This is a genomic window from Methyloversatilis universalis FAM5, assembly GCF_000214035.2.
Classification (GTDB): Bacteria; Pseudomonadota; Gammaproteobacteria; order Burkholderiales; family Rhodocyclaceae; genus Methyloversatilis; species Methyloversatilis universalis.
This window is the reverse complement of record NZ_AFHG01000052.1, coordinates 110,593-167,469: the sequence shown is the minus strand read 5'-3', so window position 1 is coordinate 167,469 and position 56,877 is coordinate 110,593. Positions and strand designations below refer to the sequence as shown.

Genomic DNA, 56,877 nt, shown 5'->3' with positions numbered 1-56,877 from the left:
ACAGCACGCCCTCGGCGTGCAGACGGGCCAGACAGGCGGCGACCTCGTCCGCGCTGTCCACGGTGAGCGCGATGCGACCATCCGGCGTGGCCCGCGCGCGGGCGCGCAGTTCGGGCGGCAGCGCAGCGCCCTGACCCAGCCGCAGCCGCAGCGTCTGCTGCATGCGCCGGGCGAGCAGATCGGCGGTGCGTTCGAGCGCGATCACCCGGCCCTGCTTGAGCATGGCGATGCGGCCGCACAGGCTTTCCGCCTCTTCAAGATAGTGGGTGGTGAGCACGATGGTGTGGCCCTGGCGGTTCAGGTCACGCACGAAAGCCCACAGCCCCTGGCGCAGTTCCACATCCACGCCGGCGGTCGGTTCGTCCAGCACGATGACCGGCGGGCGGTGCACCAGCGCCTGCGCCACCAGCACCCGTCGCTTCATGCCGCCGGACAGCGCGCGCATATTGCTGTCGGCCTTGGCGGTCAGATCCAGACGGGCGAGGATTTCGTCTATCCAGTCGTCGTTACCGCGCAGGCCGTAGTAGCCGGACTGGATGCGCAGGGTTTCCCGCACCGTAAAGAAGGGGTCGAACACCAGTTCCTGCGGCACCACGCCCAGATTGCGGCGCGCGGCGCGGTAATCGGCCACCGTGTCGTGGCCCATCACGCGGATGCTGCCGGCGTCCGGCCGGCTCAGGCCGGCCATGGCCGAGATCAGCGTGGTCTTGCCGGCACCGTTCGGGCCCAGCAGGCCGAAGAATTCGCCAGGCGCCACCTGCAGCGACACGTGGTCCAGCGCCTGCAGCGAACCGAACCGCTTGCAGACGCCTTCGATCAGCAAGGCAGGGGAAGAATCAGCCATCGGAAAACTTCGGCGGCGGTCCGGCAGGCCGGACCGCCGCGGTCATGCATCAGGATGCGACGGACGCCTCGGCGTCCAGACCGCAGAAGGAGGACACCTCGTACAGACGGGCCAGACTGGTCAGCCCCGCCGGAGCGCCGGTAACCGGCAGCGGGCCGCCCGGCCCGACACTGGCACGTTCCCAGGCCAGCAGTACCGCGATGGCCGACGAATCGACGTCATTCACGCCGGACAGGTCGATCGAGCGTGCGGACTTCAGCAGCGCCAGCCCCTTGTCCCGCAGCGCACCGGCTTCGGGCAGGCGCATGGCGCCGCTCACCCGCAGGACGTCACCCTCCAGCGCAATCATTTGGCAGCGGCGGCAGACGGTGCCGGCGTCGGGGCGGTCGAACTGTTCTTGGCGCGCAGCGCCTTGACCAGGCCATCCACACCGCCCGCGCGGATTTCAGCGGCGAAGGTTTCGCGGTAGTTGGTCACCAGGCTCACGCCGGCCACCATCACGTCATACACCTTCCAGCCGTTGTCCTGCTTCTCGAGCGCGTAATCGAGCGGAATCGGGCGACCGTTGGGCTGATTGATCTGGGTGCGCACGGTCACGTCGGTGTCGGCAGCGCCCATCTTGAACGGCTTGTAGTCGATGGTCTGGCTCTTGTAGCTGGTCAGCGCGTTCGAATAGGTGCGCACCAGCAGGGTACGGAACTCGTCGGTCAGCTGCTTCTTCTGTTCCGGCGTAGTGGCGCGCCATTCCTTGCCCAGCGCCAGCGCGGTCATGCGGGTGAAGTTGAAATGCGGCAGCACGCGGGTTTCCACCAGTTCGGCGGTCTTGTTCGCGTCGCCTGCCTTGATGGCAGGATCGGTACGCAGCGTGGTGAGCACCTCTTCGGTCACGTCCTTCACCAGCACGTCAGGCGCCTTGACCGCCGTCGCCTGCGCGAAGGCGCTCGCCGTGAAGGCGATCAACAGAAACTGGACACAGCGCTTGAACATATGAACTCCCAGAAAAGAAAGAGGCCTGTCGGAACGCGACAGGCCGTGGCGACCGCTGCGCCCGGACACGTCCGGGCGGGAATCGATCACTCTGCAGCGGGGGCTGCAGCTTCAGCCGGCTCCGGCGTTTCCAGAGCCTTAACGTCCAGCATGTCCGACTGGCCGACAAGCAGCAGGTTCCAGGTCGATTCGACCGGTTCGTTGCTGGTCAGGCTGTCGGCCGGCAGCGACGGCAGCGCGGCATCGTCTGCCTGACGCGGCGGATTGCCGTCGTAGATGGCGCTGCGACGGTGCTGCAGATAGGCGTCGCGCACATAGGCGTACTTGTCGAGCGCGGCCGCTTCCAGCGCGTCTTCTGCCTTCAGCAGGTCGGCGCGGGTATCGATGGCACGCAGCGCGATGGCGGTGTTGCGGTAGCCGCGATGCGCGTCGGCGTCACGAACCGGGTCGGTGTAGATGTCGGCCGCCAGACCCACGGTATCGCGCACCGTGCGCGGACCGAGGATGGGCAGCACCACGTAGGCGCCGTCGCCCACGCCCCAGCGGCCCAGGGTCTGGCCGAAATCTTCTTCGTGCTTTTCCAGGCCCATCGGCGTCGCCACATCGAACAGGCCGAGAATACCGACCGTGGAGTTGATCAGCACACGACCGGCATCGGACAGCGCGTCACCCGGCTTGCCCTGCAGCAGATTGTTCACGCTGGTCCAGATGTCGGCCAGGTTGCCGAAGAAGTTCGACACGCCGGTCTGCACCGGCTGCGGGGTCACGTAGTTGTAGCCCTGAGCCACCGGCTTGATGACCGCCTTGTCCACCGTCTCGTTGAACGAGAACATGGCACGGTTGTAGCCCTCGATCGGATCCTTCGGGTTGCCCGAGGTCGCACAGCCGGCCAGCACGGTGGCGGCGGCGGTCGCGGCGAGCACCGCGCGGAGGTTCATGTTCGACTGCTTGTTGGTCTTGGTCATCTGTCGGGCTTTCCGGCTACGCACGCTATTCATCACTGCTCGGGGGCTTTCGGGCTCTCGGCAGCCTTGTTGAACATGAACTGGCTGATCAGCTTTTCCAGCACCACCGCAGACTGGGTCTTGGTGATGGTGGCATCCGGCTTCAGCATTTCGGTGTCACCACCGACCTCGAAACCGATGTACTGCTCACCCAGCAGGCCCGAGGTCAGAATGGTTGCGAAGGTGTCGCGCGGGAAACTGTAGCGCTTGTCCACGTCCATTTTGACCACGGCGACATACAGATTCGGGTCAAAGGTGATTTCCGTCACCCGTCCGACGACTACGCCCGAACTTTTGACGGGCGCACGCGGTTTCAAGCCACCGATGTTATCAAAGTTGGCCTGGAGCCTGTATGTCTCCCCGATGTTAGCGGACGCAAGGTTGCCCACCTTTAGTGCCAGAAACAACACTGCCGCGACGCCGACTGCGACGAAAACACCGACCCAAAGGTCGAGAACGGTACGGTTCATCCATTGCCCCTGAACATGAAGGAGGTGAGCACGAAGTCCAGCGCCAGAATGGCCAGCGCGGAATTGACGACGGTGCGGGTGATCGCCCGCGACACGCCCTCGGCGGTGGGCGCCGAGTCATAGCCTTCGAATACCGCGATCAGCGCGACGGCAAAGCCGAACACCACGCTCTTGATCACGCCATTCACGATGTCGTAGCGGAAATCGACCGATGCCTGCATCTGAGACCAGAAGGCACCGTCATCCACGCCGATGAACACGACACCGATGAACCAGGCGCCGAATACGCCCATGGTCGAGAACAGCGCGGCCAGCAGCGGCATCGAGATCACGCCGCCCCAGAAGCGCGGCGCCACCACGCGGGCGATCGGGTCGACCGCCATCATGTCCATGGCCTTGAGCTGTTCGGTGGTCTTCATCAGGCCGATCTCGGCGGTCAGTGCGGAGCCGGCCCGGCTCGCGAACAGCAGGCCGGCCACCACCGGGCCCAGTTCACGCACCAGCGACAGCGCCACCAGAATGCCCAGCGCTTCGCTCGAGCCGTAGCGCTGCAGCGTTTCGTAGCCCTGCAGGCCCAGCACAAGACCGACGAAGAAGCCGGACACCAGAATGATGATGAGCGACAGCACCCCGGTCGAGAAAACCTCCCGGATGGTCAGCTGGAAACGTGCGAACGAGGTGCCGGAGCGGGCCAGGATGGCCAGGAAGAAGCGGGTCGCGAAGCCGAGGCGCCAGATGCCATCGACCGTGCGAGCCCCCATGGCGCGCAGCAGACGGGTCACGGACGGACCTCCATCAGGGTTTTCCGGTAGTCGTCGGACGGGAAGTGGAAGGGCAGCGGGCCATCGGTTTCTGCATTGACGAACTGCTTCACGAAGGGGTCGGTCGAGGCGCGGATTTCGTCCGGCGTACCCTGAGCCACCACCTTGCCGCCGGACAGGAAGTAGATGTAATCGACGATTTCCAGCGACTCGTGCACGTCGTGGGTCACCATGATGGAACTGGCGCCGAGCGCGTCGTTGAGCTTGCGGATGAGCTGACCGACCACCGCCAGCGAAATCGGGTCCAGACCGGCGAAAGGCTCGTCGTACATGATGAGCATCGGATCCAGCGCCACTGCGCGGGCCAGCGCCACACGGCGGGCCATGCCGCCGGACAGCTCGTTCGGCATCAGCTTGTGCGCGCCGCGCAGACCGACCGCGTGCAGCTTCATCAGCACCAGATCGCGGATCATGTCTTCCGGCAGATCGGTGTGTTCGCGCAGCGGGAAAGCCACGTTTTCGAACACGCTGAGGTCGGTAAACAGCGCGCCGAACTGGAACAGCATGCCGACACGGCGGCGCAGCCGGTACATGTCCCGCCGCGACAGCGAGGCCAGATCGTGTTCGGCCACGCGGATCTGGCCGCCGGTGGGTCGCAGCTGACCGCCGATCAGCCGCAGCAGCGTGGTTTTGCCACAGCCGCTGCCACCCATGATGGCCACGAGCTTGCCGCGCGGAATGCGCAGATTGATGCCGGACAGGATGGGCCGCTTGTCGTACGCGAAGTCGACGTTCGACACGTCAACCAGGATGTCTTCGGCCGGAAGGGGTGCGGACACGAGCGCGGAACGGTCTTGTGATAAAGGCGGCGGATTGTAGCAGATGCACTTCCGTCGTCCGGCGGGCGGAATCCACGGCTTCGCGCTGAGCTATGATGCCCGTGCCCATGCCGAATACCGCCCGAACCCCCGCTGCGCGCGCCCATGGCCGCCCTGGACTGCTCATCGTCGACGACGATCCGCTGATCGCCGACTCGCTGTCCTTCCTGCTCGAAGCGGATTTCGACGTGGTGAGCCACGCCTCCAGGCCGGCCGCGGTCGCCTGGCTGCGTGAACAGGCCACGGCGCCAGCGCTGGCGCTGATCGATCTCGGCCTGCCGCCCTGTCCGCATCGCCCGGATGAAGGCTACGCGCTGATCGCCGACCTGCTCGCCCATTCGCCGGACACCCGCATCGTCGTGCTGTCCGGCCAGGGCGAGGACACGGTCGCCCGTCATGCCCGCGCGCTGGGCGCCACCGAATTCGTCGCCAAGCCGGCCCAGCCGCAGGCGCTGAACGGCCTGCTGCGCCAGCTGGCGCAGACCCGCGCCGACGCCGCGCCCGCGCTGCCGGCACTGATCGGCGACAGCGAACAGATGGTGCGGCTGCGCGCCCAGATCGAACAGTACGCCGGCCTGCCCTACCCGGTGCTGATCGAGGGCGAGTCCGGCACCGGCAAGGACATCGTGGCCAACCGGCTGCATGCGGTGGTGGGCCGCACTCATCCTTTCCTCGCACTGAACTGCGCAGCGATCTCGCCCAGTCTGGTCGAGCCCACGCTGTTCGGCCACGCGCGCGGCGCCTTCACCGGCGCGCAGACCGCACGCGCCGGCTATTTCGAGGACGCGGCGCAGGGCACGCTGTTTCTGGACGAGATCGGCGAACTGCCGCTGGACCTGCAGGCCAAGCTGCTGCGGGTGCTGGAAAACGGCGAGTTCCAGCGGGTGGGCGAAACCCAGCTGCGGCGCTCGAGCGCCCGCATCATCGCCGCGACCAACCGCGACCTCGGCGCGGAAGTACGTGCCGGGCGCTTCCGCTCCGACCTGTATCACCGGCTCAGCGTATTCACCATCACCCTGCCGCCGCTGCGCGACATGGGCGACGACAGGCTGCGCCTGCTCGAACATTTCCGCGCGCAGTTCTGTGCCCAGCTGGGCCGTCCGCCCTTCGGGCTGGATGCGGCGGCGCGCGAGGCCTGGCTGGGCTACGACTTCCCGGGCAATGTGCGGGAACTGCGCAACATCGTGATCCGGCTGGCCACCAAGCATCCGGGCCGCGAAGTCGGCCGCGCCGATCTGCTGTCCGAATTCGATCCCACCGCCAGCAGCCAGGACGGCGGCAGCGCCGAAGCCGGCGAAGGCGATCTGGTAACGGTCGCCACCGGTCATCTGCGTGCCGGCGGTTTCCGGCTGGACGCCCGGCTGCACGAATGGGAATCCGCCTACATAGAAGCGGCCATGCGCATGGCGCGCGGCAACGTGAGCGCGGCCGCCCGCCTGCTCGGCATCGCGCGCACCACGCTGTATCACCGCATGGACGCGCAGGGTCGCGACGACGGCGCCGGCGACTGACATGTATCTCGACCACTTCGGCCTGCGCGAGCCGCCCTTCCTGATCACGCCGCACGCGGACTTCTTCTTCGGCGGCGCCAACCGCAGCGCGCTGCTCGACGCACTCGTGTACGCGCTGGGCCGGGAGGAAGGTCTGGTCAAGGTGAGTGGCGAGGTCGGCACCGGCAAGACCATGCTGGCGCGAGTACTGATGAACCGGCTGCCGGACAGCCTGCGCCCCATCTACCTGGCCGATCCGCTGATGGACCGCGCCGAACTGCTGGCGGTACTGGCGGACGAACTGGGCTGCACCGACCTCGCCGATGGCAGCCCGCACCGGCTGCTGCGCGCGGTGCAGGCCACGCTGGTGGCCGAATTCAGCGTCGGCCGCCAGATCGTGCTGCTGATCGACGAAGCGCACGCGATGCCGGCCGATACGCTGGAACAGATACGGCTGCTGTCCAATCTTGAATCCGAGCGGCACAAGCTGGTCAAGATCGCGCTGTTCGGCCAGCCCGAACTGGACGACCTGCTCGACCGCGCCGACATGCGGCAGCTGAAAGACCGCATCACCCAGCACTTCAGGCTGGATCCGCTGTCGCCGGCCGACGTCGCCACCTATATCGATTTCCGCATGCGCGCGGCCGGCTACCGCGGCCCGGCGGTGTTCGACGACGCCGCCACCGCCCGCATCGCCCGCGAATCCGGCGGGCTCACCCGCCGCATCAACGTGCTGGCGGACAAGGCCCTGCTGGCCGCTTTCGCCCGCGGCGCCCACGGCGTAAGCATCGCCGATGCCGAACGCGCGGTCGCCGACACCCGCACCCGGGCCGAGCCGGTACGCACCGCCGGCAGGCCGGCCTTCGTGCGTCCGGCGCTGTTCGTGCTGGCGGCCGCCGTCCTGCTGGGCCTGGGCATCGCGATCGGGCGGCTGCTGCCGGAAACCGCCTCGATGTCCGCCGCAGCCGGCAGCGCCAGCGCCGCCCCGGCGATGCCCGCACCGGCTTCACCGCAGGCGGCGCCCGCGGCAGCGGCACCCGCCGCCCCGGCTGCGGCCGCTCAGCCGGCAGACATGCCAACGGACGCGCAGTCGTCCGAACCCGCTCGCGACGGCGGCGCGCAGCAGGTTGCCGCCGGCGATCCGCTGGAAGCGCTGCTTGCGGGTAGCCGCGGCTGGACCACTTCGGCGCCGGCCGAGCGCTGGTTCATACAGCTCATGTCGGTACCGTCCGGCAAAGGGCCTTACGTGCTCGACTATGTGCGGCGGGCCAGCCGCGCGGTCGATCCGGCCCTGCTGCGCGCCTACCGCACCGAAACCCCTGCGGGCAGCCAGATCGCGGTGATCTACGGCGACTTTCCGGATCAGCGCAGCGCGCAGCAGGCGATCGGCGCGCTGCCGGAGTGGATTGCCGCGAGCCGGCCCATGGCCCGCTCGGTACGCAGCCTGCGCGGCGAGTCCAGCTGACCGGCGCCCGCTCATGCCAAAGTCATCATTAATGGAGCGTCATCTTGATCCGTGGCGGATTGCGCGTACCATCCGTCACCGAATACCGAACGCGCCCGCGCCCATGACCGCACCGATGCGTCCCGCCCAAGAAGAACGCCGCCTCGCCGGACACGCACTGCGTCCGCTGTTGCTCGCCAGCCTGCTGACAGCGGCCGGCGGCTGCGCGATGCACGCACCGCAACAGATGTCCGAAGGCCACGTGCTGGCCGACCGGATCCCCGCCAGACCGGCCGGTGACATTCCGCCGCCGGTCGCCCGACCGGTCGCACCGCCGCAGCCCCAGCCGCGGCACAAGACCGAAACCTACAGTGTGGTGGTGAATCAGGTGCCGGTGCGCGAACTGCTGTTCGCGCTGGCGCGCGACGCGCGGGTGAACGTGGACATCCATCCGGGCATCGAGGGCGCGGTTACGCTGAACGCCATCGACCAGACCCTGCCCCAGCTGCTCACCCGCATCGCCAATCAGGTGGACATGCGCTTCGAGCTGGATGGCCCCAATCTGGTGGTGATGCCGGACACGCCCTTCCTGCGCAGCTACCGGGTGGACTACGTGAACATGTCGCGCGACGTGAGCGGCGCGGTGTCGATCAACACCCAGATCGCCTCGACCACCTCGGCCGCGGTCACCAGTGCCGCCGGCGGGGCGACCGTAAGCACCACCAGCGGCGGCGCCGGCAACAGTTCCAGCACGCGCATCGACAACGTGGCGAAGAACCGCTTCTGGGAATCGCTGGAGCGCAACCTGCGCGACCTGCTGCGCGAAACCGACAAACTGCTGCCGGCCGACGGTGAAAGCGCCCCGGCAGCCGCGCCCGCCGCGACCCCGGTCGCCGGCGGCAGCGCGCAGCCGGCGCCGGTCGCCGAGCGCCGCACCACCTTTCGCGAAGCCGCTTCGGTCATCCTGAATCCGGAAACCGGCGTGATCAATGTGCGCGCCACCTCGCGCCAGCACGAGAAGGTGCAGGAATTCATCACCCAGGTCACCCGCATCGCGCGCCGCCAGGTCATGATCGAGGCGACCATCGCCGAAGTGCAGCTGACCGACAACTACCAGCAGGGCATAGACTGGCGCGCGCTGTCCATGGGTGGCCGGCGCGGCGGCGTCGACATGCAGCTGCTCACGTCGTCGACCGACTTCACCAGCAACAATCCGGTCGCCATCGGCCTCGGCCGCAACGGCACGCTGACCGACAGCATCAAGCTGCTGGAAACCTATGGCGACGTGAAAGTGCTGTCCAGCCCCAAGCTGTCGGTGCTGAACAACCAGACCGCGCTGCTCAAGGTGGTCAACAACATCGTCTACTTCGAAATCAAGTCGGACGTGGTCGCCAACACCAACCAGCAGGCGGTGCGCAGCTTCACCGCGACGCCGCGTTCGGTGTCGGTCGGCCTGGTGATGGCGGTGACGCCGCAGATCAGCGGAGACGGCTTCGTGCTGCTCAACGTGCGGCCGACCATTTCGCGCAAGGTCGGTGACGCGCAGGACCCGACGCCCGACCTCAGCGCCCCCAATCTGGTGCCGGTCATACAGACCCGCGAACTGGAATCGGTCATGCGCGTCGCCAGCGGCGAAACCGCGGTGCTGGGCGGCCTGATGCAGGACGAGATCAACTACCGCCGCGACAGCATTCCGGGCGTGTCGGCCCTGCCCATCCTCGGCCCGCTGCTGTCGGCCCGCAACGAAACATCGCGCAAGACCGAACTGGTGGTGCTCATCCGCCCGGTGGTGATCAACGACGCCAGTCTGGACGGCGACTACGCCCCGATCACCGGTGCGCTGCCCGGCCGCGACTTCCTCGCCCCGGCCTTCCCGCCCAACACCCTGCCGCCGCCCCGCCCCGCTCAGGAGCCAGCGCGGTGAGCCTGCTGCTGGAAGCGCTGAAGAAGGCCGAAGCGGCCAAGCGCCGCGAAGAAGAGGGCACGACCGAAGTCCGCGCGCCGGACGCACCGGCGCCGGCGCCGCGCATCACGCCGGCGCACGAACTCGAACTGATCGACGACGAGATCGCCCAGGCCGCCCGCTTTGCCGGACTGGACGTGCCGGAACCGGCCCCTGCGCCGGCGCCCGCCGCCGCGCCGGGTGCGGAAGCGGCCCGTCTGCTGTTCGAAGCCAAGCAGCCGCAGCCCTCGCGTTCGTCCTCTCTGGTCTGGCTGCTGGGTGGCGGCGCCGTGCTGCTGCTCGCGGTCGGTGCCTGGGTGGCGTGGCAGGTCAGGACGCTGGAAGGATCGGGCCAGACGGTGCAGCCCGCCCGCCAGCCGCCGCTCGCGCAGAACACGCCCGCCACGCCGGTCGGGACCGGCAGCGAAAACGCGGCGACGGTTGCCCCGCAACCCGCGGCCTCCGCGTCACCGGCCGCAGCACCGATCATCACAGCACCGGTCACCGCGGCGCCGGCACCCGTGCCGGGCACACAGGCGCCCTTAGCGCCGGCGGCGCTTCCGGCGACGCCTACCCTGGCCGCGGCCCCGGCCGAATCCTCGCGCTTCCTGTCCGGGCAGCTCAGTGCGCCCGCCGCTGCGCCGGCTCCCGCCCCGAGCGCACCGGCGGCGGCACCGATACGCATCACCCGCAACGCCCCTGTGGTGCCGCAGGACGTGGCCGACGGCTATGCCGCCTTCCAGGCCGGCGAATTCGACCGCGCCCGGCTGGCGTACGAGCGCGCACTGCGGGCCGATCCGCGCAACCCGGACGCGCTGCACGGTCTGGCCGCGCTGGCCCAGCGCAACAACGACGAAGCGCGCGCGCGGCAGCTGATGCGCCGCATCGCCGAAGTCGATCCGTCGGACACCGCGGCCCGTGTCGCGCTGAGCGATCACAGCGATCCGGCCACGCAGGAAGCACGGCTGCTGGACATCGCAGCGGCCCAGCCGAAATCGTCCGCGGCGGCACTGGCGCTGGGTTCGCTGTACGCCTCGCAAGGCCGCTGGCGCGAAGCGCAGCAGGCCTGGTTCAACGCCTACACGCTGGCGCCGGAACAGCCGGACAACGCCTACAACCTCGCGGTCAGCCTCGATCAGCTGCGCCAGCCGCGACTGGCCCTGCAGTACTACCGCGAAGCGCTGACGCTGCGCGACCGGCACGCGGCCAGTTTCGACGCCGAGGCGGTGGCCGTCCGGATCCAGGCGCTGCAGGCGCAGGATGGCCGGTGAAACCATGAACGCCCCGGGCACGCGGCCGCACAAGCCGCTGGGTCAGCTGCTGCTGTCGCAGGGCCTGATATCGGAAGACCAGCTGCGCATCGCGCTGCAGGAGCAGCAGCGGCAGAACCTGCCCATGGGCCGGCTGCTGGTGCAGCTCGGCTTCGTCAGCGAAGCCACGCTGCGCGACGCGCTCGGCGTCACGCTGGGCAAGCGCACGGTGGATCTCGCCCACGCGCTGATCGACCCGGACGCACTGCGCCTGGTGCCGCAGGCACTGGCCAAGCGCCACCGCCTGCTGCCGCTGAACTACGCGGCCAACGCCCGCCGCCTCACGGTGGCGGTGTCGGACGTGAACGACATCGTCGCGCTCGACCAGCTGCGTGCGCTGCTGCCGGAAGGCATCGAGCTGGATACGGTGCTGGCCGGCGAAACCGAACTGGCGCACGCGATCGACCAGGCCTACGGGCACGAACTGTCGATCGAGGGCATTCTCACCGAGCTGGAGACCGGCGAGGTCGACTACCGTGCGCTGGCCGCCTCGGCCGACGAATACAGCCAGCCGGTGGTGCGGCTGATCGACGCGCTGCTGACTGACGCGGTCAAGCGCGAAGCGTCCGACATCCACTTCGAGCCGGAAGCCGGCTTCCTGCGGGTGCGCTACCGCATCGACGGCCTGCTGAGGCAGATCCGCTCGCTGCACCGCTCCTACTGGCCGGCGATGGCGGTGCGCATCAAGGTGATGGCCGGCATGAACATCGCCGAAATGCGTGCGCCGCAGGACGGTCGCATTTCGCTCACCATCAGCGGCCGGCCGGTCGACTTCCGGGTGTCGTCGCAGCCCACGCTGCACGGCGAAAACATCGTGCTGCGCATTCTCGACCGCGCACGCGGCATCGTGCCGCTCGACGGTCTCGGGCTGGCCGACGCGCAGCTCGACCAGCTGAAACTGATGATCGCGCGGCCGGAAGGCATCATCCTCGCCACCGGTCCGACCGGCAGCGGCAAGACCACCACGCTGTATTCGGTGCTGAACCACATCAACACCGAAGGCGTGAACATCATGACGCTGGAGGACCCGGTCGAATACCCGATGGCGCTGATCCGCCAGACCTCGGTCGCCGAGTCGGTCAAGCTCGATTTCGCCAACGGCGTGCGCTCGATGATGCGGCAGGATCCGGACATCATCCTGGTCGGTGAAATCCGCGACGCCGACACCGCCGAAATGGCCTTCCGCGCGGCGATGACCGGCCACCAGGTGTATTCGACGCTGCACACCAATTCCGCGCTGGGCGCGATTCCGCGCCTGCTGGACATCGGCATCCTGCCGGACATCATGGCCGGCAACATCATCGGCGTGATCGCGCAGCGCCTGCTGCGCCGGCTGTGCGTGTACTGCCGCCGCGCCCGGCCGGCCGAGCCGCACGAAGTGCATCTGCTGGGCGTGCGGGAAGGCACGCCGCCGGACATCCACGACGCGGTCGGCTGCCCGGCCTGCGAATTCACCGGCTACCGTGGCCGGCTGGCGGTGATGGAACTGCTGCGCATGGATTCCGACCTCGACGAGCTGGTGGCCCGCCGCGCCACCGCGCGCGAACTGCGCAACGCCGCCCGCGCCAAGGGCTTCCGCACGCTGGCCGAGGACGGCCTGCGGCGCGTGCTCGAGGGCGCGACCTCGCTGGAAGAACTGGCGCGCGTGGTCGACCTGACCGAGCGCATGAGCCAGGGCGGACCCGACTGGTACGCGAGATAGCGGTGGCCATCTTTTCGTACAAGGCGATGAACGCGCAGGGCCGCATGGTGTTCGGCCGCATGGACGCGGCCAATCTGGTCGACCTCGAAATGCGCCTCAAGCGCATGCAGCTGGACTTCATCAACGGCCAGCCGATGAAGCACGCGCAGCCGCTGTTCGGCCACAGCCTGCCGCGCATCGAACTGATCAATTTCAGCTTCCATCTGGAACAGCTGGTGCGGTCCGGCGTGCCGCTGATCGAGGCGCTGACCGACCTGCGCGATTCGACCGACCACCCGCGCATGCGGGAAATCGTCGCCTCGCTGGTCGAAAGCATCGAGGGCGGCCGATCGCTGTCGCAGGCCATGGCGGAACACCCGGCGGCCTTCAGCAAGGTGTTCTGCGCGCTGGTGCGCGCCGGCGAACTGACCGGCAACCTGCCGGAAGTGCTGCGCGAACAGGTCGAGGCCTTCAAGTGGGAGGACGAACTGGTGTCGCAGACGCGCCGCCTGCTCACCTATCCGGCCATCGTCGGCAGCTTCCTGCTGTTCGTGATCGCGGTGCTCATGCTGGTGGTGGTGCCCGACCTCGCCCGCTTCTTCCGCAACACCGGGCTGGAACTGCCGCTGCAGACCCGCATCCTGATGGGTACCTCCGAATTCCTTCAGGCCTGGTGGCCGGCACTCATCGTGCTCGTCGTGGCCGCAGGCATCGGCGCGGCCACCGCCCTGCGCGTCAACCCGGCGCTGCGCCAGCGCCTGGACTGGATCAAGCTCAACCTGCCGGTGATCGGGCCCATCCTGCACAAGGTGGTGCTGTCGCGCTTCGCCAGCATGTTCGCGATGATGTATGGCGCCGGCATTCCCATCATCGACGCGGTGCGCACCTCGGAAGACGTGGTCGGCAACGCGGCGGTACGCGACGCGCTGATGCGCGCCGGCCTGCTGATCGGTCAGGGTCAGAACGTGACCGCCGCCTTCCAGAGCGTGGGCCTGTTTCCGCCGCTGGTGGTGCGCATGCTGCGGGTCGGCGAAAGCACCGGCGCACTCGACCGCGCACTGCGCGAGGTGTCCTACTTCTACACCCGCGACGTGCGCGAATCGATCGCCCGCGCGCAGGCGGCGATGGAGCCGGCGCTCACGCTGGTGCTGGGCCTGCTGCTGATGAGCGTGGCCTTCGCGGTGCTCGGCCCGGTGTACGACATGCTGACCAAACTGAGGATCTGATGCCGCGCCGCCACGTCCTCTATGTCGATGCCACCCACCTGGCCGCCTACGGATGGCGCGCCGGCGAGGTGACGCTGCGCGCGCGCTTCGCCAACGACGCCGACGGCCATGCGCAGTTCGCCGAATTCCTGCGCCAGCGTCGCGACAGCCTCTACCTGATGCTGTGCGACCTGGTGGACGAGGCCTTCGTCGCCGAGAACGTGCCCTACGTGACCGGTGCCGACCGGGCCGCGCTGATCCGCCGCAAGCTCGCGCAGCACTTCTTCGGCACGCCCTACACCTGCGCCCGCTCGCTGGGCCGCCAGCGCACCGGCCGGCGCGACGAACAGATGCTGTTCTGCGCACTGACCCGGCCGGCGGTGCTGGAGCCCTGGCTGAACGCGCTGCGTACCGCCGAAGTCGCGCTGAGCGGCATCCACAGCCTGCCGCTGGCGGGCGAAACGATACTCGAGCGCCTGCGCCTGACCGAAGGGCAGACCCTGCTGCTGGGCATCAGCCCGGCCGGCGTGCGGCAGAGCTTCTTCGAAGGCGGCCGGCTGCGCTTCTCCCGTCTGACGCCGCTGACCGCGCTGTCCAGCAACGACCTGCCGCGCGCCTGCGCCGAAGAGGCACGCCGGCTGCATCCCTATCTGCTCGGCCAGCGTCTGATTTCGCGCAGCGAGCCGCTCACGGTACGGGTGCTGGTACCGCCGGCACGGGTGGATGATTTCGCACTGGCCTGCCGTTCGAACGACGCGCTGCGTTTCGAACTGATAGACAGCAGCCAGACCGCCGCCCGTCTTGGCCTGCGTCCCGCTCCGCCGGATGCCGACAGCGAAACGCTGTTCGTGCAGGCACTGATGCGGCGCACGCCGGCCGAACAGTTCGCGCCCGCCGCCGAACGGCGCTTCCACCGCATCTGGCTCACCCGTTTCGCACTGCGCGCCGCAGGCTCGGTGGCCCTCGCCGCCTGTCTGCTGTACGCCACCCACAGCGCGCTCGACAGCCTGGAACTGCGGCAGGACACGCAGCGCCTCGCCGACGACACGCTGCGCGCCCAGCGTCAGCGACATGACATCATCCAGCGGCTGCCCCCGACCCCGGTGCCGCTGGACACGCTGCGCGCGGTGCACGAGCGCAGCCTGCAGATCGAACAGCGCAGCGCGCAGCCCGTTACGCTGCTGGCCGATCTCGGCCAGGTGCTGGACCAGGTACCGCAGGTGGCGCTGGACCGCCTCGAGTGGCGCATGGTGAGCGAGGCCGGCGGCAACGGTGCGTCCGCGGTCGGCGGGGTGACCGCCGGGGCCGGCAACGGTGGCGGCATGCGGGCAGACCTGGTGATGCAGGCGCATCTGCCGCAGGAATTCGGCAGCCAGCAGCGACGCGCGCTGGAGGTGGTGGATACCCTGGGCGCCCTGCTGCGCGCCCGCCCGGGGGTGCAGGTGCAGGTGCTGCGGCAGCCCTTCGATCTGGAATCCGGTCAGGTGCTGCGCGGCGGCACCCGCGCAGAACAGCTCGACGCCGGCAGCCCGCCGCCGTTCTCGCTGCGCATCAGCCGGACGGTGAACCCGTCATGAAGCGCGAAGACCTGCGCAAGGCCGGCGGCAGCGCACTGCTCGCGCTCGCGATGGCGCTGGCCGGTGGCGCGGCCATCTGGGCCAGCAACGAACTGGCGACCGAAGTGCGCCAGTCGCACGCCCAGGCCCAGTCGGGCCGCGATGCGGCGCAGCGCGCGCTGTCGGCGGCGCGGGCGGAAGAAGCCGAAATCGCCGCCAAGATCGACCGCTTCCGCCATCTGGTCGAGCGCGGTGCGGTCGGACCGGAACAGCGTCTGGCCTGGGTCGAGCTGATCCGCGACGCGCGCGCCCGCCACGGGCTCGGTGCGGTCGATTACGAATTCTCGCCGCAGCGCCCGCTGGACCCGGCGCTGGCACCGGCGGACACCGGCCAGCTCGAGGCAACCAGCAGCGCGCTGCGCATCCGCATGCCGCTGCTGCACGAAGGTCAGCTGGTGGCTCTGCTGGACGATCTGGTGCGGCACGCTTCGGCCCTGGTGCGGGTACGCGAATGCACCCTCAGCCGCGCCGCCACCGCAGCGCCGGGCGGTGAACAGCTGAATGCGGACTGCCTGCTGGACTGGATCACCTTCAGGCCCCGCAGCGGAGGTCCGGCATGAAGCGCCTCTCGATCGCGTGCGCACTCGGGCTGTTCTGCGCAGGTGCCGGCGCAGAGATGCCGGCGGCCGCGGGCACGACCGTCACTGCGCCCGCTCAGCCGGCACGACTGGGCCGCCTGTTCTACAGCGAGGAGGAACGCAGCCGGCTGGAAGACCGACGCAATGCCACGGTCGCCGCTCAGGATATTCCCCGCACCGTGGGCGACCTGAAACTGGATGGCGTGGTCACCCGCTCGTCCGGCCGCAGCACCTGGTTCATCAATGGCACGGCGGCGGATGCCGACGCGCTGTCCCGTCTGCCGGGCCGGGCGGAACACGGCGGACTTCAGCTGCAGGGCGCGGACGGACGGACGCTGCGTCTGAAGCCGGGCGAACGCGCCGCCATTTCGGAAGGCGGCCACGCCAGCGCCGAAGGCCCGGTCATCGACATCCGTCCGGGGCGGTCGCGGTGAAACGCATGCCGCAGCGCCAGCGGGGCGCCGCCCTCATCCTGGCCGTGGTGCTGCTCGGCCTGCTCGCGCTCACCACGCTGAGCCGCGCGCTGTCGGCCCCCCGGGGGTCGCCGAAACGCTGGCCACCGAACGGGCACTGGCGCGCGCCCGCGACGCGCTGGTCGGCTATGCCGCGCTCGGCAACAGCGAAGGCAGTCAGGCCAATTCGCCTGGCGCCCTGCCCTGCCCGGACCTCGACAACGACGGCGCGGCCGATTTCAGCTGTGCCGGCCACATCGGCCGCCTGCCCTGGCGCACGCTGGGCCTCGGACGAACGACGGACGGCAGCGGCGAATGTCTGTGGTACGCGCGCAGCCCGACCTACAGCAACAACATCCCAACCAGCACCCGCGGCACGTCGCCGGACCGGCCGGCGCTGAATCCGGCCACACCTGGCGAAATCGTCGAGGTCGGCAGCACCGGACCGAGCGGGCGTCTGCTGGCGGCCGCGGTATTCGCGCCAGGCCATGCGCAGGGGGGCCAACTGCGCGGGGCGGCCGACGCGGTGTCCGGCTGCCGCGGTGGCAGCATCGGCCAGTTCCTCGAAGACGTCGCGGTCGCCGGCACCGACCGACCGCACACCGGCGGCCTGAACGCCGTCAGCCTGCCGCCGGATGCCGGTTTCAACGACCGGGTGATCGCGCTCGATACGCCCCGCCTGTTCGTCACCGCCAGCACCCGCGTGCTGGCCGAGCTGCGACCGCAGACGGTGCCCGACGACGGCACCCGCAACGCCGACGGCACGCCGGTGGCCGAATGGTGGACACGCAACCAGTGGTGCAGCCGTCTTTGCATGCAGGGCAGTGACGCGCGCATCACGCTGAGCGACGGTCGCCTCATCGCGCGCACACTGGCCGTGCTGCCGGACTGCGCCCTGCCCTGTTCCTGAACATGAAAAAGCATCGAGGATTCACGCTGATCGAAATCGCGGTGGCACTCACCATCATCGCGCTGCTCAGCATCGGCGCCATCAGCGCGCTGCAGATGGCCATGCTGCGCACCCGCATCGCCGAAACCCGCGAAGCGCTGCAGGCCGCACGCGAAGCCGTCACTGCCTATGCGGTGGCCAACCGCTCGCTGCCCTGCCCGGCGGCTTCGAGCGCAGACGGGCTGGAACAGAGCCGCAGCGGCGGCAGCTGCACCACCAGCCGTGGCCTGCTGCCCTGGACCACGCTGGGCGTACGCGGACTCGACGGCTGGGGCAATCGCATCGGCTACATGGTGTCGCCGGCGCTGGTGAAGGCGCCCGCCGACCGCATCCGGCTGGACAGCGCAGGCGACATCCAGATCTGGCTGCGCGACGCCGCGGGCAACGAGGTCAGCGCCGCCACCACGTCGGCGGTGGCTTTCGCGCTGTGGTCACATGGCGAGAACGGCCGGGGTGCAACCACGTCGGCCGGCACCGTGGTGGCCGACGACTCGGCCACCAACAGTGACGAGGACGCCAACAGCTCGCAGCCGGACGGCACCGCACCGCGCCGCCTCTACGCCCGCGAAGGCAGCACCAGCAGCGCCACGGCAGGCGGCGAGTTCGACGACATGGTGGAATGGGAGTCGCGCTTCGTGCTGTTCGGACGCATGATCACCGCAGGACAGCTGCCATGACCCCTTCCACCGCCCCCGTCTCGTTGCTCGCCCGCCTGCGCAGCGGCGGCATCCGGCCCGAAGACAGCGCGGACGAGCGGCTGAACAAGTCACTGCTGGTGCTGGCGACTGGCCTGGTGTGCGTCGCGTCGACGCTCTGGCTGGCGGTCTACTGGAGCCTCGGTCCGCGGCTGTCGGCCACACTGCCCTTCGTCTACCAGCTGCTGCTGGCCGGCAATCTGGCCTTCTTTCTTTACCGCGGCAATTTCAGAAGCTTCCGCGTCACCCAGCTCGGGCTGTTCCTGTTCGCACCGTTTGCCGCGCAATGGGCCATCGGCAATTTCATTACCGCCAGCGGCATCCTGCTGTGGGGGCTGCTGGCTCCGATCGGCGCCATCCTGTGCATCGGTGCGCGCGAATCGCTGGCCTGGTTCTTCGCCTACGCCTTCCTGGTGACCCTGACCGGTTTCTTCGATTACTACCTGGCGGACGCCGCAACCTACCGCAACGCGCTGGTACCGGTCGAAACCAGCGTCGTGTTCTTCGCGCTCAACTTCCTGGCGGTGTCCAGCATCGTGTTCATGCTGCTGCGCTTCGCGATCGAGCAGAAGCAGATCATCGCCCGCCGGCTGGCGGAAGCTCACGCGCTGCTGGAGCAGGAACAGGCGCGATCGGAACGGCTGCTGCTGAACATCCTGCCCGGCCCGGTCGCACGCCGGCTCAAGGAAAACGAGAAGAACATCGCCGACGGCTTCGCCGACGTCAGCGTCATGTTCGCCGACATCGTCAATTTCACCCAGGTCGCGGCCGGCATGACGCCAGCCCAGGTGTTCTCGATGCTGAACCGCGTGTTCTCACGCTTCGACGAGCAGGCGGAAGCGCGCGGACTCGAGAAGATCAAGACCATCGGCGACGCCTACATGGTGGCCGGCGGACTGAATTCGGACAACGCCGACTACACCGCCGCCATCGCGGACCTGGCCCTGGAAATGCGCGACTGGCTGCGCAACCAGACCACCGGCACCGGCGTTCTGCTGGATCTGCGCATCGGCATCGGCACCGGTCCGGTCGTGGCCGGCGTGGTCGGCAAGAAAAAGTTCATCTACGACCTGTGGGGCGACACCGTCAATCTGGCCAGCCGCATCACCACCGAAGGCGTGCCCGGCATGGTGCAGGTCGACACCGCCACCTATCTGCGCCTGCGCAGCCGCTACGACTTCCACCCGCCGCAGACGCTCTATCTGAAGGGCAAGGGCGATACCGTGGTGTACCGCCTCATCGGTCGCCGCGCGGACGAGGACGTCATCAGCACCACGGAACTGGACATCGTGCTCGACTGAGCGCCCGGTCCTTCGTCAGAGCTGCCGCGCAGCGCAGCGCTGCGCTCCGTCCTGCGCTGAGCCCGCCTTGCACCCTGCGACCATTCGCCATCCCGTCCGGCGGGCGGCCGCATCGCGCCCCTTCCCCATTCGGCTATCCCCGCTCATCGGCATGGGGACTGCGCAGGCCACTCGGGCGGATCCGCCCCTATTGCCCTCGCGCATCGACGACCGTCTGGAAAGATGTCCTGCCTTCAGCAACCTTCGGCGCCATGGCGCAACGAGGCAGAAGCACTCGGTCGAATCCGGCGCCGGAAATGAAAAACGGGCGCCCGAAGGCGCCCGTTTGAGCACGACTTTCTGATCGGAAACCGATTAGAAGGTGTGGGCCAGACCGATGTTGAAACCGGAATCGCCGTACGCTTGGTTCGGGGTGTTGCCCGGGTTACCAGCGTTACCCGTTGCAGCCGGATAGGTCGCGCCAGCAGCGTTCTTCGAGATACCGCAAGCCAGACCGGCGACGTTGCTGTCGCTGCTAATCTTTGCGTAGGTGGCGTAAGCAGTGGTGCGCTTCGAGAAAGCGTACTCGCCGCCGAAGCCCCACTTGCTGCAATCCGCGTCCGCAACGCGATCATTGTTCGCCTTGACGTACGAAGCCTTCAGCGTGATGTTCGACGTGACCGGAGCCGAAACACCGATCAGCCAGCCGTCGCCGTCCGAAACAGCCTTGGACGCATTGTCATCACCTTGGGTCTTTTCGTAGTAAGCCGACAGCTTGGCCACACCGAAATCGTAGCTGGCGCCAGCTACGTACAGATCGAATTCGAGATCGCGACCACCAGCACCTGCGCGCTTGATCTGCAGATTTTCGTAGTCGAGAGTGAAGCTCAGCGGACCATTGTTGTACAGAGCAGCAATCGCGTACAGGGGGGTATCGCCCGTATCAACGCGGCCATTCGCCGGAGCCAGCGCGCCGGCTTCCGACAGCAGCGAGGTGGTGTAGGCGCCCAGGAACTTCAGGCCGGGGGCCAGTTCCGGGGTGATGTACACGATGGCGTTGTCTGCACGGTCGGCCTGGCCGAGACCCGAGGTCACGCCGAACAGCGAACCGGCGTTGGCAACGGTCTGGTTCTTGAACGGGTCGTACTGACCGACGAAGGAGTAGCGGGCGCCATCAACACGGCCGCCGATCACGGTACCGAAAGCACCTTCCAGACCGACCCAGCTGTGACGGTTGGTGGTGGTGCCGAACGAGGTGCCGCTGTCGCCGGAGAAGCCGAATTCAAATTCGTAGATGGCCTTCAGACCGTTGCCCAGGTCTTCGTTGCCACGGAAACCGAAGCGGTTGGTGCCGCCGATACCGTCTTCGAAGTCGTTGAGGCGATCACGACGACCATTTTGGGTCGGGCCACCATTATCACCACCACGCGACATGAAGCCGTAGTCGATACGACCGTAGATGGTCACGTTGGAAGCTTCGGCCATGACGGCGGCCGGGGCGAGCGCTGCGGCGATGGCAGCGGCAAGCAGTTTCTTGGACATTACGCAAATCTCCTCTTGCGATGATAGTGGGTGCCCGGATCGTATTCAACCGCGAGGCTGTTGCACTGCCGGGCTACACACCTTCGAGCTTCAGAAGGTGTGCCGGACTGTACCGAAGCAGCAAAGTCCGCCGCAAGCCATGCGTCAAATTACGTAGCCGGCCCGTCGTGGCCTTGTGGTTTTTGCGCAACAGCCTGCCGTGAGGACGCCGCGCAAGGATGAATCGTGAAGGCCTCCGTTGTCCGAGAAGGCGCGGAGCCGAGCGCCGGCCCGGTTCGGGCCCAAAAGGCGCAGGACACCCATCCGCCGACGTACTTGTAGCCCGGCAGTACAACAGCCTCGCGCCGTCACGCCCCCCCGGGCATCAAGCGCATCGCAGGTCCTTTAAGGCTTCCGGGGCGTACTCAGCGCCCACCCGTTTCCCGGTGGGCGAAGCCCATACTCAAGGCATCGTGAAAACGGGTGGCAAGAGGTCCCCGCGATCATTCGAAACCAGCCGCTTCCATGCTGACCTATCGAGACGGCACACCTCGCGCGGCTATCGCTTCAGGGAGCGCGGTCGGCCAGACCGGCATGATCGACCGAGCGGGCACAAAAAAGCCCGGAACATGTCCGGGCTTTCTGGTTGCAGGCGGACTGCAGCGGCGCTCAGACGCCGCAGCTGCCGCTGCCCCCGGAACGACCGATCAGGTCGAAGAACTCGCGGCGGGTACGAGCGTCCTCGCGGAAGGCGCCCAGCATGCGGCTGGTCACCATGGCCACGCCCGGCTTGTGCACACCGCGCGTGGTCATGCACTCATGGGCGGCTTCGATCACCACCGCCACACCGCGCGGCTGCAGCACCTCGTACAGCGCATCGGCCACCTGCACCGTCATCTTTTCCTGGATCTGCAGGCGCTTGGCGAACACTTCGACCAGCCGCGCCAGCTTGGAGATGCCGACCACGCGGCGGTCCGGCAGGTAGGCGACGTGGGCGGTGCCGATGATGGGCACCATGTGGTGCTCGCAGTGGCTTTCGAAGCGGATGCCGGTCAGCGCGATCACTTCGTCGTAGCCCTCGACTTCCTCGAAGGTGCGCGACAGCACATCGCGCGGATCTTCGGCATAGCCGGCGAAGAATTCCTCATACGCCTTCACGACGCGTTTGGGCGTATCGATCAGGCCTTCACGGGTCGGGTCGTCCCCGGTCCAGCGGATCAGGGTGCGGACGGCCGCCTCGGCTTCTTCACGGGTCGGACGCGCGGTGTCAGTGCTCTTCATGTTCTTCCTGTACTTATATATATGAGGTCGGCGGACAGGGCGTCTGTCCACCCGGCATGCGCGGGGATCGGACCGGACCGTTCATGGTGGCGGCGGGTCGCGCGCTTTTCAAGGGGCTTGAGCAGACTGTGACCCTTGATTCGGCGTTTTTGCTCCCCAGATTGAGCACAGTTGTCGAGTACCCCTGCCCGCAGCAGGGATTGTTTCCGGATGCAAGAGGCCGGAACGGCCTTCAGGCGGGCCGGCTCCATTGTTCGCCCACAAGTTGCGCCGACTGTTCCGCACTGTTGTCAGGCGCGCAAACACACGTCAGGAGAGGACATTCGATGAAGATCAAGCTGTCTCGTACCGCTCTCGCAGCGCTGACCGCCACCGCGTTCGGCCTCGGCGCCACCGCGACGACAGTGGACTGGCTGCGCTCGGCCGAAGCGGCGCCCCAGTCCAAGCCGGCGACCCAGGTCGCCCAGGCGGCGCCGGCGCCCACGGCGCTCACCAGCGCGCCGCTGGTCACCGGTCTGCCCGATTTCAGCACCCTGGTCGAACAGACCTCGCCTTCGGTGGTGAATATCAGCGTGGTCGGCAAGGTGCCGCAGCGCGCAGCGATGAATCCGAATGATCCGATGTTCGAATTCTTCCGCCGCTTCGGCATCCCGGTACCGCAGAACCCGCAACGCGGCGGCGGCGGTGATGCACCGGCCCCGCGCGGCATCGGCTCCGGCTTCGTCATCAGCCCGGATGGCTACATCCTGACCAATGCCCACGTGGTCGCCGAGGCGGCTGAAGTGACGGTGAAATTCACCGACAAGCGCGAGTACAAGGCCAAGGTGATCGGCAGCGACAAGCGCACCGACGTGGCGCTGATCAAGATCGAAGCAAAGAACCTCCCGGCGGTGAAGCTGGGCAATGCCGAAAACACCCGGGTCGGCGAATGGGTGGCGGCCATTGGCGCCCCCTTCGGTTTCGAGAACACGGTGACCGCCGGCATCGTCAGCGCCAAGTCGCGCGCGCTGCCGGACGAATCGCTGGTGCCTTTCATCCAGACAGACGTGGCGATCAACCCGGGCAATTCCGGTGGCCCTCTGTTCAACCTCAATGGCGAGGTGATCGGCATCAATTCCCAGATCTATTCGCGCACCGGCGGCTTCATGGGCCTGTCGTTCGCGATCCCGATCGATGTCGCGATGCGGGTGGCGGACCAGATCAAGCTTTACGGCCGCGCCAAGCATGCGCGCCTCGGTGTGAGCATCCAGCCGATCAACCGCGAACTGGCGGACAGCTTCGGGCTGGACCGCGCGCGCGGCGCACTGGTGGCCAATGTCGACCAGGGCGGGCCGGCGGACAAGGCCGGTCTGCAGGCCGGCGACGTCATCCTGTCGGTCGACGGGCGCGAGGTGTCCGACTCCTTCGATCTGCCCAAGGTGATCGGCAATCTGGCGCCGGGCAAGACGGTGAAGATGAAGGTGTGGCGCCAGGGCGCGGAACGCGAACTGAGCGCGACGCTGGGCGAGCAGTCGGACAGCGAACTGGTGGCGCAGGGCGACGGCAGCCGCGACAGCAGCCCGCTGCGTGACCGCCTCGGTCTCGCGGTGCGACCGCTGACCGGCGCCGAAGCGCAGCAGCTGGGCGTGAATCGCGGCGTACTGGTGGCGGACGCCGGCGGTGCGGCGGCACAGGCCGGCATCCAGCCGGGTGACGCGATTCTTGCGGTCAACGGTCAGCCGGTGGGCAGCGCGGAAGAACTGGCGCGCCTGGTCGAGAAGGCCAAGGGCCGGGTGGCGCTGCTGATACAGCGCGGCGACAACCGGCTGTTCGTGCCGATCCGGATAGGCTGACCGCCTGACCTGGCGCATGCAGGTGAGCGATGTCCGCTGGACGGCGGATGTCGTTCACCGCGCCTTCCGCAGCGCACGGTCTTCGCAGCACGCGACGCAGACCGTAAAGACGGCCGCGAACCGGCCGCCCTCCCCCCCCCATTCTCGCTGAGCTCGCTGAGCTCGCTGAGGCAGCCGCCCAATCAGGCGCGCGGCCGGGCCAGTACCCGCCAGTCCCTGCCCACGGCCCGCATGTCACGGATGTCGAGATCGATGCGCTGGGCCAGCGTGTCGAAGGGGCCGAGATTGAACAGCCCCATGCCGCGCCCGAGCAGCGTGGGCGCCAGATACATCAGCAGTTCGTCCACACAGCCTTCGCGCATCAGCGAGCCGTTCAGCTTGTGCCCGGATTCGGCATGCACCTCGTTCAGCCCGCGCGCGCCCAGCGCCTGGAACATGGCCGGCAGATCCACCTTGCCGCCCTCGTTCGGCAGCACCAGCAGTTCGGCGCCGGCGTCGCGCAGCGCCCGGGCCTTCGGCGTGTCGTCCGACGCGCACACCACCAGCAGCGGCGAGCGTTCGATGTCGGCGAACAGCCGCGCCTGCGGCGTGAGCTGAAGCCGCGCGTCGACGATGATGCGCAGCGGCTGCCGCGGCGTGTCGACCTCGCGTACGGTCAGGCTGGGGTCGTCCTCCATCACCGTACCGATGCCTGACAGCACCGCACAGGCGCGTGCCCGCCAGCGGTGACCGTCGCGCCGCGCCGCCGGACCGGTGATCCACTGGCTCACCCCGTTTTCCAGCGCGGTCACGCCGTCCAGCGTGGACGCGGTCTTCAGCCGCACCCAGGGTTTGCCCCGGGTCATGCGCGACACGAAACCGATGTTCAGTTCGCGCGCCTCGTTCTCCAGTACGCCACAGTCAGTGGCGATGCCGGCGGCGCGCAGCCGCGCCAGACCGTTGCCGGCGACCAGCGGATTCGGGTCCTGCATGGCCGCGACCACACGGGCGACGCCCGCGGCCACCAGCGCGTCTGCGCAGGGCGGCGTGCGGCCATGGTGGCTGCACGGCTCCAGCGTCACGTAGGCGGTGGCGCCGCGGGCTGCCTCGCCGGCCGCGCGCAGCGCATGCACCTCGGCATGCGGCTCGCCGGCCCGCTCATGCCAGCCTTCGCCGACGATGCGGCCCTCCTTCACCAGCACGCAGCCGACACGCGGATTCGGCGACGTGGTCCACAGCCCCCGTGCGGCCAGCTTCAGCGCACGCGCCATGAAGCGCGCGTCGAGCGCGACGTCGAGCGCCATTCAGCCTCCGGTCTTGCGGGTTGCGCGCGGCGGCTTGGTCACTTCGCGCACCACTTCGGAAAATTCATCGACATCCTCGAAATTGCGATAGACGCTGGCGAAGCGGATGTAGCCGATCTTGTCCAGCTTCTTCAGTTCGCGCATGACGAGCTCGCCAAGACGGTCGGTCGCCAGTTCGCGCACGCCCATGGTGAGCAGGCGTTCCTCGATGCGATCCATCGCCAGATCCACCGATTCGGTGGTGACCGGGCGCTTGCGCAGCGCCAGCATCATGCTGGCCCTCAGCTTTTCGCGATCGTAATCGGCCCGCCGACCGTCCTTCTTGACGATCTGCGGCATCTTCAGCTCGACCCGCTCGTAGGTGGTGAAGCGCTTGTCGCAGTGCGCGCAGCGACGCCGGCGACGGATGATGTCGCCGTCCTCGCTTTCGCGCGTTTCGACGACCTGGGTATCGGGGGAGCTGCAGAACGGGCATTTCATGGCGTCGCTCCGGGCATGGACGGCGCGAATGTTACGCCGGGATGCGAGCTCGCGCCGCACCCTGCCCGAAATACGACGGCGCGCGTACGCCGGGTCAGGCCGCTTCGCTGGCCTCGATCAGCTTCTGGTAGGTGAAGGCGGCCAGCGCCAGACGGTCCGATTCCTGCACCTCGACGAATTCCAGCCCGTGATTGAAGGTCAGCGCCTCGCTTTCGGCGTCCGGATTGCGCTGCACCGAACGGATGGCGGCCTTCACGTGCACGAACTGATCGATGTCGTCGAACTGCAAACGGAATTTGAGCTGGATTTCGTCGCCCGCGCCGCCAATGGCGGTTTTCGCCGCCATCAGCGATCCGCCCTTGCTGATGTCCAGCATGGTGCCGGCGTACAGGGCGCCGTACATGTCGGTCACCGCGGTGATGAGCTTCACGCTGGCGCGCTGGGCACGTCGCACGCGCATGCCGCGCACCTTCTTCGGGTAGCTCAGATGCAGGTAGGGGAAGGGCGTGTTGGCCATTTTCAGCACGTGAGAGGGGAAGGCGTACACGCTCTTGCCGGAAAAGAAGCGTACGACGAAGGCCGCGTCCTGCTTCACGATGGCGTAGGCACCGTCGATCATCGGCGGCGTCACCATGACGCTGCGCCCCTTCGCGTAACCTAGCAGCTTCACCGTGTGGCGCTGGCCGTCCTCGCCGGCGGCCTGCAGCTGCAGCGTGTCGCCGATCTGCATCCGGATGTCTTCCAGCTCAAGCAGGATGCCGTCCTTGTCGGACGCGGCCTTGGGTTCGGTGTCCTGACCGGCGCGCGCGGTCACCTGCGGCATGTTGGCGGCCACGCGATCACGGTAGAGCCCGCGCTCGCTCAGCACATCGAGCTGATTCTGCGTCTGCACGATGACCCCGGCCTTGAGCAGAAGCTTGTTGTTCTGGTCATACAGCGAATAGGGCAAGGGTTTGCCCAGCACCACATCGGTCTTGCGGACGGGAATCATCTAAAGCCTCGCGAGGAGCGTGTTATCCGTCCGGATATCGACCGGCCGCGGCTGAACTTGATGTCACCCGCAGCGCCCGTGGTTATTTTTCACATCTTTTTTACATCGCGATCGGAAACGGCCATCCGGCGCGCCTTCATTAGATCGTGCAGGCTGCGCGCCGCAGGCACCAAAGGGGTGCGGTGCTGGGTCCAGCCCATCTGCCGGCGGGGTGCCCAACGACGCAGGCGCGTGGCAGCCCAGCGCAGCAGCCGGTAAGGGCCGGTGCGGGCGTAGATGCCGCTCCAGAAGCGCCACACCAGCTTCTGGCCGAGGCTGAACGACGCGCCCTGCCCGGCCAGCGGCTGCGCGGTGCGGGCTCCGGGCGCCCGGTTGGCTTCGGTGCGCAGCCGCATCAGCAGGGACGGAATCGGGATGCGTACCGGACACACCTCGGCACAGGCGCCACAGAGGCTGGAGGCGGTCGGCAGGTCGCGGCTGGCCTCCAGCCCGAGCAGATGCGGTGACAGGATCTGGCCGATCGGACCGGGATAGGTCGTGCCGTAGGCATGGCCGCCGACCCGCGCATACACCGGACAGTGGTTCATGCAGGCGCCGCAGCGTATGCATTGCAGCGTCGCGCGCAGCTGGGCGTCGGCATAGGCCTGGCTGCGACCGTTGTCGAGCAGCACCAGATGCATGCGGCGCGGGCCGTCCTGGTCGCCCGGCCGGCGCGGACCGGTAATCAGGTTGAAATAGGTGGTGGCAGCCTGACCGGTGGCCGAACGCGGCAGCAGGCTGGCCAGCGGCAACGCGTGTTCCAGCGTATCGACCACCTTCTCGATGCCCATCATCGCGATGTGGATGTCCGGCACCGTGGTCGATAGCCGCCCGTTGCCTTCATTCTCGACCAGCCACAGCGTGCCGGTCTCTGCGATCGCGAAATTGACGCCGGAAATGCCGATGTCGGCCTGCATGAAACGTTCGCGCAGCACCTGGCGGCCGGTGTGGATGAGCGCATCGACGTCTTCGGTATAGCCGGCGCCCGGAATCTTCTGCTCGAACAGCCGGGCGATGTCCTGCTTCGTCTTGTGGATGGCCGGCATGACGATGTGCGACGGCCGTTCGCCGGCCAGCTGTACGATGTATTCGCCCATGTCGGATTCCAGGCAGTCGATGCCGCGCGCCTCGAGGTAGTGGTTCAGCTCCACCTCCTCGCTCACCATGGACTTGCCCTTGATCACCCGCTGCGCACCGGCTTCGGTGGCAATGCGGTGGATGAGGGCGCAGGCCTCGTCCGGCGTGTCTGCCCAGTGCACCTCGACGCCGCGCGCCTGAAGATTCGCTTCCAGCTTTTCCAGCAGCGCCGGCAGGTGGGCCAGCGCGTGCTTGCGCACCGCCTCGCCCAGATCGCGCAGCGCTTCGGTTTCGACCGGGTCCGGAAACTGGCTGGCGCGCTTGTCGCGCAGGAAGTTCATCGCGCTGCGGAAGTTGTCGCGCAGGCCGTCGTCGGCCAGCGCCTCGCTGACCCGGCCGCGGAACTGCGCCGGCGATACGAAATGCAGCGGCTGCGCACTCATGCGGTCTCTCCGTCCGCGATCACCACCACGATCAGTTCGCGCGGACCGTGCGCACCATAGGCCAGGGTCTGCTGGATGTCGGCGGTGCGCGACGGGCTGGACACCAGCACCCGGTTGGTCGGCATGTCGTCGGCCCAGCGCTGCACGCTGGCGGCGTGGTGCAGGTCGTCGTACAGGTCGTGCACATCGACGCAGACCAGGCTGACCGGGGGCACCAGCGACAGCGTGCGCGGCAGCGCACCGCCATGGTTCAGCAGCAGTGCGCCGGTGGCAGCGATGCCGGCAGACGCCGGCGTGAAACCGGCATCGACCGTTTCGAACAGTGCGCGCTTCCAGCCCTCGATCGCGCCGTCGAAGCGCACGGTTTCGATGGTGTCCGGCAGCGCGGCGGCCAGCGTCACCGCGCGTGCGCAGGACCCCAGCGCCAGCCGGCGCACGCCGCGCTGCTGCAGCGCCTCGGCCGCCACCGACGCCCACGCGTCCGGCGCGGCCACCTTCACGTCGGCACGCGAAGCACGCAGGCGCGCGCACAGCTGGCTCAGGAGCTCGGTCGCGGTCAGCCGCGAACGCCTTGCGTAGTAGCCGGCCACGTCCGGCACCGCCACCGGCGCGCCCGGCTCGGCGGCGCGCAGCCGCGCCAGGATGCGGTCACGGGCGCTCATGCTTCGCCCTCCAGCCGGCGGCGCAGGAAGGTGGCGATGTGCTCGCCCCGCAAGGGCCGGCCCTGGTGTTCGGCGGCGTGCGTGATGTTCAGCATGCAGCCGCAGTCCGCGGTCACGAAGCGCTCGCACACCGCCGACAGGCTGGCCACCTTGTCGCGCACGATGGCGCCGGAAATGTCCGCGTGCTTGAGCGAGAACACGCCACCGAAACCGCAGCATTCAGATTCGCTGGCGTGGGTGTCGAGCGTGACGCCGGGCAGCGCGGACAGCAGCTGCACGCCGTGCACCCGCGTACCCATTTCGCGGCGGGCGCTGCACGAGGTGTGCAGGCCCACGGTCACCGGCTCGCCGCCGGCGCCGGAATAGTCGACCGCCAGCACCTCGACCAGAAAGCCGGCCAGTTCATGCACCCGGCCAGCCACGTCGCGTGCCCGCGCCTGCAGCGCCGGCTCGTCGTCGAACAGCGCGGGCCAGTGGTGCCGCATCATCCCGGCACAGGAGCCGGACGGCACCACGATGGGCCAGGGCTGATCGAACAGCGCGATCTGCGCCGCGGCGACCCGGCGCGCCTCGTCCGGATTGCCGCTGGTCCAGGCCGGCTGACCGCAGCAGCTCTGCGCCTGCGGGTAATGCACGGTGAGCCCCTCGCGTTCGAGCAGCCGCACCGCGTCCAGCCCGGCTTCGGGCACGAACAGGTCGATCAGGCAGGTACCGAACAGGTAGACCTGGTCGGGGCGCGGTGGGCGGGCAGCGTGCATCGAAAACTCCGGTGGTCGCGCCCCGAGGCGGGCGGCTTGATGGGAGCGCATGATCGCGAGCGCCCGCATTCGGGCAAAATTGGTCGGACCAATTCAGCAGAGATCCCGCCATGCCCGTCTCCGCCGCCGACCGCGCCACCCGCGCACTGGAAGCCCGCCTGCTCGACGGCCACTACCCGGCCGGTGCCCGCCTGCCGGCCGAACGCGCGCTGGCCGACGAACTGGGCGTGTCGCGCGGCACGCTGCGTGAGGCGATACAGCGTCTGGCTGCCCGCGGTCTGCTGGCCAGTCGGGTCGGCAGTGGCGTGTACGTCACCGAAAGGCTGCACGGCGGGCTGGCGTCGCCCTGGCGACAGCTGCTGGCCGAACACCCGCATCTGGGCGGCGACATGCTGGAATTCCGGCGCGTGCTGGAAGGCGCCGCCGCGCAGTTCGCCGCCGAACGCGCCAGCCGCGCCGATCTCGCCACGCTGCGCGGGGTGGTGGACCGGCTGCGCCGCGCGCGCCGCGACGACGACGAGGCGCAGGAGGTACTGCTCGATTCGGTGTGGCATGGCGCCATCGCCGCAGCCGCCCACAACAGCATGTTCGGCTATCTGCAGGCCAATCTGCTGGCCATGCACCGCGAGCACATCGCGCACAACCAGGCCGGCCTGCGTTACGGCGACCGGGCGGTGGCCGAGGCGCTGTGGCAGCAGCACTTCGCGCTGTGGGAAGCAATCCGCGCACGCGAACCCTATCGCGCGCGCGACGCCATGTACGCGCACATCGACTTCGTACGCGCGCGGCTCACGCCGCCGGCACAGCGCTGATCCGCGGCGGACACAGGGCTGATTTGCCGGCGGTGGTCGCCTCGCTGGCCGCCAGCACGGCGATTCGCCGCGACGATCTTCCGATCAGTCCGTCAGGATGCCGGGAACGCTAGCGGCTCGGAAAGCGTCCGCGGCCCAGACCGTAGCGGCTGAGTCGCCGGTAGAAGGTGGCGCGCGGCATACCGATCAGCGCGGCCGCTTCGGTCGCGCGCCAGCCGCTGGCTTCCATCGCCTCGATGATGCGGCGGCGTTCGTCCGCCTCGGCTTCGCTGCGCGGCCCGGGCGTCTCAGGGGCCGGTTCGTCCAGCGCCCGCAGCAGGTTGTCCGGCAGATTCAGGCGTGACAGCGCATTGGATTCGCACACCGCGACCGCATAGCGCAGCGTGTTGCGCAGCTGGCGGATGTTGCCCGGCCATCCATAGCCCATCAGCTCGTCGGCCAGCTCATCCGGAAGCTCGATGTCTCGCCCTGCCGCCGCACATTCCTCGTCGAACACCTGCTGCAGCACCTGGCGCCGGTCACTGCGCGCGCGCAGCGGCGGCAGCGTGAAGGTGGCGGCATTGAGCCGGTAGTACAGATCCTCGCGGAAGCGGCCGGCCGCCACGAGCGACTCCAGGTCGCGGTGGGTGGCGCACACGACGTTCAGATCCACCTTTTCCGGCTCGGTGCCGCCCAGGCGCAGCACCTCGCCCTCGGCCAGCACCCGCAGCAGCCGGGTCTGCAGCGGCAACGGCATGTCGCCGATCTCGTCCAGGAACAGCGTGCCGCCGCTGGACATCTGGATCTTGCCCGCCTCGCCCTTCGCCTTGGCGCCGGTGAACGCGCCTTCGCGGTAGCCGAACAGTTCGCTCTCGATCAGGTTTTCCGGAATGGCTGCGCAGTTCAGCGCGACGAAGGGCTGATCGTGCCGCTCGCTCTGCGCATGAATGGCGTGCGCGAACGCCTCCTTGCCGACGCCGGTCTCGCCCAGCAGCAGGATGGGCAGACGGCTGTTCACGATGCGCTTGATGCGCTGGATGTCGCCGGCAACGCGGGTATCCCCCACCGCCAGCGTCGAGAAATCGTGCCGGCCCTGCACCGCCCGGCGGGGCTGGCGCCGCTGTTCGGGCACCCGCACCACCGCCGACAGCACCTGGCCGCTGCTCAGCCGACGCAGGCCCACCGGCATGCCCGGCCGGTCGTGCGCGGCCCGCAGCAGTTCGTCGGCGCTCAGATCGAACACCTCGTGGAAGGCGCGCGGCAACGGCCCGGCGTACTCCAGCAGTTCGACATGGGCGAGGAAGTTGGCCTGCACGATGCGGCCGCGCTCGTCCAGCGCCAGCAGGTAGCTGCGCTCCGGGTCCAGCCCGCGGCCGACGCCGGCGATCTGCACCGTCCAGCGGTGGCGGTTGGCTTCGATGAACCAGGCGTTCTCGATGAAACGGGCGTTCTGCGCCACCAGCTGGAACACCACCGACTGGCTGCGGCGGTCGTCCGGCGCCGCCAGCGCCGACGCGTTGAGCACCGCCACCACATCGTTGTCCGGGCCGAACACCGGTGCGGCGCTGCAGGTAATGCCGACGTTGTAGGCGCGGAAGTGTTCGCCCTTGTGCACCAGGATGGGTGCCCGGTCGATCAGCGTGGTCCCGACGCCACAGGTGCCTTCATCACGCTCAGACCAGCAGGCGCCGACACGGAAGCCACGCGAACGGAATTCGAGATCGGTGGACGGGTGTCCGCGAAAGTCCACGGTACTGCCCTCGGCGTCGGTCATCAGCACGCAGTAGCCGGCGTCCTTGATCTGGCTGTGCAGCTTGCCCACGCCGAGCCGCGCCAGCTGCAGGAAGGGCTCGATGCGACCACAGCGCTCGCGCACCTCGGCCGCGCTCAGGATGCGCGGCGAAGCCGGCATTTCCGGATCGACCCGGTGCTGTTCCAGCGAACGTCGCCAGGACTCGGCGATGCGGTCCTGTCCCGGCACTCGCAGTTCGCCGCCGCTTGCCGACGACAGCGCACCAACCTGCCTCATGTGCTGCGAGAACGCATCCCTGAAACGCATGGCCTTTCCTCCTCCTCATGTCCTGGCGTCATCGCCGGGTGCAGTGCACCGGCTGTTTTCGCGACAGTGTAGGAGAGCGTTTCGGCACGCTTCAAGCATTACCGCTGCTGCGACGCACAACGAAAGCCACCCCGCAAGCCACTGAAATACAAGGATTTGTCTCACTTCGAGTGAGACAGCATCTCACCGTCTCGGGATGGCGAACCGATTTCGCTGCAGCGCAACATCCGGGAAGACAGCCCGCCATTCTCCGCCGCATTCCGCACTGCAGGACGCTTTGCGCCCTGCCGGCCCCGCACGCCGATGTCATCCGGTCACGCGCTGTCGACGCTGGCACGACGCTCGCTGACGGGCTCTCCGCATCAGCCCAACAGCGAGGACAGCATGGCGCAGAACGACCCGAAAAAGAGTGTCACCCCCGAGCACGGAAGCGGCTGCTGTCAGTCGCGGCGAGACGCAATGAAGGCGGCCCTGGCGGTGACCGCGCTGTTCGGTGGCGCGGTGCGCGGCGCGCACGCCAGCGAAGCGGCCGACCTGCCGCCGCAGCCGGGCGACCGCCTGGTGCGCATGGACGACGAGGGCGCGCCGCAGCCGCTGAAGGTCGCCGACATTCCGCTCGCCAGCAAGCCGGTACGCGCGCTGCCCTTCGCCGCGACCGATGCGCTGGTGCGCGACGGAAGCCGGCTGGGCCGGGTCATCCTGATGCGCTTCGACCCGGCGTCGCTCGACGCCGAAACCCGCGCCCGCAGCGCCGACGGCGTGCTCGCCTACTCCGCCGTCTGCACCCACCAGGGCTGCGAAGTGAGCGAGTGGGATGCGGCCGGCGGCGCCATGTTCTGTTTCTGCCACTTCTCCAAATTCGACCCGCTGAAGGCCGGCACGGTCACCGCCGGCCCCGCCGGCCGCGCCCTGCCCTGGCTGCCGCTGAAGAGCGAGCACGGCGAACTGGTGGTGGCCGGCAGCTTCAGTTCGGCCCCCGGCGTGCGCAAGGGCTGACCCGGATACGCGTTTCACACCGCCCGGGCGTCACAAGGCGAAGCGTCCGGGCTGCAGCACCGGTCGCGCCCACGAAGCGCGACCACATCTTCGCCCTACAACACAGGAGGAAGCATGAGAAACACGATGAAGCGGACCGTCCTCGCGGCGGCACTGCTCGCGCCGCTGGCGGCCACGGCGGCCCTGCCCGCCTACGCGCCGGTCACCGACGCACGGCTGAACAAGCCGGAAGCGCAGAACTGGCTGATGTACCGCGCCAACTACGCCGGCTGGGGCTACAGCCCGCTCAAGCAAGTGAGCGACAAGAACGTCGACAAGCTGCAGCTGGCCTGGGCCTTCTCGACCGGCATGACCGAAGGGCACCAGGCACCGCCCATCGTGAACAACGGCTACATGTTCGTCGCCACGCCGAACAACCAGGTCATCTGTCTGGAAGCCAAGAGCGGCCGCGAAATCTGGCGCTACAAGAAAACCATTCCGGACGAGCTGCAGCAACTGCACCCGACCAACCGCGGCGTCGCGCTGTACGGTGACCGCGTGTACATCGCCACCACCGACGCCTTCCTGGTCGCGCTCGACGCCAAAACCGGCAAAGAGGTGTGGAAGACCGCGGTGGCCGACTGGAAGTCCGGCTACTACATGACGCTGGCGCCGCTGGCCGCCAAGGGCAAGATCATGATCGGCAGTTCGGGGGGCGAATACGGCATCCGCGGCTTCGTCGCTGCCTTCGACGCCGACAGCGGCAAGGAAGCCTGGCGCACCTACACCATCGCCGGCCCGGGCGAACCCGGCGGCGACAGCTGGCCGGGCGACACCTACAAGCGTGGCGGCGGCTCGGTGTGGATCACCGGCACCTACGACCCGGACACCAACCTCGCCTTCTGGGGCGTCGGCAACGCCGGCCCGTGGATGGCCGACACCCGCAGCGGCGACAACCTGTACGCCAATTCGGTGCTGGCGCTGGACGTCGACACTGGCAAGCTCAAGGGTTACCACCAATATCACCACAATGATTCGTGGGACTGGGACGAGGTATCCGCCCCGCTGCTGATCGACCTCGAGCACAAGGGCAGGAAGGTGAAGTCGCTGGTGCACGCCGGCCGCAACGGCTATCTGTGGATGCTGGAGCGCACCGACAGCAAGGTGAATTACGTCGATGCCTGGCCCTACGTCACGCAGAACGTATTCACGAAGCTCGACCCGAAGACCGGTCGCCCGACCTATGACCCGGCACGCATACCGGCCACCGGCAAGACGGTGAACTTCTGCCCCTCGCTGTGGGGTGGCAAGGACTGGCCGCCCGAGGCCTACAACCCGCACACCGGCCTGCTCTACATCCCGGCGCAGAACAATCTGTGCTCGGAACTGACCGGCGAGCCGGTCAAGTACAACAAGGGCGAGCTCTACCTCGGCGTTTCGATCGAGAACGTGCTCACCAATGTGCGCATGACGCCGGAGTCGAAGGTGCACATCGGCGAAGTGCAGGCCTGGGACCTGAAGACCGGCAAGAAGGTGTGGACCCACACCTATCCGGAAATGAACTGGGGCCCGCTGATGACCACCGCCGGAAATCTGGTGTTCGGCGGCGGCACCAACGACCGCAAGTTCCGCGCCTTCAATGCCAGCACCGGCAAGCTGCTGTGGGAATTCCCGACCAATTCGGGCGTGACCGGCGTGCCCTCGAGCTTCGAGGTCGACGGCGAACAGTACATCGCTGTGCAGTCCGGCTGGGGTGTGGATGCCGAACGCATGCAGGGCGCGTTCAACGCGGTGCTCGACAAGAAGACCACCGTGCCACAGGGCGGCGTGATCTGGGTATTCAAGCTGCCCAGGAAATGATCCACCCGGGCGCCCGGTCCGCCGCGCGCCTGCCAGAAAGAACATAACAAGGACATGAACTCATGAACACTTTTGCCATCACTCCCACCCGTGCCGCGAAGACTGTCGTCTCCGCATCCGGTTTCGCCCTGGCGCTGCTGTCCGGCAGCGCTGCGGCACAGACCACCTTCGATGTGATCGGTCCGCACGAATACGACCTGCCGGTCAATTTCGACCAGCCGTTCAACGTGTTCGTGCAGTACGCCACCGTGCAGCGCGACAGCCGGCTGTTCGACAGCGACGGCGATCGTCAACGTGGCAGCAGCGCGCAGAAGATCATCGGCCTGTCGAAATACGTGCGCTTCTGGACACCGGATTCCAACCGGAACATCGGTCTGGCGTTCGAGGTGATCCAGCCCACGGTGGGCATCCGGGACCGCAATTCTCCCGACCCGGATACCCGCCACATCAGCGGCTTCGGCGACACCATCACCGGTGCCGCCATCTGGTACAAGCCGACGCCCGGTTCCACGCTCGGCTTCCAGACCTTCCTGCAGGTGCCGATTGGCGACAAGGACGTCAGCGACACCAACTGGAAGAACCTGTCCAGTCTGCTGTGGTACGCGCCGCTGACCGATCGCATCGCATGGACCGGCGACCTCGGCTTCGTCGCACAGAGCCGCAAGGACGACGGCACCCGCCCGGGCATGTTGTGGCACACCAACAACCGCTTCGGCTACCGCGTGAACGACTGGCTGGAACCGTTCGCCGGTGTCGACTACGAGCGCATCAGCGGCCGCAATGGCGCCGGTGACTCGTGGGGGCTCGATGGTTCGCTCGGCGTGATGTTCCATTACTACGGCAACCAGTCGATCGCGCTGCGTTACTCGCACGGCATCGAAGGCGAGAACCGGCCGGTCAACAACAGCATCAACGTGAAGTACGCCTACGTCTGGTAACCCCGGCCGGCGGCGTGCTGTGGCACGTCGCCGGCCTCCTTCAAGGAGGCTTCAAATGAAACTGCTGCACGCACTCGCACTGAGCATCGCCCTGCTGGTCGCACTGTGGGTCTGCCTGAGCATCGGCATGCCGAACCTGCAGCTCAATCCGTGGATAGGCTTCGTCGCCTGGGCCACCTTCTTCGCCGCCGGCGGCGGCAGTCAGGCGCTCGGCAAATCGGCCTTCGCCGCACTGGCCGGTGTCGTGCTGACCGCCGGCACGATGTGGCTGGTCGCGCTGGCCGGCGGCAGCCTGCCGGCGCTGGCGCTGCTGGTCGCGGTGCTGGCCTTCGTGCTGGTGGCGATGGCCGACGTGGCCGCGCTGTCCTACACGCCCGCCGCCTTTCTCGGCGCCGCCACCTACTTCGGCGCCACTGGCGACACCTTCGAGAAGGCGCTGTTCGTCGGCCTGACCTGGATCGCCGGACTCACCTTCGGCTACCTGTCCGAATCCTTCGGCAAGCGCATGACGCGCGCCGCCTGAACCCGCGCACCGCACTCGATCACCGCTTCCGATCACACACACCAAGGAGACTCTGGAATGACCACCCATCACAACTACATCGACGGACGCTTCGACGAGAGCGACGTCGCCAGCCGCATCGAAGTGTTCAACCCGGCCACTCACGCGCTGCTCGACACGGTGCCCGAAGCCGGTGTCGCCGCGGTCGAGCGCGCGATCGCCGCCGCCCGCACGGCACAGCCGCAGTGGGCGAAGCTGCCGGCCATCCAGCGCGCCGGCTGGCTGCGCAAGGTGGCCGAAGGCCTGCGCGGCGTGCGCGAAGAGATGGCGCGCCTGCTGACGCTGGAACAGGGCAAGACGCTGGGTCTGGCGCGGGTCGAGGTCGACTTCACCGCCGACTACCTGGACTACATGGCCGAATGGGCGCGCCGCATCGAGGGCGAGGTGCTCACCAGCGACCGCCCGGGCGAAAGCATCTTCCTGCTGCGCAAGCCGGTGGGCGTGGTCGCCGGCATCCTGCCGTGGAACTTCCCGCTCTTCCTGATCGCCCGCAAGATGGCGCCGGCGCTGGTGACCGGCAACACCATCGTGATCAAGCCGAGCGAGGAAACGCCGCTCAACGCCTTCCTGTTCGCGAAGCTGGTGCATGCGGCCGAACTGCCGCGCGGCGTGTTCAACCTGATCGGCGGCCGCGGTGAAACCACCGGCGCCGCGCTGACCGGCAGTTCGTCGATCGACATGGTGAGCTTCACCGGCAGCGTGGCCACAGGCAGCCGCATCATGCAGGCGGCCGGCCGCAACCTGACCCGGGTCAATCTGGAACTGGGCGGCAAGGCGCCCGCCATCGTGCTGGCCGACGCCGACCTCGACCTCGCCTCGACCGCGATCACCGCGTCACGCGTGATCAACACCGGGCAGGTGTGCAACTGCGCAGAGCGCGTCTACGTGCAGCGCAGCGTGGCCGACGAATTCATCACCAAGCTCACCGCGAAGATGGCCGCCACCCGCTATGGCGACCCGATCGCCGATCAGAGCGTCGACATGGGCCCGCTGGTGAACAAGGAAGGCCTGGACAAGGTGGCCGCCATGGTCGAACAGGCCAGGCGCGACGGCGCCCAGTGCGTGCTGGGTGGCCGCGTCGCCGACCGCGCGTCCGGCTACCACTACGAGCCCACCGTACTGATCAACTGCCATGCCGACATGGACATCATGCGCAGTGAAATCTTCGGGCCGGTGCTGCCGGTGCAGCTGGTCGACGATCTCGACGAGGCGGTGGCCCACGCCAATGCGTCGGACTACGGCCTGACCTCGTCGGTCTACACCCGCGACCTCAATGCGGCGATGCGCGCGATCCGCGATCTGCAGTTCGGCGAAACCTATGTCAATCGCGAGAACTTCGAAGCGATGCAGGGCTTCCACGCCGGCCGCCGCAAGTCGGGCATCGGCGGCGCCGACGGCAAGCACGGGCTGTACGAGTACACCGAAACCCAGGTGGCCTACATCCAGCACGGCTGATGCAGAGCGGGTGCATCCCCCGCACCCGCCCTGCACACCCCGGGTCTTGTAGAAGACCTTTCGTTTCTCCTCGGTTGCGGGCACCCAGGCCTCCGGGTGCCCGCTTTTTTTGCCGTTTTCCGGCCGATTTCGGTTTTCCACTACTGGCGGCAAATCCGGGGGGTGTCCATAATTGCGACACGTCGACGCGGGCGATCCCTGCGATCGGCGTAGCCATGGCAGCCACCCGCTGCCGCTTCAGAGCTGTCGACACTTGCATCACCCATGCGCAGACGGACAGGCGCCACGGACGAGCATCTCCTCGCCCGGCACGCTGACGACCCCGGACGGGCCTCCATGCCCCGGCCGGGTTGTGCATCGGCGGTGCATTTGATCGAGCAGCTCGATCAAAAAAGAGGAGAAAGCCTGGATGTCTGCACTACCCAATCCCCTGCTCGCTTCCGATCCGGACGCTGTCGAAACCCAGGAATGGCTCGACGCGCTGGAAGGCGTGATCGAACACGCCGGTGAGCAGCGTGCGCATTACCTGATCGAGCGGCTGACCGAACTGGCGCGTCGCGCCGGCATCAACATCCCGTACTCGGCCACCACCGCCTATGTAAACACCATTCCGGTCGGCAAGCAGGCGCCGGCGCCCGGTGATTACGAGATCGAGCACCGCATCCGCAGCTACATCCGCTGGAATGCGATGGCCATGGTGCTGCGCGCAAACAAGGACACCAATGTCGGCGGTCACATCGCCAGCTTCGCGTCCAGCGCCACGCTCTATGACGTCGGATTCAACTGGTTCTGGCATGCCCCCAGCCCGACCCACGGCGGCGACCTGATCTACTTTCAGGGTCACTCCGCACCCGGCATCTACGCCCGTGCCTTCCTGCTGGACCGTCTGAACGAAGCCCAGCTGGACAGCTTCCGGCAGGAAGTCGGCGGCAAGGGCCTGTCCAGCTATCCGCACCCGTGGCTGATGCCGGACTTCTGGCAGTTCCCGACGGTGTCCATGGGCCTCGGCCCGCTGCAGGCCATCTACCAGGCCCGCTTCATGAAGTACCTGCAGGATCGCGGCATCGCCAATACCGAAGGCCGCAAGGTGTGGTGCTTCATCGGCGACGGCGAGACCGACGAACCGGAAACGCTGGGCGAGATCGCGATGGCGGCCCGCGAAAAGCTCGACAACCTCATCTTCGTCGTGAACTGCAATCTGCAGCGTCTGGACGGCCCGGTGCGCGGCAACGGCAAGATCATCCAGGAACTGGAAGGCGACTTCCGCGGCTCGGGCTGGAACGTGATCAAGCTGCTCTGGGGCAGCTACTGGGACCCGCTGCTGGCGCAGGACAAGACCGGCCTGCTGGCGCAGCGCATGATGGAAGTGGTCGATGGCGAATACCAGACCATGAAGTCGCGCGACGGCGCCTACGTGCGCGAGCACTTCTTCGGCAAATATCCGGAACTGGCGGCCATGGTCGCCAACTGGAGCAACGAGGACATCTTCCGCCTGAACCGCGGCGGCCATGATCCGCACAAGGTGTATGCCGCCTATCACGCCGCGGTGAACCATACCGGCCAGCCCACCGTCATTCTCGCCAAGACCATCAAGGGCTATGGCATGGGCGGCTCGGGCGAGGCGCAGAACATTTCGCACCAGCAGAAGAAGGTCGATCTGGAATCGCTGCGCGAATTCCGCGACCGCTTCGACCTGCCGATCAAGGACAGCGAACTGGAATCGCTGCCCTATCTGAAGTTCGACGAGAACTCGAAGGAAGTGGCCTACATGCGCGAGCGCCGGATGGCGCTGGGCGGCTACCTGCCGCAGCGCCGGATGAAGGCCGATCCGCTCGAAGTGCCGCCGCTGTCCGCCTTCGACGCGCTGCTGAAGGCCTCCGGCGAAGGCCGCGAACTGTCGACCACCATGGCCTTCGTGCGCATCATGAACATCCTGCTGCGCGACCCGCACATCGGCAAGCGCGTGGTGCCCATCGTGCCGGACGAGTCGCGCACCTTCGGCATGGAAGGCATGTTCCGCCAGATCGGCATCTGGAACCAGGAAGGCCAGAAGTACGTGCCGCAGGACGCCGACCAGCTCATGTTCTACAAGGAGTCGAAGACCGGCCAGATCCTGCAGGAAGGCATCAACGAAGCCGGCGCGATGAGCGACTGGATCGCCGCCGCCACCAGCTATTCGGTGCACGGCGTGGCCACCATCCCGATCTACATCTTCTATTCGATGTTCGGCTTCCAGCGCATCGGTGACCTGGCCTGGGCGGCCGGCGACCAGCGCGCCCGCGGCTTCCTGGTCGGCGGTACCGCCGGCCGCACCACGCTGAACGGCGAAGGCCTGCAGCACGAGGACGGGCATTCCCACCTGTGGTCCGGCGCAGTGCCGAACTGCGTCAGCTACGACCCGACCTTCTCGTACGAAGTGGCGGTCATCGTGCAGGACGGCCTGCGCCGCATGATGGCCAACCAGGAGGACATCTACTACTACCTGACGGTGATGAACGAGAACTACGAGCACCCGGCCATGCCGGACGGTGCCGAAGCCGACATCCTGAAAGGCATGTACCTGTTCCGCCGCGGCGCCGCCTCGAACGGCCCGCGCGCCCAGCTGCTGGGCAGCGGCACCATCTTCCGCGAAGTGATCGCCGCCGCCGAACTGCTGAAGGCCGACTGGGGCGTGGAATCGGATCTGTGGGCCTGCCCGAGCTTCACCGAACTGGCCCGCAACGGCGCCGACTGCACGCGCTGGAATCTGCTCAACCCGCTGGAAACCCCGCGCGCGTCGCATGTCGAGCAGTGCCTGCGTGACACCCGCGGACCGGTGATCGCGGCCACCGACTACGTGCGGCTGTTCGCCGAACAGATCCGCGCCTGGGTACCGCGCAAGTACGTGGTGCTGGGTACCGACGGCTTCGGCCGTTCGGACACGCGCGAGGCGCTGCGCTCGCATTTCGAGGTGGATAGACACTGGGTGACGGTGGCGGCGCTGAAGGCGCTGGCCGACGACGGTGCGCTGGACCGGGCCAAGGTGGCGGAAGCCATCGCGCGCTACGGTCTGGACGTGACCAAGCCGAACCCGCTGTACGTCTGAGCTGTGGCGGCGCGTCGAGGACGTGCGCGGAGGGGCCGGATGCGCGCGGAGGCGGAACCGCCAGGTTCCGGCCGCAGCAGCCGGTGCGCCCTTCGCACGTCCCGGGCGTGCCAGCCGGAACACATGCACCGGCCGCGTCGCACGCGGCCGCACACCGCGGGCGCGTGCCGCGCGACCGCACCCGAATGCGAGGCTTGAATGAGCACGATCAATATTGAAGTACCCGACATCGGCGACTTTTCCGATGTCCCCGTCATCGAAGTGATGGTCAAACCGGGCGACCGCGTCGAGGCCGACGCGCCGCTCGTTTCGCTCGAATCCGACAAGGCCACGATGGACATTCCGGCGCCGCACGCCGGCGTCATCGGCCAGATCACGGTCAAGGTCGGCGACCGCGTGTCGCAGGGCAGCGTGATCGGCACGATGGAGGTGGGCGAGGCGCCCGCCGCTGCTGCCGCTGCCGCGCCAGCGCCCTCACCTGCACCCACTCCGGCGCCTGTTGCGGCAGCCGTGACGCCGGCTCCGACCGCGGCAGTCGCCGCCGCACCGGTCGCCGCTCCCGTGGCGGCCGCCGGCGCCGCCCCCGCCGCAACAACGCAATCGGCCCGGGGCGACTACACGCCGGCCGCCGGCGCGGTCGCACTGCCCAGTGCCGCCGACATCGCGGCCGAACTGGTGGGCGGCAAGAAGGCGCACGCCAGTCCGTCGATGCGCGCCTATGCACGCGAACTGGGCGTCGATCTCGCCCGCGTGAAGGCCAGCGGCCCGAAAGGCCGCATCACGCGCGAGGACATCAACGCCTTCGTCAAGGGCGCGCTGCAGGCGCCGGCCGCTGCGCCGGTGGCCACCGGCGGCGGTCTGGATCTGCTGCCCTGGCCCAAGGTCGATTTCACCAAGTTCGGCGACATCGAGCGCAAGCCGCTGTCGCGCATCCGCAAGCTGTCGGCAGCCAACCTCGCGCGCAACTGGGCCATGATCCCGGCGGTCACCTACCACGAGGACGCCGATGTCACCGATCTGGAAGCCTTCCGCCAGCAGATCAACGCGGAACAGGCCAAGGCCGGCGTCAAGCTCACCATGCTGGCCTTCATCATCAAGGCGGTGTGCTCGGCGCTGAAGAAATTTCCGGAGTTCAACAGCTCGATCGACCTGCAGGCCGAAGAACCGGCGCTGATCATGAAGCAGTACTGCCACATCGGCTTCGCCGCCGATACCCCGGGCGGACTGGTGGTGCCGGTCATCCGTGACGCGGACAAAAAAGGCGTGGCGCAGCTGGCGGCCGAATGCGGCGAACTGGCGGCCAAGGCGCGCGACGGAAAGCTGTCGGCAGCGGAAATGCAGGGCGCCTGCTTCACGATTTCCAGCGTCGGCGGTCTGGGCGGCACCGGTTTCGCACCCATCATCAACGCGCCGGAGGTCGCCATCCTCGGCGTCAGCCGCACCACGATGAAGCCGGTGTGGGACGGCTCGGCATTCCAGCCGCGGCTCATCCTGCCGCTGTCGCTGACCGCCGATCACCGCGTGATCGACGGTGCGGCCGCCACCCGCTTCAACGCCCATGTCGCCGCGCTGCTGGCCGACATGCGCCGCGTGCTGATGTGAGGGAGCGAAACATGAGCACACTGACTGTAAAGATTCCCGACATCGGCGACTTCAAGGACGTGCCCATCATCGAAATCATGGTGAAGCCGGGCGACACGGTGGACGCCGACGCGCCGCTGATGTCGCTGGAGTCCGACAAGGCCACGATGGACATCCCCGCGCCGCAGGCCGGCCGCATCGTCGAACTGCGGGTGAAGGTCGGCGACCGCGTATCGGAAGGCAGCGTGGTGCTGACGATGGAGGCAACGGGCGCTGCCGAGGCGGCGCCCGCGCCGGCACCGGCGGCTGCGCCGGTCGCCCCGGCCCCCGCACAAGCCGCAACCGCCGCGCCGGTGACCGCCACCGGCAGTGCCCCCGCCAGGGTCGACGAAAGCTGCGCCGTACTGGTGATCGGTGGCGGCCCCGGCGGCTATTCGGCCGCCTTCCGTGCCGCCGACCTCGGCCTCGAGGTGGTCATCGTCGAGCGCTACGCCACGCTGGGCGGCGTCTGCCTGAACGTGGGCTGCATCCCGTCCAAGGCGCTGCTGCACGTGGCCGCCGTGGCCGACGAGGCCGAAGCGCTGGCGGCGCACGGCATCAAATTCGGCGCGCGCGAGGTCGACATCGGCGCGCTGCGCGGCTGGAAGGACAAGGTGGTCGGCAAGCTGACCGGCGGTCTGGCCGGCATGGCCAAGGCGCGCAAGGTGAAGGTGGTGCGCGGCACCGCCCGCTTCATCGACCCGAACCATGTCGAGATCGCACTGACCACCGGCGACGGCAAGGCGGAAACCGGCGACAAGAAGGTGCTGAAGTTCGGCCACTGCATCGTCGCCGCCGGCAGCCAGGCCGTGAAGCTGCCCTTCATGCCGGACGACCCGCGCGTCGTCGATTCGACCGGCGCACTGCTGCTGGCCGACATCCCGAAACGGATGCTGGTGATCGGCGGCGGCATCATCGGGCTGGAAATGGCCACCGTCTATTCGACGCTGGGTGCCCGCATCGACGTGGTCGAAATGACTGGCGGCCTGATGCAGGGCGCCGACCGCGATCTGGCCAAGGTGTGGGAGAAGAAAAACGCCCACCGCTTCGACGCGGTCATGCTGAACACCCGGGTGACCGGGGCGGAAGCGACCGCCGATGGCATCAAGGTGAGTTTCGAAGGTGCGAAGGCGCCGGCCGAACCGCAGAGCTACGACCGCGTGCTGGTGGCGGTCGGTCGATCGCCGAACGGTCGCAAGCTGAACGCCGAAGCGGCCGGCCTGCGCGTAGACGAGCGCGGTTTCATTCCGGTGGACAGCCAGATGCGGACCAACGTCGCGCACATCCATGCCATCGGCGACATCGTCGGTCAGCCCATGCTGGCGCACAAGGCGGTGCACGAGGGCCATGTCGCGGCGGAAGTGATCGCCGGTCACAAGCGCCACTTCGACGCCACGGTGATTCCGTCGGTCGCCTACACCGACCCGGAAGTCGCCTGGGTCGGTCTGACCGAAGACGAGGCCAAGGCCCAGGGCCGCAAGGTGACCGTCGGCAAGTTCCCGTGGGCGGCCAGTGGACGGGCCATCGCCAACGGCCGCGACGAAGGCTTCACCAAGCTCATCTTCGACGCGGACACCCACCGCGTTGTCGGCGGTGGCATCGTCGGCACCTCGGCCGGCGACATGATCGGCGAGGTCGCCCTGGCGATCGAGATGGGCGCGGACGCGGTCGACATCGGCCACACCATCCATCCGCACCCGACGCTGGGCGAGTCCATCGGCCTGGCCGCCGAGGTCGCTGAAGGCAGCTGCACCGACCTGCCGCCGGCCCGGCGCTGACACCCGACGCCGGCCCATGCGGGCGCCGATCCGGCCACTTCTCCGAAAGAGACGGGCCGGATCGGCGTCGGCGGACTTTACAGTGGCAGAGGCAGCAGCCAGCCAAGGGATTGAAAAATTGTGAAAACACAATTCCAATCATCGGCTTGCATGGAGAAAATCCCGACGGCCTGCTTCTTGCTTCTGACTCAGCATCAGCCCATGGATCGATCTGCCCCGGCCACATCCCCGGCGCCGTGAAGCAGTCGGCGTCCCCGTGTGGCAAGGCGCGATAACATCCGCGGCAACAGCCCTTCGGTGAAACGAATATGAACGAGCGTGACCAGAACACTCCGGCCGTCGACAGCGACCTGCAGCAGACCTCAACGCAGGCGGTGAACGCCGGGCGTCGCAAGATTGCCACCGGCGGCGTCGCAGGCGCCGGCGTGCTGCTGTCGGTGACCAGCCGTTCCGCTTTCGGCACCAGCGTGTGGGGCACTTGCACCGGCTCGGAAATCGCGTCCGGCAACCTGTCGAACGCCGGCACGCCGCGACCCTGCGGCTGCAGCCCCGGCTACTGGAAGAGCAGCAACCAGAACGGCAGCGCGCTCTGGGACAACGTCAGCATTTTCAGCCCCTACCTGAAGAGCGCGAAGTTCAACACCGTGTTCGGCTGCGCCTTCTACGCATCGGGCAACGTGACACTGCAGCAGGCCGTGGATCAGACCACGTCCGCACTCGGTTCCTGGTGCCCGAGCAACAAGGTGAATTCGATGCGCAACGTCGCGTTCCACGCGGTTGCCGCGCTGCTGAACGCGCAGTTCTATGGTGACCGCTTCCCGTTCTCGGACATGCAGACCGCCACCGGCGTGATCACGGTGTTCCGTAACGCCTTCACCAGCGGCACCTCCGCGCTGACCACCCAGTTCAGCGACCGCTTCAAGTCCTTCTATTCGTCCTACCCCAATCTGTGGTGCAACGGCAGCCAGGAATCCAGCATCCAGGTATGAGCCTGGACCCAGGCTGGACCCTGCCTCACGCACCCCTGATTTCCATACTCCACTGGGAGGATGGATGCGTGCTGTATGACGCGCTGAAAACCTCCACCACCCTGCTGTCACCGCTGGCCGGCCAGATCATCGAACGGCTGCGTGACGGTGCGGCAGATACCGCCACACTGGCGTCGCTTCCGGATGCGCCGGACGCGGAATCGCTGGCCGGACTGCTCGAGGATCTGGCGGTACATGGCCTGATCCGGCGCCTCGACTGAGCGATGTCCGGCGCACCGCTCTCCTCGCTGTCCCGCAGCGATCTGCAGGACCGCCTCCGCGCCCCGGACGGGCTGAGGCTGCACATCGGGCGCTTCGTCACCGGCATCCGCTCGCGCCACGCCCAGGTGGCGGACGGCCTGGCGACGCTGTACGCCGATTACCGGCTCGCCGACGACGACACCTTCTGCGATTACGCGGTCGAGGTGGGCCGCGGCGACGGGCTGCGCACCTTCGTGCGACCGCAGTCGGTGTTCCGCTTCGAAGGCATGCAGCCCTTCAAGCCCCTGCCCGGCGATCAGGCTTTCGCCATGCTCGAGTGGGGGCTGAACTGGGTGTTCACCAACCACGCCCAGCACTACCTCATCATTCACGCCGCGGTGCTCGAGCGTGACGGCCAGGGGCTCATCCTGGCCGCGCCGCCCGGCTCGGGCAAGAGCACGCTGTGCGCCGGACTCGCGCTGCGCGGCTGGCGCCTGCTGTCGGACGAACTGGCCATGGTCGGCCTTGAAGACGGACTGCTGCTGCCCCTGCCGCGCCCGGTCAGCCTGAAGAACCGCTCGATCGACATCGTGCGCGGACTGCCCGGCGATCCGGTCATCGGCCCGATGGCGCATGACACCGCCAAGGGAACAGTGGCCCATCTGAAACCGCCGCGTTCCAGCGTCGAGGAAGCACTGAGCCGTGTACAGCCACGCTGGGTGGTGCTGCCGAAGTTCGAAACCGGCAGCGAATGTGCGGTCCAGCCCATGGGACGCGCGCGCATGTTCATGTCGCTGGTGAGCAATGCCTTCAATTACCCGCGTCTGGGCGTGACCGGCTTTCAGGCCATGGGGCGTCTGGTCGAGGCCTGCGACGGCTACACTGCGCGCTACGGCTCGCTGGACCAGATCGTGCCGGTGCTGGAATCCATCTGTTCCCGCCCGGCCTGATGCCGGGCGCGTCACCCCGAGCTTCCATTCCGCTTCGATGAACAGACGAACAGACAGGCATCTGGCGAACGCACTCGCCCATCCGGACATCACCGCAGGTTTCGGCGCACGCGACTGGGAAGCCCTGATCGGTCAGGCACGTACCAGCGATCTGCTCGGACAGCTTGCCGAAGTGCTGCGTGACGCCGGCGACAGGGTCACGGTGCCGGAGCCGGTGCTCTTCCATCTCGACGCGGCGCTGCGCATCGCGGCGCTGCACCGGCAGTCGCTGCTGCTCGAACTGGCGGTGATCGCCAGCGCGCTGTCCGCGCTCGGCGAACCGGTGGTGCTGCTCAAGGGCGGCGCCTATGCGGTGGCCGGCCTGCGGGCGGGGCGTTCGCGCCTATTCGGCGACATCGACCTGATGGTGGCCAAAGCCAGCCTGGACCCGGCCGAAGGCGCGCTGTTCCGCCACGGCTGGCGACCCACCCACCTGAACGCCTACGACCAGCGCTACTACCGCCAGTGGATGCACGAACTGCCGCCGATCGAACATTTCACGCGCGGCACCGTGATCGACCTCCACCACACCATCGTGCCGCCGACTTCGGGCCACATTCCCGATCCGGCGCGGCTGATCGCCGATGCACGACCGGTGCAGGTGCCGCACTGCCCGGACATTTTCCGGGTGCTGTCGCCGGTGGACATGGTCATGCATTCCGCCTGCCATCTGTTCTACGGCGAGTTGCAGAAAGGCCTGCGCGACCTGTACGACCTGCACTGCCTGATCGGCGAATTCTCGTCCGAAGAGAGTTTCTGGGAACGCCTGCTGCCGCAGGCGCAGGCGCACCAGCTCGAATACCCGGTGCTGCTGGCCCTGCGCTTCGCGCAGCGGGTGTTCGGCACCGCAGTGCCGGAGGCGATCGCCGAAGAGTGCGACCGCCGTCTCGGCCGCCGCTGGACAGGGGCGCTGACCGATCATCTGATCGACGCCTCGATGTATGCGCTGCACCCGAGCAGCGACTCGACCTGGCGCCGTGCGCGCCGGCACATTCTCTACGCGCGCAGCCACTGGCTTAGAATGCCGCTACACCTGCTGATCCCGCACCTCGCGTACAAGGCCTTCATCCACGACGAAGCCCGGGTCGGCTGAACCCAGGATTCCATTCATGACTGCAGACGAACTGAAGATCGCGGTGGCGCGCGCCGCCCTGCCCCATGTGGTGCCGGGCGAACTGCTCGGCGTCGGTACCGGCTCGACCGCCAACCATTTCATCGACCTGCTGGCCGCCGAGAAAATCGCGGTGGCCGGCGCGATCGCCAGTTCGGAAGCGTCGGCCGCGCGCCTGCGCAGCCACGGCATTCCGGTGCTGTCGCTGGACGAGGCCATCGCCTCCGGCCGGCGCATTCCGGTCTATGTCGACGGCGCCGACGAGATCGACCCCGGTCTCAACCTGATCAAGGGCGGCGGCGGCGCGCTGACGCGCGAGAAGATCGTGGCGGCGGCATCCGACTGCTTCGTCTGCATCGCCGATCACTCCAAGTGCGTCGAGGTGCTGGGCCGCTTCCCGCTGCCGATCGAGGTCATTCCGATGGCACTCGGCCTGGTGTCCCGCGAACTTACGCGCATGGGCGGCATTCCAAAGCTGCGTGAAGGCTTCGTGACCGACAACGGGAACCTCATCCTGGATGTGGCGGGCCTGAAGATCACCGACCCGGCGGCTTTCGAAACCGAACTGGATCACCTGACCGGTACCGTCACCAACGGCCTGTTCGCCCGTCGCCGCGCCGATGTGGCGCTCGTGTCGTCGCCGGACGGCGTGCGCACGTTGCATGCCTGACAGACCGGCACCCGCCCCGGGTGCCGCCCTTCATCGTTAGACGGATCACCGCCATGAGCGAACACATTTCCAAGCGTTATGACCACGAGCTCGAAGGCGTACGTACCGGCCTGCTGCAGATGGGCGGCCTGATCGAGCAGCAGATCGAGCATGCGATGCGCGGCGTGATCGAGCGCAACCTGCCCATGCTCGAAGAGGTGATCGCCAATGACAAGAAGGTGAATGCGATGGAGGTCGAGCTGGACGACGCCTGCATCCACCTGATCGCCAAACGCCAGCCGGCGGCGGGCGACCTGCGCGTCATCATGTCGGTGGTCAAGATCATCACCGACCTGGAGCGCATCGGCGACGAAGTGAAGAAGATCGCGAAGATGGGCCGCCACATCCTGGAATCCGACGCGGTGTTCGTGCCGCGGGTGGAGCTGCGCCACGCCGCGTCACTGGCCGTGGACATGCTGCGCCGGACGCTGGATTCGCTGGCGCGCATGGACGTCGGCAGCGCCACCGAAGTGGTGCGTCAGGACAAGGAGGTGGACGCCGAATTCAAGTCCATCATGCGCCAGCTCATCACCTTCATGATGGAAGACCCGCGTACCATTTCGTGCGGTCTGGACCTGCTGTTCATCGCCAAGGCGATCGAGCGCATCGGCGACCACTCGAAGAACATGGCGCAGTACGTGGTGTTCATGGTGAAGGGCACCGATGTGCGGCACGGCGGGCTGGCCGCGATGGAAGCGGCGGCCGCCAGCGACTGAAGCGCCCGCTCAGTGCAGCACGGCCGGCCGGGTGCCGGCCTTTTTTTCGCCCGCATCGGCCAGCGTTTCGGTGCCGCGCGTGTCCCCGCTGCGCTCGGCCGGCCGGACGACGGCCGCCGGCAAGGGCTGATCCGGGTCCGGCATCGAACTGGCGCGCGACAGTTCCTGCGCCTGCGCCAGCTGTTCCGGTTTCAGCGACGCGGCGATTTCGTCGCGCGCCCCGCGCGCCGCGCCATGACCCTGCGCCGCGGCCCGGTTGAACCAGGCATAGGCCCGGATCAGGTCCGCCGGCACGCCTTCACCGATGCGATGCAGCCGGCCCATGTGGTACTGCGCCCCGACGTGACCGTTGCGCGCAGCCGCCATGAACCACCTGCCGGCCGCCGGGTAGTCCTGCAGCGTGCCCCGGCCGAGCTTGTAGGCCAGCGCGAGTTCGTACTGGGCACGCACATGTCCCTGTTCGGCCGCCCGTTCCAGCCAGCGTATCGATTCGGCCAGATCCTCGGCCTTGCCGGAGCCCCCCTGCGACAGCATCATGCCGTAGCTGTACTGCGCCTCCGGATCGCCGGTGTGCGCGCGGGCGCGCTCGGCCTCCATCGGTTCAAGCTCGGCGATCAGCTTTTCGTGCTCCGACTTGCTGCGGGTATCAACGCCTCGGAAAGTGACCACCACCGCGCTCGCCAGCCCCAGCGCCAGCGCCCCGCCGACGAGCGCGAGCGGCACCCTGCGGAAGCGCACGAAACGCTTGTGGCAGTTGCGGCAGCGAACCGGCTTGAGCCAGAAACGCCCGGCCTTCTCGTCAGAACTCTTCCAGCTGGAGTCCTTGGTGTTGGTACTGAGGCAGTAGGGACAGCTCCTGGCCCCCTGCAACAGGCTGGATCGGCGGGTGTTGACAGTCATGACGGCGAAACTATCACGGGGAATTTTTCCCGCCCGTGAAGAACTGTTGCGCTCAGGCGGACGGGGGAACGAAGCCCGTGACCTGGTCCGCACCTTCTCCGAAAAAGTGCTTTTCCATCTGTTCGGCCAGGTATTTGCGGGCGCGCGCATCCATCAGGCTGAGGCGGTTCTCATTGATCAGCATGGTCTGGTACTTCACCCACTGCTGCCACGCCTCCTTGGACACCGATTCATAGATGCGGGCGCCGAGCGCGCCGGGAATCGGGGGGAAATCCAGCCCTTCGGCTTCGCGTCCGAGCTTGATGCAATTGACCATGCGTGCCATCTGAAACTCCAAAAAAGCGTGTGTCCACAAGAAGACCGGATTCTACGGCCGCAGCGGCATTTAGGCGTCTGCCCGATGCAGGCAGCCTTCAGGTTCCGTGTCTACGTTCGTACATCCGGAAGGCGTTCTTGCCGCCGTTCTTGGCGGCATACATCGCCGAATCGGCAGCGGTCAGCAGCGATTCGCCGCTGTGTGCATGCAGCGGATAGATGCCGATGCCGGTACTGGTGGTGACCTGGGTCGTGCGACCGTTGAATTCGAACACCATGCCCGCCACCTTGTCGCCGATCCGGCGCGCCAGCCCGGTCAGCGCCTGTTCGTCGGTATCCGGCGCCAGCACCGCGAACTCGTCACCGCCGAGCCGGAAGAACATTTCGTTACGCCGGATGATGGCGCCCACGTCGCGCGCCAGTCTCACCAGCACCTCGTCGCCGGCCTGATGGCCGAACAGGTCGTTCACCGGCTTGAAGCCGTCGAGATCGAACATGAGCAGGCCGAGCTGGGTCTTGCGGCGGCCAGCCTCGGCGATCATGCGCTCCAGTTCTTCATGGAAGCGGCGGCGGTTGTACAGATTGGTCAGCGGATCGCGCTCGGCCATGTTGACCAGCGCCTCGGCCGCGCGCCGCTCGGCGGTCACGTCCTCGTAGATCCACACACGACCGAGGAAGCGGCCGGGTGCGGCGGACGGTACCAGCGCCGACTGTTCGCGGATGATGCGACCGTCACGCAGCGGAATGTCGAGCGGCGCACTGGGGATGCGCGAGGCGAGCACCTTCTTCACCTGTTCGCGGTAGGCCTCCTCGTCCGCCCGCAGGTGCCCGGTACGGTCGATCAGCACCGCGTCGCGCATGCCGGACAGATTCTCGTCCGGGGCGAAACCCCAGATCGCCTTGAGCATGCGGTTGGCGTGCTGAGCGCGGCCATCGCGGTCGACGAAGAGCACGCCCAGATTGATCAGGTCGAGCAGCGCCTCAAGCCGCGAACGCTCTTCCTCGCTGCGTGTCAGGTAGTAGTCGCGCAGACCCTGTTCCCGACGCAGCGCGGTCACGGTGTCCAGCAGCTTCAGTTCGGCTTCCTTGCGGCTCTGGATGTCGTCCGCCGACACCCGCACGCCGAGGCAGATGCCGCCTTCGTCGTAGATGGGCTGCCAGTTCAGCGCCACCCACACGACCGATCCCTCGCGGTGCAGCAGCCGCACCTCGAAGTTCTCGCCGCTGGCACCGGCCAGCGCGTCACGCGCGCGGGCAGCGAAGATGCGGCGGTCCTTCTCGTGAATGAGCATGGACGCCAGATCTTCCGCCAGCAGACAGTCCAGCGGCGTATAGCCGGTCACCCGTTCGATCGAGCGGTTCACCCAGATCAGCCGGCCCTGCGGGCTGAACCAGGCTTCGACGCCGAAGGTGAAATCGGCGATCGCGTGAAAGCGCGACTCGCTCTTGCGCAGCGCGGTCACCCGCTCGTCGAGCGCCTGCACCATCTGGTTGAAGGCGCGGGTCAGCCGCGCAAGCGCGTCATCGCCCCGCACCGGCAGCGGCGCCACGTCCTCTGCGCGGCGCAGTGCCACCGCCCGGTTCTCGATCGCGCTGACGCCGTCGAGCACGCCGCCCAGCACCCAGCGCACCAGCAGCGCATGCAGCACCAGCACCAGCGCGATCAGCACCGCAGCGCCGGCGCGCAGCAGCTGGAGGGAATCCTGCAGTCCGGACAGATCGGCGCTGGCACGAAGTACGCCCACCGGCGCGCGGCGGCCGGGCTGCAGCAGCTCGACCCGCATTTCGTAACGCCCGCGGCCGCTGTCCAGCGCCGCCTGCAGGTCGGCGTGAGGCGGACCGAGCGCGGCCGGGCCGCCGTCCGCGACCAGCACCCGTCCCGCATCGTCCCGGACTTCGGCGTAGACAAGCTGGCCGAGCCGGCGCAGCGTGCCCAGTTCGGTCGCCAGCCGGGCCGGATCACCGGTGACCGCGGCGCTCAGACGGGTCTGCATGTCGGCGCTCAGGTAATCCAGCCGTACCGCCTCACGCGCGACCAGCTGGGCGGCCAGCTCGCTGCCCGACCACAGCAGCACGCCGCACAGCGCGCCGGCCAGCAGCAGCACTGATGCGACCAGCCGCCCCTGCAGCACGCCGATGCGGCGGTTCAGCAGTCGGAGCATGCGCAGGGCTCCGGCGGCGTCACAGTCGCTTCACCAGCACCTTGCTGCGGCGCTGAGGGTTGTAGTTCTCCCGCCGCACCCGCGGCAGCGCGTCGATGCCGGCCTCCTTGAACCCGCGCTCGACGAACCAGTGCGCGGTCACCGTGGTGAGCACGAACAGGTCGCGTATCTTTTCGGCGCGGGCGCGGGTTTCGACATAGCTCAGGATCTGCTCGCCGTAGCCGTGACGACGGTATTCGGGCATGACCGCCAGACAGGCCAGTTCGGCCATCGCCTCTTCCGGATAGGGATAGAAGGCGGCGCAGCCCATGATGACCTCGTCGTGTTCGAGCACGCTGAAGCGGTCGATCTCGCGCTCCAGCCGTTCGCGGCCGCGGCTGACCAGCGTGCCGTCAGCCTCCAGCGGCGCGATCAGGCCGGCGATGGCGGGCACGTCCTCGACGCCGGCGTGGCGCATGCGCGCCAGCCGCTCGCGCGAAATGACGGTGCCCACGCCCTGGGTGGTGAAGAATTCCAGCAGCAGCGCGCCGTCGAGGTCGCGATCGATCATGTGGGCACGTGCCACGCCGAGCTTCACCGCGCGGATGGCCCGAGGCAGGTAGAGACCCAGGTCCTCGGTGATGCCACGGCCGGCCTTCAGCCACTGCGTGGCTTCGTCTGCAGTCAGTTCGGGCACCAGTTCGCCCGATTCGTCGACGATGCCCGGCGCGTCGCACAGGTAGATGAGCTTGGTCGCCTGCAGCGCCACCGCGACCGATTCGGCCACCTCTTCCATGCTGAGGTTGAACACCTCGCCGGTCAGCGAATAGCCGTAGGGCTGGATGAGCACGATGTCGCTGTCGGCCAGCGCGTCATTCAGCGCCTCGACGTCAACCTTGCGCACGGTGCCGGTATAGCCGTGATCGATGCCATCGACCACGCCGACCGGGCGGGCGGTCAGGAAGTTGCCGGAGGCCACTTCGATGGTGCTGCCGGCCATCGGCGTGTTGGGCAGGCCCTGAGAGAACAGCGCCTCGACGTCGATGCGGATGGCCCCGTTGGCGCGTTTGACGCATTCCATCGCCTGCGCGTCGGTCACGCGCAAGCCCTTGTGGTAGCGGGCTTCCAGGCTGCGGGCCGCGAGTTCTTCCTCGATCTGCGGGCGTGCGCCCACCACCAGCACCAGCTTGATGCCGAGCGCGGCGAGCAGGTTGCAGTCCTGCACCAGGGAATTGGCCAGCGGGCCCTGGAGTACTTCGCCGCCGACGGCGATGACGAAGGTGCGACCGCCGAAGGCGTGGATATAGGGTGCGGCGCTGCGCACCCAGGCGACGAAGCGCCGCGAATCGGGATCGGCGTGCATGCGGTGTCCGGTCAGAGATATGCGCTGATTTTAGCCGCAGCGGATGACCCGCCGTTGACCCAGATGCGTGTCATTGCAATTCGGATTCCAGGCGCTCGCACAGCGATTCGAGTATGGCGAGGCGGGCGCGGTACTTGTCGTCGGCCACCACCACTGCCCAGGGCGCCCGTTCGGTATGGGTTCGGGCCAGCATGTCCTGCACCGCCGGCAGGTAATCACCCCAGCGTTCGCGGTTGCGCCAGTCCTCGGGCGTGATCTTGAAGCGCTTGAAGCGCCGGCGGCCGCGCTCGTTGAAACGGCGCAGCTGTTCGTCGGCGCTGACCTCCAGCCAGAACTTGCAGACGATGATGCCGTGCTCGGTCCATTCCTGCTCGAAGGCATTGATCTCTTCATAGGCGCGCGACCAGTCCGGCTCGGCGGCAAAGCCCTCGACCCGCTCGACCAGCACCCGTCCGTACCAGGAGCGGTCGAACAGCGCCACCCGGCCATCACGCGGCACATCGCGCCAGAAGCGCCACAGCCAGGGATAGCGCCGCTCGTGCTCGGTCGGCGCCGCCACCGGATGCACCCGGTAGTTGCGTGCATCCAGCGCGTGGGTGATGCGGCGTATCGCGCCCCCCTTGCCGGCGGCGTCCATGCCTTCGAACACCACCGCCAGCGAACGGCGCGCGAACGCCGGATGGCGCAGCAGCATGTTGAGCCGGCCCTGCAGGTGCTCCAGTTCCGGCTCGTAGTCGTGCTTGGACATCGGCTTGGTCACGACCCGTGCCGGCTGCGCCGGCTGTTCGCTCGGCACCACCAGCGGCGGCAGCGCCGGCGCGGCGGTGCGCCGCTGTCCGGACAGCGCGGTCTTCAGCGCTTTCAGGATGACCTTACCAACCGCAAGTTGCGCCTGCCCGAGATCGCTGGCGTCGATCAGATGCCACGGCGCATGTACCGTGTCCGACATGCGGATCGCCTCTTCCGCCACCTTGCAGATGCGCTTGTGCTGGCGATGCGCGCGCCAGTCCTCGGCGGTCACCCGCCAGCGGGTGGCCCTGTCGCGCTCCAGTTCGCGGAAATGCGCACGCTGGCGGTCGGCATCCAGATGCAGCCAGAACTTCAGCACCACCGCGCCTTCCATCGCCAGCATGCGCTCGAAGCGCTGGATTTCGTGCAGCGTGTGCCAGAACGCGTGGCGCTTGATACGGCGGTTCACCCGGGCGTCGATCGCCTCGGTGTACCAGCCTTCGAAAATGATGGCGGTCCGGCCGCGCGACGGCAGCGCCTGCCAGTAGCGCCACATGTGCGGACGCTGGCGCTCGGCTTCGTCCCGCGGACCGAAGGCGCTGGTGCGGATGTGTCGCGGGTCCATCCATTCGTTCAGCGTATTGACCACCCGCCCGCGCCCGGCACCGGCGATGCCGGCGATCAGCACCACCACCGGCGTGCGGGCCTGTTCCAGCACCGAATACTGCGCGTCCAGCAGATCGGCGCGCAGCCGCGATACCGCGCGCTCCAGCCTTTCCTCGTCCATCGGTTCGACCTGCTGCGACAGCGACGCGAACATCAGAAATCTCCGATCACGGTATTGAGGGCGGCCAGCACGGCGGCGCCGGCAGTTTCGGTGCGCAGCACCCGCGGCCCCAGCGTGAGCGGCCGGAAACCCGCCGCGCGGGCGACCGCCAGCTCGTCGTCGTCGAAACCGCCTTCGGGGCCGATCAGCACGGTGAGCGCTTCATCGGCACGCAGCCCGGCCGACTTCAGCGGGATTCCGCCTTCCGGGTGCAGCACGAAACGCTGGCCTGACGCACCGGCCAGGGCCTGCGGCAGCGTCAGCAGCGGTGTCACCTCGGGCACGACATTGCGGCCGCACTGCTCGCAGGCTGACACCGCGATCTGCTGCCAGTGCTCGACCCTGCGCTGGGCACGCTCGCCGGCCAGTTTCACCACCGCGCGGCGGCTGACCACCGGCTGCACCCGGGCCACGCCGAGCTCGACCGCCTTCTGCACGATCCAGTCCATCTTGTCGGAGGCGGCCAGACACTGCATCAGCGTGACCGACAGCGGAGACTCGCGCTGTGGCCGCGCCTCGCCGCTGATGTCGGCCTGCAGGGTTTTGCCGCTGCGCAGCAGGCGGGCGGAAAACTCGCTGCCGCGCCCGTCGAACAGCGTGACCGCATCGCCGGCGCTCAGGCGCAGCACGCGCTCGATGTGATGCGCCACCGGCGCCGGCAGGTCGACCACGCCGGAGGGCTGGTCGGGCAGAGAGCAAAAGAAGCGTGGAATCATCGTGTTATTATTTGTGCACTGCAAGAACGCTCGATACGACACGGCGACCGCGCCAGC

Annotated in this window: 50 protein-coding genes (1 of these 50 only partly in view); 28 read left to right on the top strand and 22 right to left on the bottom strand. The window is 67.8% G+C overall.

Annotation, left to right across the window (positions count from 1 at the left end; all coding sequences use genetic code 11):
• The 7 genes from METUNV1_RS11815 to METUNV1_RS11785 all read right to left on the bottom strand — a co-directional run.
• Positions 1–844, bottom strand: partial view of an ABC transporter ATP-binding protein gene (locus METUNV1_RS11815; RefSeq protein WP_043359786.1) — the 5' portion only. The gene continues 71 nt to the left of window position 1, outside the view; the window shows 844 of its 915 coding nt (coding positions 1–844); its start codon is at positions 842–844; its stop codon lies off the left edge, out of view.
• 49 nt (positions 845–893) lie between these two features.
• Positions 894–1,193: an STAS domain-containing protein gene (locus METUNV1_RS11810; RefSeq protein WP_008061998.1), complete on the bottom strand. Its 300-nt coding sequence runs from the start codon at positions 1,191–1,193 to the stop codon at positions 894–896.
• Positions 1,190–1,831, bottom strand: a complete 642-nt coding sequence (locus tag METUNV1_RS11805; protein ID WP_008061997.1) for an MlaC/ttg2D family ABC transporter substrate-binding protein — start codon at positions 1,829–1,831, stop codon at positions 1,190–1,192. The genes METUNV1_RS11810 and METUNV1_RS11805 overlap by 4 nt, the downstream gene beginning before the upstream one ends.
• A gap of 86 nt (positions 1,832–1,917) precedes the next feature.
• Positions 1,918–2,796 (bottom strand): MlaA family lipoprotein, encoded by an 879-nt coding sequence (locus METUNV1_RS11800; RefSeq protein ID WP_008061996.1) that lies wholly within the window; start codon positions 2,794–2,796, stop codon positions 1,918–1,920.
• A gap of 32 nt (positions 2,797–2,828) precedes the next feature.
• Positions 2,829–3,305 (bottom strand): outer membrane lipid asymmetry maintenance protein MlaD, encoded by a 477-nt coding sequence (gene mlaD / locus METUNV1_RS11795; protein ID WP_026188188.1) that lies wholly within the window; start codon positions 3,303–3,305, stop codon positions 2,829–2,831.
• Positions 3,302–4,087, bottom strand: coding sequence for a lipid asymmetry maintenance ABC transporter permease subunit MlaE (gene mlaE / locus METUNV1_RS11790; RefSeq protein WP_008061989.1), 786 nt, complete (start codon positions 4,085–4,087; stop codon positions 3,302–3,304). Before mlaE ends, mlaD begins: the two co-directional genes overlap by 4 nt.
• The gene (locus tag METUNV1_RS11785) at positions 4,084–4,905 is read right to left on the bottom strand and encodes an ABC transporter ATP-binding protein (RefSeq protein ID WP_008061987.1); all 822 of its coding nucleotides are present in this window, start codon (positions 4,903–4,905) and stop codon (positions 4,084–4,086) included. The genes mlaE and METUNV1_RS11785 overlap by 4 nt, the downstream gene beginning before the upstream one ends.
• Before the next feature lie 107 nt (positions 4,906–5,012).
• Here METUNV1_RS11785 and METUNV1_RS11780 point away from each other — a divergent pair, with 107 nt between their 5' ends.
• From METUNV1_RS11780 to METUNV1_RS11725, 12 genes are all read left to right on the top strand, one after another.
• Positions 5,013–6,455: a sigma-54-dependent transcriptional regulator gene (locus METUNV1_RS11780; RefSeq protein ID WP_043359863.1), complete on the top strand. Its 1,443-nt coding sequence runs from the start codon at positions 5,013–5,015 to the stop codon at positions 6,453–6,455.
• 1 nt (position 6,456) lies between these two features.
• Positions 6,457–7,899, top strand: coding sequence for an ExeA family protein (locus METUNV1_RS11775; protein ID WP_008061984.1), 1,443 nt, complete (start codon positions 6,457–6,459; stop codon positions 7,897–7,899).
• A gap of 115 nt (positions 7,900–8,014) precedes the next feature.
• Positions 8,015–9,802: a pilus (MSHA type) biogenesis protein MshL gene (locus METUNV1_RS11770; protein WP_043359783.1), complete on the top strand. Its 1,788-nt coding sequence runs from the start codon at positions 8,015–8,017 to the stop codon at positions 9,800–9,802.
• Entirely contained in the window at positions 9,799–11,091 is a 1,293-nt protein-coding gene (locus tag METUNV1_RS11765; RefSeq protein ID WP_008061976.1) for a tetratricopeptide repeat protein, read from the top strand. The genes METUNV1_RS11770 and METUNV1_RS11765 overlap by 4 nt, the downstream gene beginning before the upstream one ends.
• A gap of 4 nt (positions 11,092–11,095) precedes the next feature.
• Positions 11,096–12,832, top strand: a complete 1,737-nt coding sequence (locus METUNV1_RS11760; protein WP_456299010.1) for a GspE/PulE family protein — start codon at positions 11,096–11,098, stop codon at positions 12,830–12,832.
• Positions 12,833–12,834: 2 nt separating this feature from the next.
• Positions 12,835–14,037 (top strand): type II secretion system F family protein, encoded by a 1,203-nt coding sequence (locus METUNV1_RS11755; RefSeq protein WP_008061971.1) that lies wholly within the window; start codon positions 12,835–12,837, stop codon positions 14,035–14,037.
• On the top strand, positions 14,037–15,593 hold the full coding sequence (locus tag METUNV1_RS11750; protein WP_008061968.1) for a hypothetical protein: 1,557 nt from the start codon (positions 14,037–14,039) through the stop codon (positions 15,591–15,593). Before METUNV1_RS11755 ends, METUNV1_RS11750 begins: the two co-directional genes overlap by 1 nt.
• Positions 15,590–16,192, top strand: coding sequence for a hypothetical protein (locus tag METUNV1_RS11745; RefSeq protein ID WP_008061966.1), 603 nt, complete (start codon positions 15,590–15,592; stop codon positions 16,190–16,192). The genes METUNV1_RS11750 and METUNV1_RS11745 overlap by 4 nt, the downstream gene beginning before the upstream one ends.
• Positions 16,189–16,644: a hypothetical protein gene (locus METUNV1_RS11740; protein ID WP_008061964.1), complete on the top strand. Its 456-nt coding sequence runs from the start codon at positions 16,189–16,191 to the stop codon at positions 16,642–16,644. Before METUNV1_RS11745 ends, METUNV1_RS11740 begins: the two co-directional genes overlap by 4 nt.
• Positions 16,645–17,188: 544 nt before the next feature.
• Positions 17,189–17,572 (top strand): hypothetical protein, encoded by a 384-nt coding sequence (locus METUNV1_RS19995; RefSeq protein ID WP_008061962.1) that lies wholly within the window; start codon positions 17,189–17,191, stop codon positions 17,570–17,572.
• A gap of 2 nt (positions 17,573–17,574) precedes the next feature.
• Entirely contained in the window at positions 17,575–18,288 is a 714-nt protein-coding gene (locus METUNV1_RS11730) for a type II secretion system protein (protein ID WP_008061960.1), read from the top strand.
• Complete coding sequence (locus METUNV1_RS11725; protein WP_008061958.1) at positions 18,285–19,607, top strand: adenylate/guanylate cyclase domain-containing protein; 1,323 nt, start codon at positions 18,285–18,287, stop codon at positions 19,605–19,607. Before METUNV1_RS11730 ends, METUNV1_RS11725 begins: the two co-directional genes overlap by 4 nt.
• Positions 19,608–19,961: 354 nt before the next feature.
• Here the strand turns inward: METUNV1_RS11725 and METUNV1_RS11720 are convergent, their stop codons facing one another.
• Complete coding sequence (locus tag METUNV1_RS11720; RefSeq protein ID WP_008061955.1) at positions 19,962–21,128, bottom strand: porin; 1,167 nt, start codon at positions 21,126–21,128, stop codon at positions 19,962–19,964.
• 648 nt (positions 21,129–21,776) lie between these two features.
• A complete protein-coding gene (folE, locus tag METUNV1_RS11715) occupies positions 21,777–22,388 on the bottom strand; it encodes a GTP cyclohydrolase I FolE (RefSeq protein WP_008061954.1) in 612 nt (203 codons plus the stop codon).
• Positions 22,389–22,714: 326 nt separating this feature from the next.
• Between folE and METUNV1_RS11710 the strand changes: the two genes are divergently transcribed.
• Complete coding sequence (locus METUNV1_RS11710) at positions 22,715–24,220, top strand: DegQ family serine endoprotease (protein ID WP_008061952.1); 1,506 nt, start codon at positions 22,715–22,717, stop codon at positions 24,218–24,220.
• Between the two features lie 182 nt (positions 24,221–24,402).
• Here METUNV1_RS11710 and ribD read toward each other — a convergent pair whose 3' ends face one another.
• The 6 genes from ribD to METUNV1_RS11680 form a co-directional block, all read right to left on the bottom strand.
• Entirely contained in the window at positions 24,403–25,503 is a 1,101-nt protein-coding gene (ribD, locus tag METUNV1_RS11705; RefSeq protein WP_008061951.1) for a bifunctional diaminohydroxyphosphoribosylaminopyrimidine deaminase/5-amino-6-(5-phosphoribosylamino)uracil reductase RibD, read from the bottom strand.
• Positions 25,504–25,983 (bottom strand): transcriptional regulator NrdR, encoded by a 480-nt coding sequence (nrdR, locus tag METUNV1_RS11700; RefSeq protein WP_008061950.1) that lies wholly within the window; start codon positions 25,981–25,983, stop codon positions 25,504–25,506.
• A 94-nt stretch (positions 25,984–26,077) separates the two neighbouring features.
• Complete coding sequence (locus tag METUNV1_RS11695) at positions 26,078–26,974, bottom strand: flagellar brake protein (protein ID WP_008061949.1); 897 nt, start codon at positions 26,972–26,974, stop codon at positions 26,078–26,080.
• 89 nt (positions 26,975–27,063) lie between these two features.
• A complete protein-coding gene (locus tag METUNV1_RS11690; RefSeq protein WP_008061948.1) occupies positions 27,064–28,533 on the bottom strand; it encodes a LutB/LldF family L-lactate oxidation iron-sulfur protein in 1,470 nt (489 codons plus the stop codon).
• Entirely contained in the window at positions 28,530–29,195 is a 666-nt protein-coding gene (locus METUNV1_RS11685) for a LutC/YkgG family protein (RefSeq protein WP_008061947.1), read from the bottom strand. Before METUNV1_RS11685 ends, METUNV1_RS11690 begins: the two co-directional genes overlap by 4 nt.
• On the bottom strand, positions 29,192–29,953 hold the full coding sequence (locus METUNV1_RS11680) for a (Fe-S)-binding protein (RefSeq protein ID WP_008061946.1): 762 nt from the start codon (positions 29,951–29,953) through the stop codon (positions 29,192–29,194). Before METUNV1_RS11680 ends, METUNV1_RS11685 begins: the two co-directional genes overlap by 4 nt.
• A 110-nt stretch (positions 29,954–30,063) precedes the next feature.
• On the opposite strand from METUNV1_RS11680, the gene METUNV1_RS11675 reads away from it, so the two are divergent.
• The gene (locus tag METUNV1_RS11675; RefSeq protein WP_008061945.1) at positions 30,064–30,765 is read left to right on the top strand and encodes a FadR/GntR family transcriptional regulator; all 702 of its coding nucleotides are present in this window, start codon (positions 30,064–30,066) and stop codon (positions 30,763–30,765) included.
• Between the two features lie 109 nt (positions 30,766–30,874).
• On the opposite strand, the gene METUNV1_RS11670 is transcribed toward METUNV1_RS11675, so the two are convergent.
• Positions 30,875–32,803, bottom strand: a complete 1,929-nt coding sequence (locus tag METUNV1_RS11670) for a sigma-54-dependent Fis family transcriptional regulator (RefSeq protein WP_008061944.1) — start codon at positions 32,801–32,803, stop codon at positions 30,875–30,877.
• 459 nt (positions 32,804–33,262) lie between these two features.
• On the opposite strand from METUNV1_RS11670, the gene METUNV1_RS11665 reads away from it, so the two are divergent.
• The 14 genes from METUNV1_RS11665 (at position 33,263) to phoU (ending at position 49,830) form a co-directional block, all read left to right on the top strand.
• A complete protein-coding gene (locus tag METUNV1_RS11665) occupies positions 33,263–33,799 on the top strand; it encodes a QcrA and Rieske domain-containing protein (protein ID WP_008061942.1) in 537 nt (178 codons plus the stop codon).
• Positions 33,800–33,925: 126 nt separating this feature from the next.
• Entirely contained in the window at positions 33,926–35,638 is a 1,713-nt protein-coding gene (locus METUNV1_RS11660; protein ID WP_008061940.1) for a methanol/ethanol family PQQ-dependent dehydrogenase, read from the top strand.
• Between the two features lie 62 nt (positions 35,639–35,700).
• Entirely contained in the window at positions 35,701–36,576 is an 876-nt protein-coding gene (locus METUNV1_RS11655; RefSeq protein WP_008061938.1) for a transporter, read from the top strand.
• 55 nt (positions 36,577–36,631) lie between these two features.
• Positions 36,632–37,099, top strand: coding sequence for a DUF1097 domain-containing protein (locus METUNV1_RS11650; RefSeq protein ID WP_008061936.1), 468 nt, complete (start codon positions 36,632–36,634; stop codon positions 37,097–37,099).
• A 57-nt stretch (positions 37,100–37,156) separates the two neighbouring features.
• Positions 37,157–38,593, top strand: a complete 1,437-nt coding sequence (gene aldA, locus METUNV1_RS11645; protein WP_008061935.1) for an aldehyde dehydrogenase — start codon at positions 37,157–37,159, stop codon at positions 38,591–38,593.
• A 409-nt stretch (positions 38,594–39,002) separates the two neighbouring features.
• Positions 39,003–41,678, top strand: coding sequence for a pyruvate dehydrogenase (acetyl-transferring), homodimeric type (gene aceE, locus METUNV1_RS11640; protein WP_008061932.1), 2,676 nt, complete (start codon positions 39,003–39,005; stop codon positions 41,676–41,678).
• Positions 41,679–41,876: 198 nt separating this feature from the next.
• Positions 41,877–43,280, top strand: a complete 1,404-nt coding sequence (aceF, locus tag METUNV1_RS11635; protein ID WP_008061931.1) for a dihydrolipoyllysine-residue acetyltransferase — start codon at positions 41,877–41,879, stop codon at positions 43,278–43,280.
• Between the two features lie 11 nt (positions 43,281–43,291).
• A complete protein-coding gene (gene lpdA / locus METUNV1_RS11630) occupies positions 43,292–45,076 on the top strand; it encodes a dihydrolipoyl dehydrogenase (protein ID WP_008061929.1) in 1,785 nt (594 codons plus the stop codon).
• Positions 45,077–45,384: 308 nt separating this feature from the next.
• Positions 45,385–46,065 (top strand): hypothetical protein, encoded by a 681-nt coding sequence (locus METUNV1_RS11625; protein WP_008061927.1) that lies wholly within the window; start codon positions 45,385–45,387, stop codon positions 46,063–46,065.
• Positions 46,062–46,325 carry an HPr-rel-A system PqqD family peptide chaperone gene (locus METUNV1_RS11620; RefSeq protein WP_008061925.1) on the top strand — a complete coding sequence of 88 codons (264 nt, stop codon included), beginning with the start codon at positions 46,062–46,064 and terminating at the stop codon, positions 46,323–46,325. The genes METUNV1_RS11625 and METUNV1_RS11620 overlap by 4 nt, the downstream gene beginning before the upstream one ends.
• A gap of 3 nt (positions 46,326–46,328) precedes the next feature.
• The gene (locus METUNV1_RS11615) at positions 46,329–47,255 is read left to right on the top strand and encodes an HprK-related kinase A (RefSeq protein WP_008061916.1); all 927 of its coding nucleotides are present in this window, start codon (positions 46,329–46,331) and stop codon (positions 47,253–47,255) included.
• A 37-nt stretch (positions 47,256–47,292) separates the two neighbouring features.
• Positions 47,293–48,387, top strand: coding sequence for a nucleotidyltransferase domain-containing protein (locus tag METUNV1_RS11610; RefSeq protein WP_008061914.1), 1,095 nt, complete (start codon positions 47,293–47,295; stop codon positions 48,385–48,387).
• Between the two features lie 16 nt (positions 48,388–48,403).
• Positions 48,404–49,075, top strand: a complete 672-nt coding sequence (rpiA, locus tag METUNV1_RS11605; protein WP_008061913.1) for a ribose-5-phosphate isomerase RpiA — start codon at positions 48,404–48,406, stop codon at positions 49,073–49,075.
• A gap of 53 nt (positions 49,076–49,128) precedes the next feature.
• Entirely contained in the window at positions 49,129–49,830 is a 702-nt protein-coding gene (phoU, locus tag METUNV1_RS11600; protein ID WP_008061912.1) for a phosphate signaling complex protein PhoU, read from the top strand.
• 9 nt (positions 49,831–49,839) lie between these two features.
• Here phoU and METUNV1_RS11595 read toward each other — a convergent pair whose 3' ends face one another.
• The 6 genes from METUNV1_RS11595 to METUNV1_RS11570 all read right to left on the bottom strand — a co-directional run bounded on the left by METUNV1_RS11595 (position 49,840) and on the right by METUNV1_RS11570 (position 56,820).
• Complete coding sequence (locus tag METUNV1_RS11595; protein ID WP_043359778.1) at positions 49,840–50,730, bottom strand: tetratricopeptide repeat protein; 891 nt, start codon at positions 50,728–50,730, stop codon at positions 49,840–49,842.
• A 52-nt stretch (positions 50,731–50,782) separates the two neighbouring features.
• A complete protein-coding gene (locus tag METUNV1_RS11590) occupies positions 50,783–51,055 on the bottom strand; it encodes an oxidative damage protection protein (protein WP_008061910.1) in 273 nt (90 codons plus the stop codon).
• An 88-nt stretch (positions 51,056–51,143) separates the two neighbouring features.
• On the bottom strand, positions 51,144–53,207 hold the full coding sequence (locus METUNV1_RS11585; RefSeq protein WP_008061909.1) for a diguanylate cyclase domain-containing protein: 2,064 nt from the start codon (positions 53,205–53,207) through the stop codon (positions 51,144–51,146).
• A gap of 19 nt (positions 53,208–53,226) precedes the next feature.
• Positions 53,227–54,549 carry an amino-acid N-acetyltransferase gene (gene argA / locus METUNV1_RS11580; RefSeq protein WP_008061908.1) on the bottom strand — a complete coding sequence of 441 codons (1,323 nt, stop codon included), beginning with the start codon at positions 54,547–54,549 and terminating at the stop codon, positions 53,227–53,229.
• 70 nt (positions 54,550–54,619) lie between these two features.
• Positions 54,620–56,098: a polyphosphate:AMP phosphotransferase gene (gene pap / locus METUNV1_RS11575; protein WP_008061906.1), complete on the bottom strand. Its 1,479-nt coding sequence runs from the start codon at positions 56,096–56,098 to the stop codon at positions 54,620–54,622.
• Positions 56,098–56,820: a 16S rRNA (uracil(1498)-N(3))-methyltransferase gene (locus METUNV1_RS11570; protein ID WP_081471359.1), complete on the bottom strand. Its 723-nt coding sequence runs from the start codon at positions 56,818–56,820 to the stop codon at positions 56,098–56,100. The genes pap and METUNV1_RS11570 overlap by 1 nt, the downstream gene beginning before the upstream one ends.
• Positions 56,821–56,877: the final 57 nt, after the last annotated feature.

What these genes read in the sequence shown, in the direction of transcription:
- METUNV1_RS11585 (WP_008061909.1), bottom strand. Translation starts at nt 53,207, where the DNA reads ATGCTCCGACTGCTGAACCGCCGCATCGGCGTGCTGCAGGGGCGGCTG.
- METUNV1_RS11570 (WP_081471359.1), bottom strand. Translation starts at nt 56,820, where the DNA reads ATGATTCCACGCTTCTTTTGCTCTCTGCCCGACCAGCCCTCCGGCGTG.
- METUNV1_RS11610 (WP_008061914.1), top strand. Translation starts at nt 47,293, where the DNA reads ATGAACAGACGAACAGACAGGCATCTGGCGAACGCACTCGCCCATCCG.
- argA (WP_008061908.1), bottom strand. Translation starts at nt 54,549, where the DNA reads ATGCACGCCGATCCCGATTCGCGGCGCTTCGTCGCCTGGGTGCGCAGC.
- METUNV1_RS11615 (WP_008061916.1), top strand. Translation starts at nt 46,329, where the DNA reads ATGTCCGGCGCACCGCTCTCCTCGCTGTCCCGCAGCGATCTGCAGGAC.
- METUNV1_RS11750 (WP_008061968.1), top strand. Translation starts at nt 14,037, where the DNA reads ATGCCGCGCCGCCACGTCCTCTATGTCGATGCCACCCACCTGGCCGCC.
- METUNV1_RS11685 (WP_008061947.1), bottom strand. Translation starts at nt 29,195, where the DNA reads ATGAGCGCCCGTGACCGCATCCTGGCGCGGCTGCGCGCCGCCGAGCCG.
- METUNV1_RS11800 (WP_008061996.1), bottom strand. Translation starts at nt 2,796, where the DNA reads ATGACCAAGACCAACAAGCAGTCGAACATGAACCTCCGCGCGGTGCTC.
- METUNV1_RS11620 (WP_008061925.1), top strand. Translation starts at nt 46,062, where the DNA reads ATGAGCCTGGACCCAGGCTGGACCCTGCCTCACGCACCCCTGATTTCC.
- METUNV1_RS11710 (WP_008061952.1), top strand. Translation starts at nt 22,715, where the DNA reads ATGAAGATCAAGCTGTCTCGTACCGCTCTCGCAGCGCTGACCGCCACC.
- METUNV1_RS11760 (WP_456299010.1), top strand. Translation starts at nt 11,096, where the DNA reads ATGAACGCCCCGGGCACGCGGCCGCACAAGCCGCTGGGTCAGCTGCTG.
- METUNV1_RS11805 (WP_008061997.1), bottom strand. Translation starts at nt 1,831, where the DNA reads ATGTTCAAGCGCTGTGTCCAGTTTCTGTTGATCGCCTTCACGGCGAGC.
- METUNV1_RS11625 (WP_008061927.1), top strand. Translation starts at nt 45,385, where the DNA reads ATGAACGAGCGTGACCAGAACACTCCGGCCGTCGACAGCGACCTGCAG.
- METUNV1_RS11595 (WP_043359778.1), bottom strand. Translation starts at nt 50,730, where the DNA reads ATGACTGTCAACACCCGCCGATCCAGCCTGTTGCAGGGGGCCAGGAGC.
- METUNV1_RS11660 (WP_008061940.1), top strand. Translation starts at nt 33,926, where the DNA reads ATGAAGCGGACCGTCCTCGCGGCGGCACTGCTCGCGCCGCTGGCGGCC.
- METUNV1_RS11690 (WP_008061948.1), bottom strand. Translation starts at nt 28,533, where the DNA reads ATGAGTGCGCAGCCGCTGCATTTCGTATCGCCGGCGCAGTTCCGCGGC.
- METUNV1_RS11775 (WP_008061984.1), top strand. Translation starts at nt 6,457, where the DNA reads ATGTATCTCGACCACTTCGGCCTGCGCGAGCCGCCCTTCCTGATCACG.
- METUNV1_RS11810 (WP_008061998.1), bottom strand. Translation starts at nt 1,193, where the DNA reads ATGATTGCGCTGGAGGGTGACGTCCTGCGGGTGAGCGGCGCCATGCGC.
- aldA (WP_008061935.1), top strand. Translation starts at nt 37,157, where the DNA reads ATGACCACCCATCACAACTACATCGACGGACGCTTCGACGAGAGCGAC.
- lpdA (WP_008061929.1), top strand. Translation starts at nt 43,292, where the DNA reads ATGAGCACACTGACTGTAAAGATTCCCGACATCGGCGACTTCAAGGAC.
- METUNV1_RS11650 (WP_008061936.1), top strand. Translation starts at nt 36,632, where the DNA reads ATGAAACTGCTGCACGCACTCGCACTGAGCATCGCCCTGCTGGTCGCA.
- folE (WP_008061954.1), bottom strand. Translation starts at nt 22,388, where the DNA reads ATGAAGAGCACTGACACCGCGCGTCCGACCCGTGAAGAAGCCGAGGCG.
- pap (WP_008061906.1), bottom strand. Translation starts at nt 56,098, where the DNA reads ATGTTCGCGTCGCTGTCGCAGCAGGTCGAACCGATGGACGAGGAAAGG.
- nrdR (WP_008061950.1), bottom strand. Translation starts at nt 25,983, where the DNA reads ATGAAATGCCCGTTCTGCAGCTCCCCCGATACCCAGGTCGTCGAAACG.
- mlaD (WP_026188188.1), bottom strand. Translation starts at nt 3,305, where the DNA reads ATGAACCGTACCGTTCTCGACCTTTGGGTCGGTGTTTTCGTCGCAGTC.
- METUNV1_RS11590 (WP_008061910.1), bottom strand. Translation starts at nt 51,055, where the DNA reads ATGGCACGCATGGTCAATTGCATCAAGCTCGGACGCGAAGCCGAAGGG.
- METUNV1_RS11770 (WP_043359783.1), top strand. Translation starts at nt 8,015, where the DNA reads ATGCGTCCCGCCCAAGAAGAACGCCGCCTCGCCGGACACGCACTGCGT.
- METUNV1_RS11695 (WP_008061949.1), bottom strand. Translation starts at nt 26,974, where the DNA reads ATGATTCCCGTCCGCAAGACCGATGTGGTGCTGGGCAAACCCTTGCCC.
- METUNV1_RS11720 (WP_008061955.1), bottom strand. Translation starts at nt 21,128, where the DNA reads ATGTCCAAGAAACTGCTTGCCGCTGCCATCGCCGCAGCGCTCGCCCCG.
- METUNV1_RS11670 (WP_008061944.1), bottom strand. Translation starts at nt 32,803, where the DNA reads ATGCGTTTCAGGGATGCGTTCTCGCAGCACATGAGGCAGGTTGGTGCG.
- ribD (WP_008061951.1), bottom strand. Translation starts at nt 25,503, where the DNA reads ATGGCGCTCGACGTCGCGCTCGACGCGCGCTTCATGGCGCGTGCGCTG.
- METUNV1_RS11725 (WP_008061958.1), top strand. Translation starts at nt 18,285, where the DNA reads ATGACCCCTTCCACCGCCCCCGTCTCGTTGCTCGCCCGCCTGCGCAGC.
- METUNV1_RS11745 (WP_008061966.1), top strand. Translation starts at nt 15,590, where the DNA reads ATGAAGCGCGAAGACCTGCGCAAGGCCGGCGGCAGCGCACTGCTCGCG.
- rpiA (WP_008061913.1), top strand. Translation starts at nt 48,404, where the DNA reads ATGACTGCAGACGAACTGAAGATCGCGGTGGCGCGCGCCGCCCTGCCC.
- METUNV1_RS11680 (WP_008061946.1), bottom strand. Translation starts at nt 29,953, where the DNA reads ATGCACGCTGCCCGCCCACCGCGCCCCGACCAGGTCTACCTGTTCGGT.
- phoU (WP_008061912.1), top strand. Translation starts at nt 49,129, where the DNA reads ATGAGCGAACACATTTCCAAGCGTTATGACCACGAGCTCGAAGGCGTA.
- aceE (WP_008061932.1), top strand. Translation starts at nt 39,003, where the DNA reads ATGTCTGCACTACCCAATCCCCTGCTCGCTTCCGATCCGGACGCTGTC.
- METUNV1_RS11740 (WP_008061964.1), top strand. Translation starts at nt 16,189, where the DNA reads ATGAAGCGCCTCTCGATCGCGTGCGCACTCGGGCTGTTCTGCGCAGGT.
- METUNV1_RS11665 (WP_008061942.1), top strand. Translation starts at nt 33,263, where the DNA reads ATGAAGGCGGCCCTGGCGGTGACCGCGCTGTTCGGTGGCGCGGTGCGC.
- METUNV1_RS11730 (WP_008061960.1), top strand. Translation starts at nt 17,575, where the DNA reads ATGAAAAAGCATCGAGGATTCACGCTGATCGAAATCGCGGTGGCACTC.
- METUNV1_RS11655 (WP_008061938.1), top strand. Translation starts at nt 35,701, where the DNA reads ATGAACACTTTTGCCATCACTCCCACCCGTGCCGCGAAGACTGTCGTC.
- METUNV1_RS11675 (WP_008061945.1), top strand. Translation starts at nt 30,064, where the DNA reads ATGCCCGTCTCCGCCGCCGACCGCGCCACCCGCGCACTGGAAGCCCGC.
- METUNV1_RS11780 (WP_043359863.1), top strand. Translation starts at nt 5,013, where the DNA reads ATGCCGAATACCGCCCGAACCCCCGCTGCGCGCGCCCATGGCCGCCCT.
- aceF (WP_008061931.1), top strand. Translation starts at nt 41,877, where the DNA reads ATGAGCACGATCAATATTGAAGTACCCGACATCGGCGACTTTTCCGAT.